Source organism: Lysinibacillus sp. NPDC097231, from assembly GCF_044761885.1.
Taxonomy (GTDB): Bacteria; Bacillota; Bacilli; order Bacillales_A; family Planococcaceae; genus Lysinibacillus.
In genome coordinates this window covers 1-57,671 of sequence record NZ_JBIWDH010000004.1, presented here as the reverse complement: position 1 = coordinate 57,671, position 57,671 = coordinate 1, and the positions used below count along the sequence as shown (strand labels likewise).

57 protein-coding genes and 1 pseudogene (1 of these 58 running past the window's edge) are annotated in these 57,671 nt (G+C 38.6%); 52 read left to right on the top strand and 6 right to left on the bottom strand.

The features are described from left to right. On the top strand, positions 1-606 hold the 3' end of the coding sequence (locus ACIQXF_RS04495; protein ID WP_402779599.1) for an aminotransferase class V-fold PLP-dependent enzyme. It extends 936 nt beyond the left edge of the window; only the last 606 of its 1,542 coding nucleotides appear in the window; its start codon lies beyond the left edge, outside the window; its stop codon occupies positions 604-606. Between the two features lie 26 nt (positions 607-632). On the opposite strand, the gene ACIQXF_RS04490 is transcribed toward ACIQXF_RS04495, so the two are convergent. After that, a complete protein-coding gene (locus tag ACIQXF_RS04490; protein ID WP_402779597.1) occupies positions 633-1,601 on the bottom strand; it encodes an asparaginase in 969 nt (322 codons plus the stop codon). Between the two features lie 304 nt (positions 1,602-1,905). Here ACIQXF_RS04490 and prsW point away from each other — a divergent pair, with 304 nt between their 5' ends. From prsW to ACIQXF_RS04305, 37 genes are all read left to right on the top strand, one after another. Next, positions 1,906-2,580 carry a glutamic-type intramembrane protease PrsW gene (prsW, locus tag ACIQXF_RS04485; RefSeq protein ID WP_402779595.1) on the top strand — a complete coding sequence of 225 codons (675 nt, stop codon included), beginning with the start codon at positions 1,906-1,908 and terminating at the stop codon, positions 2,578-2,580. A gap of 98 nt (positions 2,581-2,678) precedes the next feature. Then, positions 2,679-3,509, top strand: coding sequence for a spore cortex-lytic enzyme (gene sleB, locus ACIQXF_RS04480; RefSeq protein WP_402779593.1), 831 nt, complete (start codon positions 2,679-2,681; stop codon positions 3,507-3,509). Between the two features lie 15 nt (positions 3,510-3,524). Next, on the top strand, positions 3,525-4,808 hold the full coding sequence (locus ACIQXF_RS04475; RefSeq protein ID WP_402779591.1) for a PepSY1/2 domain-containing protein: 1,284 nt from the start codon (positions 3,525-3,527) through the stop codon (positions 4,806-4,808). Between the two features lie 86 nt (positions 4,809-4,894). Further along, positions 4,895-5,554 carry a flagellar brake protein gene (locus tag ACIQXF_RS04470; protein ID WP_402779589.1) on the top strand — a complete coding sequence of 220 codons (660 nt, stop codon included), beginning with the start codon at positions 4,895-4,897 and terminating at the stop codon, positions 5,552-5,554. Positions 5,555-5,872: 318 nt separating this feature from the next. Continuing rightward, positions 5,873-6,547 carry a (d)CMP kinase gene (gene cmk / locus ACIQXF_RS04465; RefSeq protein ID WP_402779587.1) on the top strand — a complete coding sequence of 225 codons (675 nt, stop codon included), beginning with the start codon at positions 5,873-5,875 and terminating at the stop codon, positions 6,545-6,547. A gap of 102 nt (positions 6,548-6,649) precedes the next feature. Next, a complete protein-coding gene (gene rpsA, locus ACIQXF_RS04460; RefSeq protein WP_402779586.1) occupies positions 6,650-7,786 on the top strand; it encodes a 30S ribosomal protein S1 in 1,137 nt (378 codons plus the stop codon). Positions 7,787-9,336: 1,550 nt separating this feature from the next. Further along, positions 9,337-10,647 carry a ribosome biogenesis GTPase Der gene (gene der, locus ACIQXF_RS04455; RefSeq protein ID WP_402779584.1) on the top strand — a complete coding sequence of 437 codons (1,311 nt, stop codon included), beginning with the start codon at positions 9,337-9,339 and terminating at the stop codon, positions 10,645-10,647. Positions 10,648-10,892: 245 nt separating this feature from the next. Continuing rightward, the gene (locus ACIQXF_RS04450) at positions 10,893-11,909 is read left to right on the top strand and encodes an NAD(P)H-dependent glycerol-3-phosphate dehydrogenase (RefSeq protein ID WP_402779582.1); all 1,017 of its coding nucleotides are present in this window, start codon (positions 10,893-10,895) and stop codon (positions 11,907-11,909) included. Between the two features lie 238 nt (positions 11,910-12,147). Next, complete coding sequence (locus tag ACIQXF_RS04445; protein ID WP_402779580.1) at positions 12,148-12,360, top strand: DUF2768 domain-containing protein; 213 nt, start codon at positions 12,148-12,150, stop codon at positions 12,358-12,360. 22 nt (positions 12,361-12,382) lie between these two features. Continuing rightward, positions 12,383-13,171: a hypothetical protein gene (locus ACIQXF_RS04440; RefSeq protein WP_402779578.1), complete on the top strand. Its 789-nt coding sequence runs from the start codon at positions 12,383-12,385 to the stop codon at positions 13,169-13,171. Positions 13,172-13,268: 97 nt separating this feature from the next. Beyond that, entirely contained in the window at positions 13,269-14,747 is a 1,479-nt protein-coding gene (gene spoIVA / locus ACIQXF_RS04435; protein WP_402779576.1) for a stage IV sporulation protein A, read from the top strand. Positions 14,748-14,946: 199 nt separating this feature from the next. After that, positions 14,947-15,219 (top strand): HU family DNA-binding protein, encoded by a 273-nt coding sequence (locus tag ACIQXF_RS04430; protein WP_004232618.1) that lies wholly within the window; start codon positions 14,947-14,949, stop codon positions 15,217-15,219. Between the two features lie 335 nt (positions 15,220-15,554). After that, on the top strand, positions 15,555-16,124 hold the full coding sequence (gene folE, locus ACIQXF_RS04425; RefSeq protein WP_402779574.1) for a GTP cyclohydrolase I FolE: 570 nt from the start codon (positions 15,555-15,557) through the stop codon (positions 16,122-16,124). A 61-nt stretch (positions 16,125-16,185) separates the two neighbouring features. Further along, complete coding sequence (gene mtrB, locus ACIQXF_RS04420) at positions 16,186-16,404, top strand: trp RNA-binding attenuation protein MtrB (protein WP_004232621.1); 219 nt, start codon at positions 16,186-16,188, stop codon at positions 16,402-16,404. A gap of 251 nt (positions 16,405-16,655) precedes the next feature. Continuing rightward, a complete protein-coding gene (locus tag ACIQXF_RS04415) occupies positions 16,656-17,423 on the top strand; it encodes a heptaprenyl diphosphate synthase component 1 (RefSeq protein ID WP_402779571.1) in 768 nt (255 codons plus the stop codon). Between the two features lie 15 nt (positions 17,424-17,438). Further along, on the top strand, positions 17,439-18,143 hold the full coding sequence (locus ACIQXF_RS04410; protein ID WP_402779569.1) for a demethylmenaquinone methyltransferase: 705 nt from the start codon (positions 17,439-17,441) through the stop codon (positions 18,141-18,143). A 19-nt stretch (positions 18,144-18,162) separates the two neighbouring features. Then, positions 18,163-19,137, top strand: coding sequence for a heptaprenyl diphosphate synthase component II (gene hepT, locus ACIQXF_RS04405; RefSeq protein WP_402779567.1), 975 nt, complete (start codon positions 18,163-18,165; stop codon positions 19,135-19,137). An 85-nt stretch (positions 19,138-19,222) separates the two neighbouring features. Next, positions 19,223-19,639: a nucleoside-diphosphate kinase gene (ndk, locus tag ACIQXF_RS04400; RefSeq protein WP_402779565.1), complete on the top strand. Its 417-nt coding sequence runs from the start codon at positions 19,223-19,225 to the stop codon at positions 19,637-19,639. Positions 19,640-20,003: 364 nt separating this feature from the next. Further along, positions 20,004-21,152: a thiolase family protein gene (locus ACIQXF_RS04395; RefSeq protein WP_402779563.1), complete on the top strand. Its 1,149-nt coding sequence runs from the start codon at positions 20,004-20,006 to the stop codon at positions 21,150-21,152. Between the two features lie 15 nt (positions 21,153-21,167). Continuing rightward, entirely contained in the window at positions 21,168-21,935 is a 768-nt protein-coding gene (locus ACIQXF_RS04390) for a 3-hydroxyacyl-CoA dehydrogenase (protein ID WP_402779561.1), read from the top strand. Between the two features lie 85 nt (positions 21,936-22,020). Continuing rightward, a complete protein-coding gene (locus ACIQXF_RS04385; protein ID WP_402779559.1) occupies positions 22,021-23,646 on the top strand; it encodes a long-chain fatty acid--CoA ligase in 1,626 nt (541 codons plus the stop codon). 149 nt (positions 23,647-23,795) lie between these two features. Continuing rightward, positions 23,796-24,035 carry a hypothetical protein gene (locus ACIQXF_RS04380; RefSeq protein WP_402779557.1) on the top strand — a complete coding sequence of 80 codons (240 nt, stop codon included), beginning with the start codon at positions 23,796-23,798 and terminating at the stop codon, positions 24,033-24,035. An 84-nt stretch (positions 24,036-24,119) separates the two neighbouring features. Beyond that, the gene (locus ACIQXF_RS04375; protein ID WP_402779555.1) at positions 24,120-24,890 is read left to right on the top strand and encodes a CheR family methyltransferase; all 771 of its coding nucleotides are present in this window, start codon (positions 24,120-24,122) and stop codon (positions 24,888-24,890) included. A gap of 523 nt (positions 24,891-25,413) precedes the next feature. Continuing rightward, positions 25,414-26,595, top strand: coding sequence for a chorismate synthase (aroC, locus tag ACIQXF_RS04370; RefSeq protein WP_402779553.1), 1,182 nt, complete (start codon positions 25,414-25,416; stop codon positions 26,593-26,595). A gap of 3 nt (positions 26,596-26,598) precedes the next feature. Next, the gene (gene aroB / locus ACIQXF_RS04365) at positions 26,599-27,690 is read left to right on the top strand and encodes a 3-dehydroquinate synthase (RefSeq protein ID WP_402779551.1); all 1,092 of its coding nucleotides are present in this window, start codon (positions 26,599-26,601) and stop codon (positions 27,688-27,690) included. Continuing rightward, positions 27,687-28,055 (top strand): chorismate mutase, encoded by a 369-nt coding sequence (aroH, locus tag ACIQXF_RS04360; RefSeq protein ID WP_402779549.1) that lies wholly within the window; start codon positions 27,687-27,689, stop codon positions 28,053-28,055. Before aroB ends, aroH begins: the two co-directional genes overlap by 4 nt. Before the next feature lie 18 nt (positions 28,056-28,073). Continuing rightward, on the top strand, positions 28,074-29,174 hold the full coding sequence (gene hisC, locus ACIQXF_RS04355) for a histidinol-phosphate transaminase (protein WP_402779547.1): 1,101 nt from the start codon (positions 28,074-28,076) through the stop codon (positions 29,172-29,174). Beyond that, positions 29,171-30,268 carry a prephenate dehydrogenase gene (locus ACIQXF_RS04350; protein ID WP_402779545.1) on the top strand — a complete coding sequence of 366 codons (1,098 nt, stop codon included), beginning with the start codon at positions 29,171-29,173 and terminating at the stop codon, positions 30,266-30,268. The genes hisC and ACIQXF_RS04350 overlap by 4 nt, the downstream gene beginning before the upstream one ends. 72 nt (positions 30,269-30,340) lie before the next feature. After that, positions 30,341-31,627, top strand: a complete 1,287-nt coding sequence (gene aroA, locus ACIQXF_RS04345) for a 3-phosphoshikimate 1-carboxyvinyltransferase (RefSeq protein ID WP_402779543.1) — start codon at positions 30,341-30,343, stop codon at positions 31,625-31,627. A gap of 95 nt (positions 31,628-31,722) precedes the next feature. Next, complete coding sequence (locus ACIQXF_RS04340) at positions 31,723-32,991, top strand: tetratricopeptide repeat protein (RefSeq protein ID WP_402779541.1); 1,269 nt, start codon at positions 31,723-31,725, stop codon at positions 32,989-32,991. Positions 32,992-33,005: 14 nt separating this feature from the next. Further along, positions 33,006-33,563 (top strand): ReoY family proteolytic degradation factor, encoded by a 558-nt coding sequence (locus tag ACIQXF_RS04335; RefSeq protein WP_402779539.1) that lies wholly within the window; start codon positions 33,006-33,008, stop codon positions 33,561-33,563. 482 nt (positions 33,564-34,045) lie between these two features. Continuing rightward, on the top strand, positions 34,046-34,495 hold the full coding sequence (locus ACIQXF_RS04330) for a DUF2487 family protein (protein WP_402779537.1): 450 nt from the start codon (positions 34,046-34,048) through the stop codon (positions 34,493-34,495). Positions 34,496-34,649: 154 nt separating this feature from the next. Further along, positions 34,650-35,153 (top strand): Rieske (2Fe-2S) protein, encoded by a 504-nt coding sequence (locus ACIQXF_RS04325; RefSeq protein ID WP_402779535.1) that lies wholly within the window; start codon positions 34,650-34,652, stop codon positions 35,151-35,153. 17 nt (positions 35,154-35,170) lie between these two features. Further along, positions 35,171-35,845, top strand: coding sequence for a menaquinol-cytochrome c reductase cytochrome b subunit (qcrB, locus tag ACIQXF_RS04320; protein WP_402779534.1), 675 nt, complete (start codon positions 35,171-35,173; stop codon positions 35,843-35,845). 42 nt (positions 35,846-35,887) lie between these two features. Further along, the gene (locus ACIQXF_RS04315) at positions 35,888-36,682 is read left to right on the top strand and encodes a menaquinol-cytochrome c reductase cytochrome b/c subunit (RefSeq protein WP_402779532.1); all 795 of its coding nucleotides are present in this window, start codon (positions 35,888-35,890) and stop codon (positions 36,680-36,682) included. 235 nt (positions 36,683-36,917) lie between these two features. Further along, positions 36,918-37,514, top strand: a complete 597-nt coding sequence (lhaT, locus tag ACIQXF_RS04310; RefSeq protein ID WP_402779819.1) for a lipoprotein heptaprenylglyceryl N-acetyltransferase LhaT — start codon at positions 36,918-36,920, stop codon at positions 37,512-37,514. 60 nt (positions 37,515-37,574) lie between these two features. Beyond that, complete coding sequence (locus ACIQXF_RS04305) at positions 37,575-38,249, top strand: zinc metallopeptidase (protein WP_402779817.1); 675 nt, start codon at positions 37,575-37,577, stop codon at positions 38,247-38,249. 110 nt (positions 38,250-38,359) lie between these two features. On the opposite strand, the gene ACIQXF_RS04300 is transcribed toward ACIQXF_RS04305, so the two are convergent. Beyond that, positions 38,360-39,229, bottom strand: coding sequence for a YitT family protein (locus ACIQXF_RS04300; RefSeq protein ID WP_402779530.1), 870 nt, complete (start codon positions 39,227-39,229; stop codon positions 38,360-38,362). A gap of 114 nt (positions 39,230-39,343) precedes the next feature. Here ACIQXF_RS04300 and ACIQXF_RS04295 point away from each other — a divergent pair, with 114 nt between their 5' ends. The 6 genes from ACIQXF_RS04295 (at position 39,344) to ACIQXF_RS04270 (ending at position 44,477) form a co-directional block, all read left to right on the top strand. Further along, positions 39,344-39,679, top strand: coding sequence for a nucleotide pyrophosphohydrolase (locus tag ACIQXF_RS04295; protein ID WP_402779528.1), 336 nt, complete (start codon positions 39,344-39,346; stop codon positions 39,677-39,679). Next, positions 39,679-40,476, top strand: coding sequence for a 4-hydroxy-tetrahydrodipicolinate reductase (dapB, locus tag ACIQXF_RS04290; RefSeq protein WP_402779526.1), 798 nt, complete (start codon positions 39,679-39,681; stop codon positions 40,474-40,476). Before ACIQXF_RS04295 ends, dapB begins: the two co-directional genes overlap by 1 nt. Before the next feature lie 18 nt (positions 40,477-40,494). Beyond that, positions 40,495-40,899, top strand: coding sequence for a methylglyoxal synthase (mgsA, locus tag ACIQXF_RS04285; RefSeq protein ID WP_402779524.1), 405 nt, complete (start codon positions 40,495-40,497; stop codon positions 40,897-40,899). 33 nt (positions 40,900-40,932) lie between these two features. Next, positions 40,933-42,078, top strand: coding sequence for an N-acetyl-alpha-D-glucosaminyl L-malate synthase BshA (gene bshA, locus ACIQXF_RS04280; RefSeq protein ID WP_402779522.1), 1,146 nt, complete (start codon positions 40,933-40,935; stop codon positions 42,076-42,078). Further along, positions 42,065-43,243, top strand: a complete 1,179-nt coding sequence (locus ACIQXF_RS04275; RefSeq protein ID WP_402779520.1) for a CCA tRNA nucleotidyltransferase — start codon at positions 42,065-42,067, stop codon at positions 43,241-43,243. The genes bshA and ACIQXF_RS04275 overlap by 14 nt, the downstream gene beginning before the upstream one ends. Positions 43,244-43,493: 250 nt before the next feature. Beyond that, positions 43,494-44,477, top strand: a complete 984-nt coding sequence (locus tag ACIQXF_RS04270; protein ID WP_402779518.1) for a biotin--[acetyl-CoA-carboxylase] ligase — start codon at positions 43,494-43,496, stop codon at positions 44,475-44,477. Between the two features lie 101 nt (positions 44,478-44,578). Here the strand turns inward: ACIQXF_RS04270 and ACIQXF_RS04265 are convergent, their stop codons facing one another. The 4 genes from ACIQXF_RS04265 to ACIQXF_RS04250 form a co-directional block, all read right to left on the bottom strand. Beyond that, a complete protein-coding gene (locus ACIQXF_RS04265; protein WP_402779516.1) occupies positions 44,579-45,103 on the bottom strand; it encodes a GNAT family N-acetyltransferase in 525 nt (174 codons plus the stop codon). A 284-nt stretch (positions 45,104-45,387) separates the two neighbouring features. Beyond that, a complete protein-coding gene (locus tag ACIQXF_RS04260) occupies positions 45,388-46,215 on the bottom strand; it encodes a DUF4097 family beta strand repeat-containing protein (RefSeq protein WP_402779514.1) in 828 nt (275 codons plus the stop codon). Then, positions 46,215-46,814 (bottom strand): DUF1700 domain-containing protein, encoded by a 600-nt coding sequence (locus ACIQXF_RS04255; RefSeq protein ID WP_402779513.1) that lies wholly within the window; start codon positions 46,812-46,814, stop codon positions 46,215-46,217. Before ACIQXF_RS04255 ends, ACIQXF_RS04260 begins: the two co-directional genes overlap by 1 nt. A gap of 1 nt (position 46,815) precedes the next feature. After that, positions 46,816-47,127 carry a PadR family transcriptional regulator gene (locus ACIQXF_RS04250; protein WP_402779511.1) on the bottom strand — a complete coding sequence of 104 codons (312 nt, stop codon included), beginning with the start codon at positions 47,125-47,127 and terminating at the stop codon, positions 46,816-46,818. Positions 47,128-47,346: 219 nt separating this feature from the next. On the opposite strand from ACIQXF_RS04250, the gene ACIQXF_RS04245 reads away from it, so the two are divergent. The 8 genes and pseudogenes from ACIQXF_RS04245 to ACIQXF_RS04210 all read left to right on the top strand — a co-directional run. Continuing rightward, positions 47,347-48,018: a TetR/AcrR family transcriptional regulator gene (locus ACIQXF_RS04245; RefSeq protein WP_402779509.1), complete on the top strand. Its 672-nt coding sequence runs from the start codon at positions 47,347-47,349 to the stop codon at positions 48,016-48,018. A gap of 13 nt (positions 48,019-48,031) precedes the next feature. Further along, positions 48,032-48,660, top strand: a pseudogene (locus tag ACIQXF_RS04240) (lysostaphin resistance A-like protein). Between the two features lie 400 nt (positions 48,661-49,060). Further along, positions 49,061-49,897 (top strand): 3-methyl-2-oxobutanoate hydroxymethyltransferase, encoded by an 837-nt coding sequence (panB, locus tag ACIQXF_RS04235; protein WP_402779507.1) that lies wholly within the window; start codon positions 49,061-49,063, stop codon positions 49,895-49,897. Then, entirely contained in the window at positions 49,897-50,751 is an 855-nt protein-coding gene (panC, locus tag ACIQXF_RS04230) for a pantoate--beta-alanine ligase (RefSeq protein ID WP_402779505.1), read from the top strand. The genes panB and panC overlap by 1 nt, the downstream gene beginning before the upstream one ends. Position 50,752: 1 nt before the next feature. Continuing rightward, complete coding sequence (panD, locus tag ACIQXF_RS04225; RefSeq protein WP_402779503.1) at positions 50,753-51,136, top strand: aspartate 1-decarboxylase; 384 nt, start codon at positions 50,753-50,755, stop codon at positions 51,134-51,136. 277 nt (positions 51,137-51,413) lie between these two features. Further along, positions 51,414-53,561, top strand: a complete 2,148-nt coding sequence (locus ACIQXF_RS04220) for a 5'-nucleotidase C-terminal domain-containing protein (protein ID WP_402779501.1) — start codon at positions 51,414-51,416, stop codon at positions 53,559-53,561. Positions 53,562-53,837: 276 nt separating this feature from the next. Further along, positions 53,838-56,612 carry an ATP-dependent DNA helicase DinG gene (gene dinG, locus ACIQXF_RS04215; protein WP_402779499.1) on the top strand — a complete coding sequence of 925 codons (2,775 nt, stop codon included), beginning with the start codon at positions 53,838-53,840 and terminating at the stop codon, positions 56,610-56,612. Positions 56,613-57,063: 451 nt separating this feature from the next. After that, on the top strand, positions 57,064-57,671 hold a 608-nt coding region (locus ACIQXF_RS04210), incomplete at its 3' end, for an IS110 family transposase (protein WP_402779497.1).

Below are 57,671 nucleotides of genomic sequence, written 5' to 3'. Positions count from 1 at the left end.
ACGGGTACTTGCAATGATTTAAGGGAAATTTCACTGCTTACTAAGCGTTATGATATAAAGCTTTGTGTTGATTGTATAAGTTCTTTCGGAGCGATGCCATTTTCTTTAAAAGATTGTTATTTAGCGACTGCAGTGAGTGGCAAAGCAATTGGTGCAATCAGTGGTTTGGCTTTTGTTTTTTCACAAAACATTGTGAAATCATCTACAGCATTACCTGCGTATCTCGATTTAGCTAATTACCAGCAAGGTGCAATTCCGTTTACGTTACCGGCAGTACTGGTTGCAAATGTTGAAGAGGCTTTACAAGCATATCCAGAAAGATATGAACAGCTACAGCAACGCTTCACAACATTGCTGCAGCTACCATTTATGCAGTATCAAGTTTCAACTAGACAGTATCCGGTGCTAATCACTTTACAACTTCCTAAAGTTTTGGAAAGTCTTCAGAGAGATTTAAAATTAAACGGGTTTTATGTTCATGCTGATAGCCAATACTTACGTCAAAGAAATTTTATACAACTTTCTACTATTCAACCAGATTTTGAATTAGCAGTTGTTCTCTTACATCATATTTTGAGTTATTACCAACAAGTTGTTGATGCATAATAATGTGCAAATTGAATACATTGGCTTTACATGAAAAATTTCTTTAAGTCTAGTGGAGTGCCCGTTTTGTTTAACCCAATTAATAATTTTAAGCGCGCCTTTTGACCATTAATTCCTGTTGCAAATATAGCTCCTAAATCTTCGAGCATTTTGCCACCACCTACATAGCCGTAGACGCCCTCTGCGATACCGTTAAAGCAACGTGAAACGAGTATAACAGGAATTCCACGCTCTATCAAACTTTCAATGCCCTTAACAACTGCTGGCGGTACATTACCTTGTCCAAGACCTTCTAAGACAACGCCATCATATTTGCAGGCGAGCACAACGTCAAGTAAATCCACTTCCATGCCAGCATATACTTTTAACATGGCAACACGTTTGGTCAATCCATGTATATCTACATATTGACGGCGAATAGGAGCATGATGAAACAAGATTCGTGATTTAGTGATAAGTCCGATCGGGCCATATTGCGGAGATTGGAAAGTATTTACTGAGCTAGTGCTTGTCTTTGTTGTATTGACAGCGAGATGTACCTCGTCGTTCATTACAACAAGTACACCTTTTTCACGAGCTTCTTCGTCCACAGCTACACGAACGGCTTCCATTAAATTATAAATTCCATCCGCACCAAGTTCATTGGAGGAGCGCATTGCGCCTGTTAAGACAATAGGAATCGATAAATCAGTTGTTAACTCTAAAAAATAGGCTGTTTCTTCTAATGTGTCTGTACCATGTGTGATAACAACGCCATCAATTTGCTCTTCTGATACTTTTTCGATGATAAGGTTTCGTAACATCAGCATTTCTTTTGGTGTGATATGTGGAGATGGAAGGTTAAAAGCTTCCATTTCAATAATTGTTGCAAGTGCGTCGAGCTTGCTACTTTCCTTCATTAGAGGATTTTCTTTGTTCGGCATTACGGCACCTTCATCACTCATTGCCATAGATATTGTTCCACCTGTATGAATTAATAAAATTGTTTTTTTCATAAAAATAATAGCTCCTTTTAAAAAGTTTTATGTCATTACATGGTATAATAATAGTAATATATTTTCATTCAACAGATGTTTTTGTGTCTAGAGCAAAGCTTAAGCCGCAAAAGACTTCCACCTCTATTGATGAAGAGATGGATGTGAATGCGGTTTTTTTAACTTCGTTCAACAGAAGTCTCCCACTTCAAATAGGTGGTGAGATGAATGACACGGATTTAGTATGGAATGAATGTATTGACACAATTAATAATCCAAACATAATTACGCTCAGGCGAATTTGATATTGAAAGGAGCCGGCATCATGATCATATTATTATCAGCTGCCATTGCTCCCGGTCTAGCGCTTTTTAGTTACTTTTATTTGCGCAATCAGATGGCAACGGAGCCAAGAAGAACCTTACTTCAAACGTTTTTGTATGGCGCATTTATAACATTCCCTATCTTGTTTGTACAATATGTACTAACAGAGGAAGGGGCCTTTCGATATCTTTATCTACAAGATGTTGTTTTTTCCAGTGTAGTTGAAGAATTTTTTAAATGGTTTGTACTTTTAATTGCGATTTACAATCATGTAGAATTTGATGATCCTTATGATGGCATACTGTATGGTGCAAGTATATCTCTTGGTTTTGCCACGATTGAAAATGTTCTTTACTTATTTTCATTCGGTTTAGATACGGCATTTATGCGAGCATTATTACCTGTATCAAGTCATGCATTGTTCGGCGTTGTAATGGGCTATTATTATGGGCGTGCCAAGTTTTCGAAGCTTGCAAAGACGAAAGAAATGATTGCTATGGCGCTTTGTGCACCGGTAGTATTACACATTTTATATAATACAATATTATCATTTAAAGGCTACTGGGTATATTTAATGATACCTTTTATGCTATTTTTGTGGTGGTTTGGGCTAAGAAAAGTCAAACTTGCTCACTATCATCTTGTGCAACATTTGCATATGCATAAAAAAATATAAAGCGTAGAAATCGAAAAAAAGATTTCTACGCTTTTCTATTTTTTTAATGTATAAAACGAGTCGTTTGTTTCAAGCTATGAAAAAAAGGAGTGATGATAATGCGTTCACTAAGCATAATTTTTGCTTTGATGTTGGCAATTGGTATATTTGCTATTCCACAAAATGACGCCACCGCATTTACAGAGCAACAGATTGCCCGCGGTGCTTATGGGGATGATGTAGTTGAATTACAAGCTAGGTTACAATACTTAGGATTTTATAAAAGCAAAATTGATGGCAAGTTTGGCTATAACACATATTGGGCTTTACGAAATTTCCAAGAGAAATATGGTTTACCTGTGGATGGGATAGCCGGTTCTAAAACCAAAAAAACTTTAAGTGGTTATTCAGATTACGATGAAGGATGGGTTAAAGCACAATTACAAGCAGGCAACCAATTCACCTATTATGGTGGCATTCCACTTGCACAGCAAGTGAAAGCTACTGGAACTGCTAGCAGTGGTGGCGGCGGTGGAGGTAAAAGTAGCGGTAGTAGTAATAATAATGGTACCCAAACACAAGTCCCTCCGAAATATACTGACAAAGATGTGCAGTTAATGGCGAATGCGGTTTACGGAGAAGCTAGGGGAGAACCTTATGAGGGGCAGGTAGCGGTAGCAGCTGTTATTTTAAATCGTTTGGAAAGTCCTGATTTTCCTAATACAATTTCAGGTATAATTTTCCAACCATTGGCGTTTACAGCAGTAGCGGATGGACAAATTTGGCTTGAACCAAACCAACGTGCAAAAGAAGCAGTTATTGACGCTATGAATGGCTGGGATCCTTCAGAAAATGCACTATATTATTTCAATCCGAAAACAGCAACTAGTAAATGGATTTGGTCACGACCTCAAATTAAACGAATTGGAGAACATATTTTCTGTTCATAAGAAAGGAGGAAAAAGATGAGAACAATGCTCGTTATACTCACTATGGCAGTTATTGGTTTAGGGGCATATAGCATTAATATGCACGGAGAAAACAAAAATTTACAACGTACTGTACTCGCTCAATACACAGATAATTTAACGGATGCATCTGAGAAATTATCGCATTTACAACAAGCTGTTTCACAATCTTTATTGTTTCGAGATGACGAAGCCATTCACAATCAGTTAGATTCCGTTTGGCGACTAAGCGCTGATGTACGATCTTCTATATCCAATATTCCTGTTGGACAGGGGGTTTCGAATCAGTGGTTAAATTACTTAGGTCGCCTTGGAGATGAGGCGCAGAGAACAGCAAAAACAGGAGACTATCAAGCCTGGCGGGAAAAGATGCCGCAAGTTTCCACGAATTTACAATCGCTTTCAGATGAATGGTCAGCTGCAACGGTCGATTTTTATAAGAATGATGGTAGAATGGACGTCTGGTTGCGACAAGTAGATAATAAAAATCCGAGTACAACGTTTGATAATGTACAAAAGACATTAAAGGGTTATAGCGAAAAAGACTTCCCACTTACTTTAAGCGAATCGGATTGGCAGAAAAAAATAGATCTTAAAGCATTACAAGATTCAGTCATTACTGAAAAAGAAGCATTGGAAAAAGTAAAACATTTATTCCCTATCATAAAAGATGCAACGTTTACTGTTACGAGAAGCAGTGATACAGCACCATACCCGTTTTATCATATCCAATTCCACCAAGGTATTCGATTAGGGTATATCGACCTAACAGAAAAGGGTGGGCATTTAATATCCTATTTAGTGGAACGTCCAGTAGATGAGGCAAGGTTATCACAGGATGAAATTATGAATAAAGCTGAAGAATATTTAAAACGTCTTGGTATGAATGATGTTGCTTTTGTGGAATCTCGTGAAAATCATCAAGCATGGCATGTGACATTTGCCCGTGTACATCCTGGTGATAATGCATTGGTTTATGCAGATGGTGTGCAACTAAAACTTGCGAAAGATACAGGTGAGTTGCTTGGTGCCAATGCAATGGAATATATTCAGGAAGAGACGATTAAACCACAAACTGCAAAACCAATTGATTGGAAAACTTTCTTTGATGATGATGTAAAAGTACAAGAAGTAAAAAATATTTATACAGATAACGGGCAATTTGAACAACGACTTTGCTATGAGGTGATTGCGCTCCGCGATGGAAACACACAGGAAACATTCAGAATTGTCGTCGATGCTGAAAATCACAATGTCTTAAAGGTTGAATATTTAACGTGATTTAAGAAAAAACTACCAGTTCATATAGCCAAAACGAGCATCTCATGAGATAATGGCAGTATATATTTTTGTTCGAGGAGATGCTCATGGAAATAAAAATTGGTACGCAATTAGAACTTGAACCTACTTATACAGAGCGTGTTGAAAGATTCCGCTGTAAAGTTGTAGAACAAAAAGACAATATCATTTACATCGATTATCCAACAAATGTTGCCACTAAGAAAACAGCATTTTTAATAGATGGCTCAGAGTTTAGAGCAACCTTCCGTACAGAGGACAAACAATCCTTTGCTTTTAACACAGAAGTAATTGGACGTAAATCTGGCAATATTCCAATGATTATGTTGCACTGTCCAAAGCCAGAGGAATTTATTAAAATTCAACGACGTGAGTATGTACGTGTGGAAACGCCTGTAGATGTAGCATTACAGTATAAGGATTATAAATACCAGCTAGTGACAACAGACATAAGTGCTGGTGGCTTGGCGGTTAATTTGAAAGGCGCAGTTGCTTTCAACGATGGCGAAGAGGTTAAATTAACAATCGTTTTACCATATGCCAATGGGGATGTTAAATACGTTATCACGGATGCAACGGTTGTCCGTATTTTTGAAAAAGATAACAAAACAATGGCAACGATTCAACTAACAGATACGGATGATATTGATCAACAGCATATTGTTCGTTTCTGCTTTGAACGTCAGTTAGTCAATCGCCGCAAAGAGTTGAATCCATTTAATGTTTAACGTTCTATTCATTGTAAACGGTCTATGAATAACACGTATTGTACCAATGTATTTGTGCAAAAGTGAAGCGTGACTGAGTGACCAATATCATGGCTGCTGACGCTTCGCTTTCGAGCAAAAAACATTCTGCCGCTGACGCTTCGCTTTCGCGCAAAAAACATCTGCTGGTCTAAAGACTCTAATTGGTTGTTACGAGCACTTGTTAGTAGGACACAACTCAAAATGTAAACGTCATTGATGTAAGAAAGCCCTCTGCTCGTAGGAGGGCTTTTTGATGTTTATATGTTACAATATGGGTGATAGAAAGTAGGGAAGAATATGGAGAAAAATATTCAAATTGCGATTGATGGACCTGCTGGAGCTGGGAAAAGTACAATCGCGAAAATTGTTGCAGAGGCTCTAGGGTTTACCTATATTGACACAGGAGCAATGTATCGTGCTGTGACGTATAAAGCTATGCAACAAAACATACATTTAGATGATGAAACAAAATTAGCAGAAATGCTTGCATCCAGCACAATTGAATTAAAGCCTTCCCCTCAAGGGCAACTTGTCTTTTTGGATGGGAAGAACGTATCAGCTGAAATTCGATCAAATGAGGTCACTTCATCTGTTTCACAAGTAGCGGCCCATGCTAAGGTGCGCGAACTTTTAGTAGCACAGCAACAAAAGCTTGCTGCTAATGGTGGCGTTGTCATGGATGGGCGGGACATTGCTACACATGTGCTAAAAAATGCGGAACTAAAAATCTTTATGTCTGCAACGGTAGAGGAGCGAGCAAGACGTCGTTTTATTGACAATCAAAAGCGAGGAATTGAATCTTCCATTGAAAAGCTTCAAGAAGAAATTGCACTGCGCGATAAAATGGATAGCGAACGTGAAGCATCACCACTCATTCAAGCAGAAGATGCAACATTTTTGGACACGACAGCATTGTCAATTGATGATGCAGCACAGGCTATTTTAAAATTAGCGCAAGAAAAAATGGTATAAATCCTAAAATTTCAGACATTTTTTGAATTTAAAGGATTTATTTTTGTCTTTGTCTTCAATATCGAATAAAATAGTAAGGGAAGATGCGAAGGAGGGTTACATATGTCTGAAGAAATGAACTATGCAGAACAAACGTTTAACGAAGGTGATATCGTCAAAGGTATTGCAGAGCAGGTTGATGAAAAAGCAGTTTCTGTTTCAATTCCGGGTGCACCGTTTGATGGTATTGTACCAATAAGTGAATTATCAAGCTTACACATTGAAAAAGCATCTGACGTCATCTCTATTGGTGATGAGTTGGAATTGATGATTACAAAGGTTGAAGAAGAAAACTATGTTTTATCAAAACGTAAAGTAGATGCATTAAAAGCATGGGATACGCTTGAACAACAATTTGCTGCTGAGGAAGTTTTCGAAGCGGAAGTAAAAGATATTGTTAAAGGTGGTCTTGTCGTAGATTTAGGAGTACGTGGCTTCGTTCCGGCATCCCTTGTAGAAGACTACTTTGTTGATGATTTTGAGGGCTATAAAGGTAAATCTTTAAGTTTCAAAATTGTCGAGCTTGATAAAGAGAAAAATCGTTTGATTTTATCTCATCGTGCTGTTGTGGAATCAACAAAGGCTTCTCAAAAGAAACAAGTCATCAAGCAAATTAAAGCTGGTGATGTGTTAGACGGAAAAGTTCAGCGTATCGCATCATTTGGTGCATTCATTGATCTTGGCGGTATTGATGGCCTTGTGCATATATCACAAGTATCTCATGAGCATGTAAGTGATGTGAGCGAGGTTTTATCAGAAGGACAAGAAGTAAAGGTAAAGGTTCTTTCTGTGGACCCAGAAAATGAGCGTATTTCGTTATCTATTAAGGAAACGATTCCTGGACCTTGGTCAAATATTGAAGAACGTGCTGCTAAAGGTGCAATTTTAGATGGTAAAGTAAAACGCCTTACTTCATTCGGAGCTTTTGTGGAGGTTTTCCCAGGTGTAGAAGGCTTAGTGCATATTTCGCAAATCGCGCACAAGCATATTAACACACCACACGAAGCTTTAAAAGAAGGACAAGAGGTACAAGTAAAAGTACTTGACGTAAATGCTGAAGAAGGTCGCTTAGCATTAAGCATTAAAGAATTACTTGAAAATCCTGATGCTGAGGAAGTAATCGACTATGAATTACCTGAAGAAAACACAGGCTTCTCTTTCGGTGATGTCATTGGTGATAAACTGAAGAACTTTAAATAACTAGTCAAGCGAGGATGCATATTGCGTCCTCGCTTTTTTATGAGGCGATGGATAGAATCATCAAAGAGAAGGATAGGAAGTTCAGGCGACGGATAGAATCCAAAACGATGGATAGAAGACCAAAGTGAAGGATAGGAAGTCAAGCGACCGATAGAATCGTCAAAGCGACGGATAGAAGAACGGAAGTGATGGATAGAATCCAAAGCGTCGGATAGAAGAGCTGAAGTGATGGATAGAATCCAAATCGAAGGATAGAATCCAAATCGAAGGATAGAAGGGACAAAGTGATGGATAGAATTATCAAAGCGACGAATAGAAGAACCGAAGTGACGGATAGAATCACCAAAATGACAGATAGAAGAGCCAAAGTGGAGGATAGAATTCAAATCGACGGATAGAAGAGCGGAAGTGATGGATAGAATCCAAATCGAAGGATAGAAGGGACAAAGTGATGGATAGAATCATCAAATCGACAGATAGAAGAGCTAAAGAGGTGGATAAAATCCAAAGCGACGGATAGAAGAACCGAAGTGACGGATAGAATCATCAAAATGACAGATAGAAGAGCTAAAGAGGCGGCTAGAATCCAAAGCGACGGATAGAAGAACCGAAGTGATGGATAGAAGAGCCAAAGCGACGGATAGAAGAGCCAAAGTGATGGATAGAATCGTCAAAGCGAAGGATAGAAGAGCGGAAGTGATGGATAGAATCCAAATCGAAGGATAGAAGAGCGGAAGTGATGGATAGAATCCAAATCGAAGGATAGAAGGGACAAAGTGATGGATAGAATTATCAAAGCGACAGATAGAAGAGCGGAAGTGATGGATAGAATCCAAATCGAAGGATAGAAGGGACAAAGTGATGGATAGAATTATCAAAGCGACAGATAGAAGCTAAAGTGGAGGTTAGAATCCAAATCGACAGATAGAAGAGCCAAAGTGATAGATAAAATCGTCAAAGCGAAGGATAGAAGAGCTAAAGAGGCGGATAGAATCCAAATCGAAGGATAGAAGAGCCAAAGTGATGGATAGCATCATCAAAGAGACGAATAGAATCGTCGAAGTAACGGATAGAAGAGCTAAAGAGGCGGATAAAATCCAAATCGACGGATAGAAGAACCGAAGAGACGGATAGAATCATCAAAATGACAGATAGAAGAGCTAAAGAGGCGGATAGAATCCAAATCGACGGATAGAAGAGCGGAAGTGATGGATAGAACCATCAAAGCGACAGATATAAGAGCCAAAGCGACGGATAGAAAATCAATCGACGGATAGAAGAGCTGAAGTGATGGATAGAATCGTCAAAGCGAAGGATAGAAGAGCTGAAGTGATGGATAGAATCCAAAGCGACGGATAGAAGAACTGAAGTGATGGATAGAATCATCAAAGCGACGGTTAGAAAAGCTAAAATAACGTTAGAATCGTCAAAGCAACGGATAGAACCATACATAGCGTTCTCTTTAATGGATATGATATGATATGATATGATATAATGGCATTTTTCGTGTATAATAGCGAAAGACAAGAAGTTGGAAGGATGAAGTACAGATGACGAAACCAGTAGTAGCCATCGTAGGTCGTCCGAACGTAGGTAAGTCGACGATTTTTAATCGTATCGTTGGAGAACGTGTATCAATTGTGGAAGATATTCCAGGGGTAACACGTGACCGTATTTATAGTTCGGCAGAGTGGTTAACACATGACTTTAATATTATTGATACAGGTGGTATTGAGATTGGGGACGAACCATTTTTAGAACAAATTCGTCAACAAGCAGAAATCGCCATTGATGAAGCAGACGTTATTATTTTTATGACAAATGGTCGTGAAGGTGTAACAGCTGCTGATGAGCAAGTGGCCAAAATTTTATACAAAACAAAAAAACCGGTCGTTTTAGCAGTGAATAAAATTGATAATCCGGACATGCGTGAGATGATTTATGATTTCTATGCGCTTGGCTTTGGCGAGCCTTGGCCAATTTCAGGCTCCCACGGTTTAGGCCTAGGGGATTTACTAGATGAATGTGCAAAACATTTCCCTAAGGAAGATGAAGAGCAATATGGGGAAGAGGTCATTAAATTCTCATTAATTGGTCGCCCTAATGTTGGGAAATCCTCGTTAGTAAATGCATTTTTAGGTCAAGATCGCGTAATTGTTAGTAACATCGCTGGTACAACTCGAGATGCTATTGACACGCCTTATGAGTATGATGGGCAGGAATATGTCATTATTGATACAGCGGGTATGCGTAAAAAAGGAAAAGTGTACGAAACAACAGAGAAATACTCTGTATTGCGAGCATTACGTGCCATTGAACGATCCGATGTTGTTTTAGTTGTACTAAATGCAGAAGAGGGCATTCAAGAGCAAGATAAAAAAATTGCAGGCTATGCACATGAAGCTGGAAAAGCTGTGGTCATTGTTGTGAATAAATGGGATGCTATTGAAAAAGATGAGAAAACGATGAATGTCTTTACTCAACAGATTCGTGAGCATTTCTTATTCTTAGATTATGCACCAATTATTTTTGTTTCGGCCAATACAAACCAGCGAGTACATCAAATTTTACCGATTATACAACGCGTTAGTGAAAACCATGCAATGCGTATTCAATCATCAATTCTTAATGAGGTGATTGAGGATTCTGTGGCACGCAACCCAGCGCCAACAGACAAAGGCCGCCGTCTTCGCATTTACTATGCAACCCAAGTGGCAATACAGCCACCGACGTTTGTGGTATTTGTTAATGAACCAGAACTAATGCATTTCTCTTATGAACGTTTCTTAGAAAACCGTATTCGCGAAACATTTGATTTTGAAGGGACGCCAATTCGTTTAATTACTCGTGCTCGTGCTTAGAGAAAATTTATACACATACAGTACGCCAACCCGACGATAATTTGTTGGGTGGCGTCTTTTTACAAAAAAGAAAGAATATTTTAGGTCTAAGTATTACTTGGATTACTAGGATTGTTTTTATGAAAGTGAAGCGGCAGCTTGACAGAATTTGTCGCATTGATAAATCAAGTTGCATTTAAACCTTTTATCAGCGTTAGCATGGTTAAAAGTTCGACTAGGCTTTTCTTTACAAGGGAGGATTTTGAATGGAAAAAGTTTGTGTGTTAGGGGCAGGCTCGTGGGGTACAGCACTGGCGATGGTACTTGCAGAAAATGGGCATGATACGCTTGTATGGACTCATCGAGCTGACCAGGCTGAAGAAATCAACAACCTGCATACTAATAAGAAGTATTTACCTGAAACGATACTACCAATAAATTTGCATGCAACAAGTGATATTGCTAAGGCAGTTGCTCATTCGGAAACAATTGTTGTTGCTGTGCCAACTAAGGCCATCCGTGAAGTATGCGAAAAAATGACAGCATCACTCGAGAAAAAAGTGTTATTTGTGCATGTGTCGAAGGGGATTGAACCCGATTCATTAAAACGAATTTCGGAAATTCTAGCAGAAAGTTTACCTGCTGAATTTGTAGAAGAAATTGTTGTACTTTCAGGCCCAAGTCATGCAGAGGAAGTAGTTTTGCATCATCCCACAACGGTGACGGCGGCTTGCGCTAATATTGAAGCAGCTGAGAAAGTACAGGATTTATTTATGAATCAATTTTTCCGTGTCTACACAAATGAGGATATTGTCGGTGTAGAAATTGGTGGAGCACTGAAAAACGTCATCGCATTAGCTGCTGGTATTACAGATGGCTTAAATTATGGTGATAATGCCAAAGCGGCACTTATTACTCGAGGATTGGCTGAGATTACACGTCTTGGTGTCAAAATGGGGGGGAATCCATTTACATTCTCAGGACTTACAGGCATGGGAGATTTGATTGTAACATGTACAAGCGTACATTCACGTAACTGGCGTGCTGGTAATTTGCTAGGACAAGGTATGAAATTGCAAGAGGTACTTGATCAAATGGGAATGGTAGTTGAAGGGGTACGTACAACGAAAGCCGCTTACCAACTAGCAGAGAAATATGATGTTGCTATGCCAATCGCAACTGAACTTTATAGTGTGCTCTTTAATAATGTAGAACCGAAAGTAGCAGTTGATGCATTAATGATGCGTATGAAAAAGCGAGAAATCGATGATATGATGCACTAATATAATTTTCTAGTAGAGTATATAGTTGAGTCTTTTTGTCATAAAACGGACATAAATAAGGTGCCTCAGAGAATATGCTGAGACGCCTTATTGTGTGGTATTAGCCGAATCGTCCGTAAAGTTATAAAGGTTGTCCATTTGATGATAGTTATTGGACAACTATTTCTTTTTAGCGAAGGCACATAGTATAATATACTTTGATTGTTTCGTGACATTGAAGAAAGGTGGTTTGTCTTGAATGGGTCCGTTAGCACATATGCCTGCACTTGATATTATGTGGGTATCATTTTATTGTATCGGCTTTATGATTATATCAGTCGGTTTAATTTATTTAGCTCGTAATAAGATTTCAAACGTTTTTTTACGTACAATCGTAAATTTATTTGCATACATACTGTTTGGGCTTGGCACATTTTTAATGGTACTAATTGTTGCCACATGGCCAGCATAAAAAATAATGAGGTGGAAGTGACATGAAAAAACTAAGTGCTTTACTTTTGGTAATAGCAACCGCGGTACTTCTAGTAGGTTGTGCATATCCAGAAGATGAAAAAAGGGCAAAGTTAGTGCCTGATGCTGATCAACTAGCTGCTATTCAACGTGCGGTTGATGAATATCGTGAAGCAACTGGTGGACTGGTTCCGATTAAAAATAGTGAGCTGGATACAGATATATATATAAAATATTTAATTGATTTTGAAAAACTAATGCCTAAATATCTCGCACAAATTCCTGGAAATGCCTATGAAAAAGGTGGGATTTTTCAATATATTATTTGGGATCCAGAGAATCAGGCTAAAGTAAAATTAGTAGATTTAAATGCTGCTGAACGTATTCGAGAAATCAATATACGTAAAATGTCTCTCCAATATTTACCGATAAAAGGTTCAACTTCAGATAATGTATACCAAATTAACTTTGAAGAACTGGGCTATAAAACAGATGTAACCGTTAAAAGTCCTTATTCAGGTGCCGAACTGCCAATGTTTATGACAGGTGATGGCGAAATGCATGTCGACTATTCAATTGATTTAGGCCAACTACTAAAAGAAGACAAGCCTGATGTGAAGCCTGGAGATGATATTCGACAGCTACTTGTTGATAAATATCCAGTAGTGCCAGCATATTCTGTGCCATATACTGTAGATGAAAATGGGGATCCAACATATTATATGGATGCCTATAATAGTGACGCAAAAAAAGCTAGAGAAAAAGTTATAGAAAAAGCAAAAAAAGAGGCAGAATCTCAAACTACAAAATAATAGTCAACAAGAGCTCCTTACATTTGTGAGGGGCTTTTTCATATTTGTCTCTTCACGTGCATATAGTGAAAAAGCGTAGATAAAGGAGGCAGAAACCTTGAGTGAAGCAGTATTTAAAGAAATTGCAGAGCGCACAAATGGCGATGTTTATATTGGTGTTGTCGGTCCAGTACGTGTAGGTAAATCAACATTTGTAAAAAAGGTTATGGAATCAGTAGTGTTACCAAATATTGTGGATGAAACAGAAAGAATGCGTGCACAAGACGAGTTGCCTCAAAGCTCGCCGGGGCCAGTCATTATGACTGCTGAGCCGAAGTTTGTACCTGCCCAAGCAACACGTATTGCGGTCGGTGAAGATGAAATGACATTCCAAATTCGTTTAGCAGATTGCGTTGGTTATGTTATTGACGGTACAAAGGGATATGAGGATGAAAATGGCCCTAAGTATGTGCATACACCTTGGCATACAGAGCCAATCCCATTCCAAGAAGCAGCGAAAATAGGTACAGATAAAGTAATTCGTGACCATGCTAATATAGGGATTGTCGTAACAACAGATGGTACAGTGAATGGGATAAGTCGTCGTGCGGCGGAGAAGGCAGAGGAAGAAATTATTGAACAATTAAAAGAAATCGGAAAACCTTTTGTTGTTGTGTTGAATTGCCAAATGCCAGCAAGAGAAGAAACGGTACAGCTCCGAAATGAACTATTTGAACGTTATAATGTTCCGGTAATTGCAATGTCCATCGATCAAATGCGTGAATCTGATATTCAGTACATTCTACAGGAGGCATTATTTGAATTTCCAATCCGTACGATTGAGGTAGAAAAACCAGATTGGTTAGATGTACTAGATGCATCACATCCTTTGAATGTAGCACTAATTGATTCGATGGAGGAAGTGTTATCATCAGTAATGAAAATTAGAGATGTGCAACAGGCGTCAGATGCCTTTAAAGCCATCGATTTTATTGACCAAAGTGAAGTGGTACATGTGGATTCTGGTATCGGTACTGCGATCATTCGGGTGTCCTTGCAGGAACAGCTGTATAAATCAGTTTGTAATGAATGGCTAGATGAGCCAATTGAGACAAAGAAAGATTGGCTACTCTTTATTAAAGAAGCAGCAGAAGCAAAGGAGGCGCAAAAACGCTTTAAAACCGCTATTCAGGAAGCTGATAAGAATGGCTATGGTGTAACATTGCCAATGATGCAGGAGTTCGAACCAACAGCACCAGAGCTTATAAAACAAAATAATTTCTATGGTGTGCGTATGAAAGCGAAGGCACCGTCTTATCATATCATTCGGGTAGATATGGAATCAGAATTTGCGCCACTTATCGGCTCAGAATTCCATAGTCAACAGTTACTTAAAGATTTAAACCATGCTTATTTACACGATCGTGATGCATTATGGAACACACAGCTTTTTGGAACTCCTTTGCATGAAGTGTTAAAAGAAGGAATTCGCTACAAAATGGATGCTGTACCATCTACAGCCAAAAAGCGTATGCGTCAAACAATCGAAAGAATGGTGAACGAAGGCGATAGAGGATTAGTAACATTTATTTTATAGTGATAAAAGGGAAATTAGAGCACAAAAAATTAGCACAGGGCATTTCGTTTTCATGCGAAAAGTCCTGTTATTTTTATTTTTTGGGTGAAAAAATGATTTTTTGGTTATAATCATGAATGAATACAGTTGCGTAGCGGTTTTCTATGTGTTACTCTTTTTACAGAATTGATTCATGACCCTTTGAGAGGAGGTGAATGGTGTGAATAAAACAGAATTAGTAAACTCTGTTGCTGAAGCTGCAGGTCTTTCTAAAAAAGACGCTTCTAAAGCAGTTGAAGCTGTATTTGATACAATTCAAGATGCTCTTGCAAAGGGTGACAAAGTACAATTAATTGGTTTTGGTAACTTTGAAGTACGTGAACGTGCGGCTCGTAAAGGTCGTAACCCACAAACTGGTAAAGAAATCGAAATCGCTGCTAGCAAGGTACCTGCTTTCAAACCAGGTAAAGCGCTTAAAGATGCTGTAAAATAATACACGTCTAGTAGTTACATAGAGCAGCCTTCATGTAAACGAACATGGAGGCTGCTCTTTTTTACTGCACTCAAGAAAGTCGCGCGGGTATGTTTAGTCATGATATACATAGAACGTTGCAAGAAAACAGATGTCAATCTTGTTTAAGGATTATAGCTATCATATGCACTATTATTGAATGTGTTCCATTTTTTGAAATCATATAAGTGGCTAATTTGCTCATATAGCGTTGAATTTCTTTTGATTCAGGTAAGTCGTTTTGCGCTTACCTTTTGGATATGCTACGATGCATAGGGAAATGTGTAATGTTTTGATATGCAGGAGGTTTTTTTCGGATGTCGAATGTTGATTTATTGAAAATAGAGGAAGCAGTAAAAATGATTTTAGAAGCTGTAGGTGAAGATGTAAATCGTGAAGGGTTACTTGATACACCCAAACGTGTAGCCAAAATGTATGCGGAAATGTTTTGTGGTATACATGAAGACGCAAGAGATTATTTTAAAACAGTGTTTCATGAGGATCATGAGGAATTAGTACTTGTAAAGGACATTCCATTCTATTCGATGTGTGAGCATCATCTAGTGCCTTTTTACGGCAAAGCTCATGTAGCCTACATACCGAACGATGGCATTGTGGCAGGTCTAAGTAAATTAGGACGTGCCGTAGAAACAATTGCTCGTCGTCCGCAATTACAAGAGCGTATTACTTCCTCAGTTGCTGACACACTAATGGAAATGCTATCTCCAAAAGGTGTTTATGTTGTCATTGAGGCAGAACATATGTGCATGACTATGCGAGGACTTAAGAAGCCTGGTTCTAAAACTGTGACATCGGTTGCGCGTGGCATTTACGAGGAAGATGAAGTAAAACGAAGAGAAGTATTGTCATTTATTCAAATGTCTTAAATTGCATGTCTAATTATGTTATGATGGACTAAGAATTTGGCGGATTTAAGGAGTGTACAAAATGTCACAAGATTATATTGTTATTCAAGCAGAAGAAGATGGCGTGCATGTAATAGGTTTAACGCGCGGTACAGATACAAAGTTCCATCATTCTGAAAAATTAGATGCTGGAGAAGTGATGATTGCTCAATTTACGGAACATACATCAGCTATGAAAATTCGTGGGAAAGCACAGATTCATACAGCCCATGGTGTCATTAATAGCGAGGCTAAAAAGTAATAACAGTAAATTTCATTCAGTATCTAAATGAAATTGAGGTGCACATATAATCGATAAAATGTGTAAAACTTTAATTATGTTTTTAATCCGATTTTAAAGGCAGTTTTTATGGAGAAGCTCTACTGCCTATCATGTTGATTGAAGCAAAAATTTTTTATTCCGAATCGTCGCGTATGCTATAATGACTCAGTAAGCAAACGTTAGGTCATGAAAGCGACTAACGTATCTGAAAGTGAAATGGAGTAAGGTCTATGAATGCAACATACATTCAAAATTCAATTGCACAGTTAAAAACAGAGATTTTCATGGATGTTCGTCATAGAACTTTGCAAAAATACACAGGCGTACCTGTGCTAGATGAAAATCAATTGTTTTACTTGTTAGTTCCCTTTTTGAATGGTGAAGAGTGGCAACAAGAACAAAGAGAAGCTGCAATCACTGTTGGAATTGTGTACGCAGCTTTATCGGCGCATGATCATATAAAAGAATTGGATGCCACATCAAAAGAACAGCAGCTAACCGTTTTAGCTGGAGACTTTTATAGTGGTCGTTATTATGAAATTTTAGCGATGTCAGGCAATGTCGCATTAATTAGAAATTTGTCGCAAGGGATTATAGCACGTTGCGAGAACCAAATTAAAGTATATGAGGCAACAAACAGATCGGTCGAACAATGGTTTGCCTCAATGAGCAACATTGAATCAGGATTAATCTCAAAATTTTTTGAGCTCTATTCATTTGGTACGTACATTCCAATTATGGAAAAGAGCTTATTAATCTTGCGTTTGGAAAGAGAATGGTCGGCTTATCAACGTGGACAAGTATCTTTAATGGGCGGGGCGCTTGAAGAGAGTGCAAGACATGCTGGTGCGACTTATAATAGCGTCATTCAGGATAAAATTGTGCAATTAAAAACAGAGCTGTTGCAGGTGATTGATGATGCATCGTTTTTACAAAGTGATGTGAAACAAGCTCTACAAGCACGTGTGGAGGCATCTATAGCTTCTACTAACGGATAAGAGAGGTTTTTCAAAATGGCTAAATCGAAAGAAGAGCACGTTCACGAAGTATTTGAAAGTATTTCGGAAAACTATGACAAAATGAATGGTGTTATTAGTTTCCAGATGCACGTCGGCTGGCGCAATGATACGATGCAGCGCATGGCTGTAAAACCTGGAGCTAAGGCACTGGATGTTTGCTGTGGTACGGCAGATTGGACAATCGCCTTAGCAGAGGCAGTTGGTGAAAGTGGAGAAGTTAAGGGACTAGACTTTAGTCAAAACATGCTGAATGTTGGCAAGCAAAAGGTAAAGCAATATCCGCAAATTGAACTAATCCATGGTAATGCTATGGAATTACCTTTTCCAGACAATACATTTGATTATGCGACGATTGGTTTTGGTCTACGCAATGTACCAGATTATTTGCAAGTGTTAAAAGAAATGAATCGTGTTGTAAAACCAGGTGGAATGGTTGTTTGTTTAGAGACATCGCAATCTGAAATCCCAGGCTATCGACAACTATTCCGTTTTTATTTTAAATTTATAATGCCGATATTTGGTAAAATATTTGCGAAAAGCTATAAAGAATATTCTTGGCTACAGGAATCTGCAAATGATTTCCCAGGTATGAAAAAGTTAGCGGCAATGTTTGAGCAAGCAGGTTTAGAAAAAGTAACGTACAAAGCATACAGTGGCGGTGCTGCGGCAATGCATATAGGCTTTAAAAAGGTACGTTAATGGGGGAAGGTTTTCACACGTGGAAAAGATGAAGTTAAAACTACTCTATTCCGATTTGAAATCAGATATCGATATCATTGAACAAGAGTTAGAAAAAGCGGTCAACTCTTCTTCGTATTTGATCAATGATGCTTCTCTCCATTTATTACAAGCTGGTGGCAAACGGATACGGCCGATTTTCGCGTTGCTTGGCGCGAAATTTGGCGAATATGATATCGAGAAGCTGAAGGATGTAGCCGTGCCTTTAGAGCTTATCCATATGGCATCACTTGTGCATGATGATGTAATTGATGATTCCGATATGCGTAGAGGACGCCCGACTGTCAAATCCCAATGGAATAATAGAGTAGCAATGTACACGGGCGATTTTATTTTTGCACGTGCACTTGAATATATTACGAAGCTTGAAGACCCATTAGTGCATCAAATTTTAGCGCGGACAATGGTGGAGATTTGTAACGGTGAGGTCATTCAAATCGAAGATAAATTTAGGTTAGACCAAGGTTTAAAGGATTATTTTAGACGCATTAAACGCAAAACCGCATTGCTTATTTCTTCTAGTTGTGAGCTTGGAGCAGTCGCGGCAGGTGTCGATGCTAAAACCGTGAGACATTTAAAACGCTTTGGCTATTTTGTGGGCATGAGCTTCCAGATTATCGATGATGTTTTAGATATTATGGCAACAGATAAAGAATTAGGGAAGCCAGCAGGTAGTGATTTATTGCAGGGAAATATTACATTACCGATTTTATTGTTAAAAGATGACCCAGAGATGCAACCTTATCTAGTAAAAGTATTTACGGGTACATTAACAGAAACAGAACGTCAAAATATGCTGCGGTATGTGCGTAAATCTGCTGCAATTGAGCAAGCTAATAAAATGAGCGATAAATATTTGAAAAAGGCATTACAGGAAATAGATGCATTGCCAAAACATCCCGTTAAGAAAAAATTACGTGATGTCGCTTTATTTATGGGCAAGCGCAAATTCTAGCTTTTTGTTGTACAAAGGCTTATTTTTTGTTAATATTTATCGGTAGGTGTAAAACCTGTTAGACGAATTTAAGGAGTGTTTTAACATGGCAATTGAACAAACTTTTTTAATGGTTAAGCCAGACGGCGTTGAGCGTCAAGTGGTTGGTGACATCGTAGATCGTTTCGAACGTCGCGGTTTTGTAATGAAAGGTGCTAAATTAATGGTAATTTCTAAAGATTTAGCAGAAAAGCACTATGCTGAGCATGCTGAGCGTCCATTCTTTGGTGAATTAGTTGATTTCATCACTTCAGGTCCAGTATTTGCTATGGTATGGGAAGGCGAGAACGTTATTAAGCTTGCTCGTACAATGATGGGTGCAACTAAACCAGAAGAATCTAACCCAGGTACAATCCGTGGTGACTATGCAACAACTGTTTCTCACAACATCATCCACGGTTCTGACTCTCTTGCTTCTGCAGAGCGCGAAATCGGCTTATTCTTCGGTGAAGATTTAGTTTAATTTGCAAATACATCAAGCAATCTCAATTCAATTTGAGATTGCTTTTTTGTTTGCTCAGATATTAAAGCGGCGAATAGAATCATTAAACTGATGGATAGCACACTCAAAGTGATAGATAGAATCTTTACTGGCGGATAGTTTCCTCGAACTGACAAATTGAATAATTAAAATAGAAAATAGAATCATAGATACATATGGAATTGTTAAAAACTTCTTACTCATGTAAAATAAATGCTATAATATTCTGATAATTAAAGCTTTTGAATAGTTTAATAATCGGGAATATATTTCCTAACATCTAAATACACTTTAACGTGATAGATGATAGGGAATATGAGAATTGAAGGGCAAAGGGGTTTTAATTATGAGAGAAGTGGTGATTGTAGCGGCTGTTCGTACAGCAGTTGGCAGAAGTAGAGGGGCGTTGAGTAATGTTCGAGCAGATGACTTAGCAGCAGATGTACTGCAAGAAGCGGTTCAACGTGCTGGGATTAACAAGGAACAGGTAGAGGATGTTATTTTTGGCTGTGTGACACAAACGGCTGAACAAGGGGCAAATATAGCTCGTACGGCGTTATTAATGGCAGGCTTTCCAGAGTCTGTCCCAGGTGTGACAATTGATCGTCAATGTGGCTCAAGTCAGCAGGCGGTACACTTTGCAGCACAGGCTATTTTAGCTGGTGATATGGACATAGTTATCGCTGGTGGGGTTGAAAGTATGACGAGAGTACAAATGGGTTCTAACATGAAGGGTGCCCATGTAGGTAAACGCTTACATGATAACTATTCTATTATACATCAAGGGTTATCAGCCGAAAATATAGCTGGAAAATGGGGACTAAAAAAGGAACAGCTAAATAACTATGCCTACAATAGTCATAGACGAGCATTAACTGCTATTGAGGCGGGACATTTTAAAAAGGAAATACTACCTATCCAAATTACCCAAGAAGACGGTTCAGTTACAACATTTTCAGTTGATGAGGGACCGCGTGCTGAAACAACGATTGATATATTAAATGGATTAAGAACAGTTTTCCAAGAGGATGGTGTAATAACAGCTGGTAATGCAAGTCAAATGAGCGATGGTGCATCGGCAGTAGTTGTTATGTCTTTAGAAAAAGCACAGGAGCTTGGAATTCAACCACTTGCCAAAATTGTCACAAGGGTTGTAGTTGGTTCGGATCCGACGTTAATGCTAACTGGTCCAATTGAGGCGACACGACAAGCGCTAGAGCGTTCAGGACTTACAATTGAAGAAATTGATACGTATGAGGTAAACGAGGCTTTTGCTCCGGTACCACTTGTATGGTTGCATGAAATTGGCGCAGATCCAAATAAATTAAATCCAGATGGTGGAGCAATAGCTTTAGGGCATCCATTAGGCGCAACTGGTACCAAACTGTTAACAACAATGCTGTATCGGATGGAGCGGGAAAATTTACGTTATGGTTTACTTGCTATTTGCGAAGGTATGGGGATGGCAAATGCCACTATTATTGAAAAAATGTAAAAGGGGTTGTGTTAGATGAAGGGTCATGAAGTAATAGCGATTGTAACAGGTGGAGCATCTGGTTTAGGCGAGGCAACTGTCCGTAAAATTGTTGCAGAGGGCGGCAGGGCAGTTATTTTTGATGTCAATGACGAACGAGGACATGCATTAGTAGAAGAGTTGGGCGAGAATGTCCAATATGCACGTGTTGATGTAACGCAAGAAGCTGATGTAGCTGCAGGGCTAGAGCAAGCAATAGCAAGTTTTGGTTCCATTAATGTAACAGTCAACTGTGCTGGAATCGCTGATGCAAGTAAAGTAATTTCAAAACGTGGTGTCCATGCACTTGATTTATTTGCAAAGGTGATCTCTGTCAATTTAATTGGTACTTTCAATGTTATTCGTCTAGCAGCTGAAAAAATGCAGCATAATGAGCCAAACGAAGATGGTCAGCGTGGGGTAATTATTAATACTGCATCTGTGGCAGCGTTTGATGGACAAATTGGACAAGCGGCATATAGTGCATCGAAGGGCGGTGTGGCAGCGATGACTTTGCCGATTGCTCGGGAGCTTGCTGAAATTGGTGTGCGTGTCATGACAATTGCTCCAGGATTAATCGAGACGCCAATGTTTGCAACGTTACCAGAGCCAGCAAGAAAGGCACTTGCCAACATGACTCCTTTCCCTAAAAGACTTGGGAAACCATCTGAATACGCGCTATTGGTTGAAAGCATTATTCAAAACGGATTGTTAAATGGTGAAGTAATCCGCTTAGATGGCGCGATTCGTATGCAGCCAAAGTAAGAAAAAAAGAGTTTCAAAATCAACGGTTATCTTCATTTTAGTATTGGACGTTTCAAAAATTTTGTGAGCAAAGGGGAGCGTTATTATGCATATGATGAATACACCTTTATTATTAACAAGTTTTTTGAATCGAGCAGAGCGATTTTTCCATGCGAAAAAAATATATTCACGGACAAGCTCTACAACAATTCACGAGTTTACCTATAAAGACTATGTAAAACGAACTCGTAAATTAGCACATGCCCTTACTAAGCTGGGGATGGAGCGAGGTATGAAGGTGGGTACCTTTGCTTGGAATCATCACCGCCATTTAGAAGCATATTTTGCAGTCCCATGTGCAGGAGCCGTTTTGCATATGATTAATATTCGATTAGCTCCTGAGCATATTGTTTATGTCATTAATCATGCAGAAGATGAAATATTATTAATTGATGATAACTTAGTTCCACTTATTGCACCGATTGTCTCACAGCTGAAAACTGTAAAGCATTTTATCGTAATGGGGGATGCAGTCTTGCCTGAAACTATTCCATTACCGAATGCTCTTTCTTATGAGGCATTACTTTCAGAGGCAAATGATAATTTTAATTTCCCAAATGATTTAGATGAAAATACACCTGCTGGCATGTGCTATACAAGTGCGACTACAGGAATGCCAAAGGGTGTTGTGTATACGCATCGAAGTATTGTCCTTCATAGTTTGGCAGCAGGGCTCTCAGATAGTATTGCTATTAGTGAGTCAGATGTTGTCCTGCCTGTCGTGCCAATGTTCCATGCAAATGCGTGGGGCTTCCCGTTTGCTAGTGTATTATTTGGTGCTACACAGGTATTACCAGGGCCAATGTTTACACCACAGCTACTACTAGATTTATTTGAAACATATAAGGTTACGTTGACTGCAGGTGTACCAACAATTTGGTTAGGTGTTTTACAGGAGCAACGCAAAAATCCGCGTGATTTGACTTCGTTACGTTTGATTGTCTGTGGTGGTTCGGCATCTCCGCTTGGTCTAATTCGTGGCTTTGAGGAGGAACATGAAATTCCTTATATTACGGGCTATGGTATGACTGAGACATCGCCACTTGTTAGCCTCTCGACTTATTTAACACACATGCAAGAGTATACATTGGACGAAAAAATGGACGTTCGCATTACACAGGGGATAACAGTGCCACTCATTGAAACACGAGTTGTGAATGAAAATGGTGAAGTACCTTGGGATGGCAAAACAATGGGCGAGCTGACAATTAGGGGTCCGTGGGTTGCTGGAGAGTATTACAATGATGAACGAACAAATGAAGCCTTTAAAGATGGCTGGTTATACACTGGTGATATTGCCGTGGTGACAGTTGATGGTTATATTAAAATTACAGATCGTACAAAGGATTTAATTAAGAGTGGTGGAGAGTGGATTTCATCGGTGGAGCTGGAAAATGCTTTAATGTCGCATCCGAAAGTATTTGAGGCAGCTGTTATCGCAATTCCACATGAAAAATGGATTGAACGACCACTAGCATGTGTTGTACCAAAACCAGAATATAAGGATTCCATTACGAAAACAGAACTATTAGAGGATCTATCCGTTCAATTCCATAAAACATGGATTCCTGATGATGTTGTGTTTTTAGATGAGGTACCTAAAACCTCTGTAGGTAAATTCCTGAAAGCGAAATTACGAGAAGATTTAAAGGATTATCGAGTAGAGGTATAGGAAAAAACTTTGAAGGTAGTGTTAACTACCTTCAATTTTTATGCAAACATTTCAGGTGGGAATAATACTTGTAAATTAATGAAAAAATGAAAAGGTAAAGTGAAACTATTTTTTCCACTTTACCGTATAATCATTATAAATGAAAGGATGTGGACGGATTGGGAATTGCAACGATAGGTATTATTGCAGGAGTAATTATTTGTTTAGCAGGTATTTTTACAGATGCACATACAAAAAAACAAAAAATTAATTTAAAGGCTATTGAGAAGGAAGTGGAACTAGAAAAACTCAGATTACAAACGTATACAATGGAAACAGAAAAATTACGCCTAGAATTAGAGCAATCAAAAGTGTTGTTATTAGAAGAAAAACAAAACTCAACTAAGTAACTTGGATTACATGTGAAAGACTATTTCAGGAATGGCACTTTTCCGCTATAATGGAAATACGACGCTAGAGGGGAAGATGACCGTATGTCTGATTATGAACAATTTATAGAAGGTATAAAGCGCAAAACAGGAATAGATTTAGCGTTATATAAAGAAGCGCAAATGAAAAGACGATTAACATCTCTGTATGAGAAGAAGGGGTATCGTAATTTTGTAGACTTTCTTAAGGCACTTGAACAAGATCGTGATTTAATGAATGAGTTTTTAGATCGCATGACGATCAATGTTTCCGAATTTTACCGTAATGGTAAGCGCTGGGAAGTATTGCAGAAGAAAATATTTCCGAAATTATTGCAATCTAATAAGCGTTTAAAAATTTGGAGTGCTGCTTGTTCAACAGGGGAAGAACCTTATTCATTAGTAATGGTATTATCTCAATTAGTTCCATTATCTCAAATCCAAATAATTGCCACTGATTTAGATGAGAATGTCATCCAAAAGGCGAAATTAGGTGTGTATCCTGAGCGCTCATTAGCAGAAGTGCCAAGTGATATTAAAGCTAAGTATTTTGAGCAAGAAGGTTCCTTCTATAGGGTCAAGGATGAGATTAAACGTTGTGTAACTTTTAAGAAGCATAATTTACTTAAGGATCATTACGATACTAATTACGATTTAATTGTCTGCCGCAATGTCATGATTTATTTTACTGAAGAAGCAAAGGATCAGATTTATGCTGATTTTAGTAAAGCGCTACGCAAGGATGGGATTTTATTCGTTGGCTCAACAGAGCAAATCTTTAATCCATCACGTTATGAGTTTGAAGTAGAAGATACATTCTTCTATCGACGAAAATAGTTAATAATATGAGAAAAGCAATCGTACAGTAGACAACAAGAATGTCGTGTACATATTGAAAGGCATCAGACATAGATAAATCGTACGCTTTTCGCTTGTTATAAGCAAAAAGCGTATTTTTAATCTTCATTCAGTAGGTGTCCAAACACCTACTGAATGAAGATTAAGCCTCCGGCGGATGTCACGGATTTTGAAAGGAATGAATTGTGCTTGCACAATTCAAAATCCGGACGCAATTACGCCAAGGCGAAATTGATAGTTGTTGAAAATTTTTTTACACAAATCGTTCAGAATATTCGCATTTAACATAGTGTTGAATTGATTGAAGTGAGTTAGAATGAAGTGAAAAAGATATATATACTATAGAGTTTGAAGAATATAATTTATGGTTGTTAGAACGGTTCGAAATTTGTAAACAATTAAAGAGAGACTTTAACGACATTTGCAAAAGGACTGTTTTTTTAATGAATATATGTTATAGTGAAAAATACATACTTTAGCGAGTTGAAGGGAGAAAGCGTTTATGCGTTACTTAACAGCAGGAGAGTCACACGGACCCCAATTAACAACAATTATTGAGGGCTTACCGTCACTCTTACCAATTACAGCAGAAAAAATTAACCACGATTTAAAACGTCGCCAAGGAGGACATGGCCGTGGTCGCCGAATGCAGATTGAAACAGATACAGTAGAAATAGTTTCTGGTGTTCGTCATGGGCAAACACTTGGTTCTCCCGTAGCACTCGTAGTCACAAATGATGACTGGAAGCACTGGACGAAAATTATGGGAGCAGAACCATTGGCAGAAGATGTAAATCCTGAAGATATTAAACGTCAAATTTCACGTCCACGTCCAGGACATGCTGATTTAGTAGGAGGCATGAAATACGGACACCGTGATTTACGTAATGTTTTAGAGCGTTCTTCAGCACGCGAAACAACTGTTCGTGTAGCTGCAGGTTCTGTTGCAAAGGCGTTATTAAATGAATTAGGTATCTCCATTGTGTCACATGTAACAGAAATCGTTGGTATTAAGGCAGATACTTCTTTAATAGAAGGGAAATCTGTGGATGAAGTTCGTACCATTATAGAAGCAGACCCTTGTTACTGTGTTGACCCAGAGGCCTCTGCAAAGATGGTAGAAGCAATTGATGAAGCGAAAAAAGCGGGAGATTCAATTGGTGGCGTTGTAGAAGTTATCGTTGAAGGAATGCCAGCTGGTGTCGGTTCATATGTTCATTATGATCGTAAGCTTGATGCGAAATTAGCAGCTGCAATGTTATCTATTAATGCATTTAAAGGTGTTGAGTTTGGAATTGGGTTTGAAATGGCACGTCGCAAAGGTTCCGAAGTACATGATGAAATTATTTGGTCTGAAGAACATGGTTATACTCGAGCAACGAATCGCCTTGGTGGTTTAGAAGGCGGAATGTCAACTGGCATGCCAATTGTCGTACGTGGTGTTATGAAGCCAATCCCTACATTATATAAACCGTTACAAAGCGTTGACATTGAAACAAAAGAGCCATTCAAAGCTAGTGTAGAGCGCTCGGATAGTTGTGCAGTACCAGCGGCATCAGTAGTAGCAGAACATGTTATTGCCTGGGAAATAGCGAATGCTATTTTGGAACAATTCCATAGTGATCAATTACCTCAATTAAAAGCTCAAATCGATGAACAACGTCGTTATACAAAGGGGTTCTGATTTATGCGAGTACCAGTAGCAACGAAATCACATCAATATGAGGTGATTCTTGGCCATAATTTTTTAGCTGAAGCAGTAAAGGCATTTGACGATAAACTTCAAAAAGCCGATAAACTTATTGTTTTTACAGATGCTAATGTATGGGCAGCACAAGGAGATTACTTCAAGGAGAATTTCCCCTATGATTTCGAGGTTTATGTCTTACCTAGCGGTGAGGCATGTAAAACTTTTGAACAATATCATGCAGCACAAACATTTTTACTGGAACAAAAATGTTCACGCAAATCGTTTATTTTTGCATTTGGTGGAGGTGCTGTAGGAGATTTAACTGGCTTTGTAGCTGCCACATTTATGCGTGGAGTACCGTTTATTCAAATTCCGACGACGATTTTAGCACATGATTCAGCAGTGGGTGGTAAAACAGCAATTAATCATCCGTTAGGTAAGAATATGATCGGTGCGTTTTATCAACCCGAGGGAGTTATTTATGATACCGTATTTATAGAAAGCTTATCTGAACGTGAGGTGCGTTCAGGAACAGCAGAAGTGATCAAGCATGCGATGATTTCTAATGCAACATGGTTAGAGGAATTAATGGCTGCAGAGACTGTTATTCATTTCAGCACTGAAGAATTAGCAAACCAGCTTAGAAAAGGTATAGAAGTAAAAGCGCAAATAGTCGCAGAGGATGAAACTGAACAATCGGTGCGGAAATTTTTAAACTTAGGCCATACCTATGGACATGCTATTGAAGCAGCCGCAGGATATGGAAAAGTAGCGCACGGTGAAGCTGTAATGATTGGACTCGTATATTGCTTATTATTAAGTGAACGATACGGCGAGTTGGATCGTCACTTCACTACAGCATTTTTACAGTTTGCATTGAAAAATGGGTATCCATTTGGAGCTGTAAAAGAGTATTCTTTTGAACAATTAACAGAGTATTTAATGAAAGATAAAAAAGCGGAGTATGGAATTTTACAATTTGTATTGTTGGAAAAAATAGGTAAGCCTTTTGTGCAACCAATTGATCTAGCGAAGTGCAAAGAGGTAGATGCCGAATTCCGACAGTTATTAGCGGAGGTGCTTGTATGATTCGTGGACTTAGAGGAGCAATTACAATTGAATCTGACAAGCCAGAGCTTGTATGGGATGAGACAGCAAGATTAGTACGTGAAGTAGTAGCTGCAAACAATGTGGAGATAGATGATATTGCTTCAATCCTTATATCCACAACACCTGATATTACGTCAGCATTTCCGGCACGTGCTGTACGATTAATGGACGGTTGGCAATATGTACCTGTTATGTGTACCCATGAAATGAACGTGCCAGACGCGTTACCACTTTGTATTCGTGTATTAATCCATGCGAATGTAGAAGTTGCACAAAAGGATGTAAAGCACTTGTATCTCAATGATGCAGTGAAATTAAGACCAGATTTAGCCCAAGCTAAATAATTAGAGGAGATGTTTGAGATGAAATGGAAACAACAATTGGACGGTATGCAAGCATATAAGCCTGGTAAACCAATTGAAGAAGTACAACGTGAATATGGCTTACAAGAAGTCGTAAAATTAGCATCTAATGAAAACCCATTTGGTTGTTCACCAAAGGTAACAGCTTATTTACAAAGTCATTCAGTAAATCATGCTATCTATCCAGACGGCTATGCACAAAATTTACGCACAGCTGTTGCAGATCATCTAGGTGTTAAAGAAACACAGCTTCTTTTTGGTAACGGCTCCGACGATATCATTGCAATTATTACGCGTGCACTGTTGTATCCAGGTGTGAACACAGTCATGGCAGATCCATCCTTCTCTCAATACTGGCACAATGCTGACATTGAAGGCGCAGAGGTGCGTAAAGTTCCTTGTGTTGAAGGTGCACATGATCTAGATGCAATGGCAGCGGCGATTGATGATAACACATCAATTGTTTGGGTTTGTAGCCCAAATAATCCAACTGGAGTAGTAATACCTGATGTTGAATTGCGTGCCTTTCTAGCTAAGGTTCCAAAGGATGTACTAGTAGTTCTAGATGAAGCATATATCGAATACGTAACTCACCCTGATCATAAAGATACTCTACCATTAATTGACGAGTATCCAAATGTACTATTATTGCGCACTTTCTCAAAAGCATATGGCCTTGCTTCTTTCCGTGTTGGTTATGCTATTGGGCAACCAGACGTAATTGCTAAACTTGATCCAGTAAGAGCGCCTTTTAACAATACGATTTTAAGTCAAGCAGTTGCTGCAATCGCCCTAAGTGACCAAGAATTTATCAATACATGTCGTGAAGCAAATGAAAAAGGCAAAGAGCAATATATTCAATTCTGTGAAAAGCATAATTTGCAATACTTCCCTTCTGATACAAACTTTATTTTCTTTAATACGAAAGCTGATAGTGATGTTGTGTTCCAAGAGCTAATGAAACGAGGCTTTATCATCCGTAGTGGGAATGCCTTAGGATTACCAGGATTTATCCGTGTGACAATCGGAACAGAGGCTCAAAATGAAGCACTATTAGGCCACCTTGAGCATGTCTTAAAAGAGCAAGGAGTTTTTGCATGACACGTAAAGTGCTCGTGATTGGGCTAGGCCTTATTGGTGGATCAATTGCCTTGGCCTTACAAAAGGCACCGGAAACCAAAATTTTTGGTTTTGATCTGGATGCAAAAACACGTGAACATGCAAAAACGTTAAATATTGTTCATGATATTGTGGCAGATCCCAAATCAGTTGCAGCAGAAGTGGATATTATTATTTTTGGAACACCCGTCAATGCAACACTTGAATGGATGGAACAATTAAAATCTTGGCCATTAAAAAATAAAGTAATCGTAACAGATACAGGTAGTACTAAAAAAATGATTATGCAAAAGGCTGGAGAATTACGTGAGCTAGGCATTACCTTTATTGGTGGACATCCTATGGCAGGTTCCCATAAAAGTGGTGTATTAGCTGCGAAGGCTCACCTTTTTGAAAATGCGTATTATATGCTGACACCACTCGCTGGTGAAGAAATTGTCAATATGGCTCAGCTTGAAAGTTTATTAAAATTTACACATGCCAAAGTTGTTAGCGTTTCTGCTCGCGAGCATGATCATATGACAGCTGTAGTTAGTCATTTCCCACATGTCATTGCTGCCTCACTTGTGCATCAGCTAGGTGGAGAAAATGGGGAATATCCGATGACGCGTTCACTTGCTGCAGGAGGTTTCCGTGACGTAACGCGTATTGCCTCGTCCAATCCGATTTTATGGAGAGATATTACATTACAAAATCGTGAAGAGCTTATTGCACAGTTGGATGGCTGGGAAAAGGAAATGAGCCATGTCAAGGAACTGCTCTTACATGGAAGTTCGAATGACATTGAAAACTATTTTGCAGTTGCTAAAGAATTAAGGGATGAATTACCGATCAGTGCAGGAGCAATGTTCACATCATTTGATTTATATGTTGATGTTCCTGACTATCCAGGGGTTATTTCTGAAGTGACAGGCTTGCTTGCTGATGAAGCGATTAGTATTACGAATTTACGTATCGTAGAGTCACGTGAAGATGTTTTCGGTATTCTTGTTATTAGCTTACAAAGCGAAAGTGACCGTGAACGTGCGGCAGCGTGTATACAAAATCGTGCTAATTTTGAAACATATATTTCCTAGGCTCCCTTGAATAGGGATATGTCTGTTTCGAATTATGGCGCTTTCTATCTTCATATTGGGGGGAAGAAAACTATGAGTGAAAAAGTATTACAATATAATAAACCTTCCTTACAAGGAACTTTAACGATTCCTGGTGACAAATCTGTTTCACATCGTTCTGTAATGTTTGGAGCTATTGCAACTGGTAAAACGACTGTTGATGGCTTTTTACTTGGTGAGGACTGTTTGAGCACAATTGATTGTTTCCGGAAGCTCGGTGTAAAAATTGATGTTGAAGGCACAAATGTATCCATTGACAGTCCAGGTATTGAAAGCTGGCAAGAGCCTACAGAGGTATTGTACACGGGGAATTCTGGTACGACGACACGCTTAATGCTAGGAATTCTAGCTGGTTCCAATGTACATTCGGTGATGACAGGAGATGCGTCTATTGGAAAACGACCAATGCGCCGTGTTATTGATCCACTCCGTCAAATGGACGCGCAAATTACTGGTCGGGCAAATGGACAATATACGCCATTAGCCATTCAAGGTACAGTATTACAAGCGATTGATTATCACATGCCTGTTGCAAGTGCCCAAGTGAAATCAGCTATTTTACTTGCTGGTTTACGTGCGGAGGGTACTACTATAGTACGTGAAACGGAAGTATCTCGAGACCATACTGAGCGCATGCTGCGTCAATTTGGTGCGAAGGTTGATGTGGTGGATGGTGTGATCTCATTAAAAGGAGGTCAAACTTTGACAGGTACGCATGTTTCTGTACCGGGTGATATTTCATCTGCAGCATTTTTCTTAGTGGCAGGAGCGATCTGTGAAGAAAGTAAAATAACACTAGAAAATGTCGGAATTAATCCAACGCGAGATGGCATTATCGAGGTTCTTCAAAATATGGGAGCATCTATGACGCTGGTGCCAAATGAAGATAGTCAATCAGAGCCGACAGCAACCATTACAATTGAAACGTCATCATTAAAAAGTACTACAATTGAGGGCGATATTATTCCTCGACTTATCGATGAAATCCCTATCCTTGCTTTATTAGCAACGCAAGCGAAAGGAAAAACGATTATTAAAGATGCTGAGGAACTAAAAGTAAAAGAAACAGACCGCATAACAGCTGTAGTGGATGAGTTGAAAAAACTAGGCGCATCTATTGAAGCAACTGAGGATGGTATGATTATTGAAGGTCCAACACCATTGCGGGGTGCTAGCCTTAGAACTTATGGAGATCATCGTATCGGTATGATGGGAGCTATTGCTGCACTTATAGCAGATGGAGCAGTCATTTTAGATGACGCAGAATGTATTGCAGTTTCCTATCCGTTGTTTTTTGAGCATATAGAGGCTGTGAAGTAAAGTTGATGGTAGACTCTCCAAGTTTTTGGGGAGTTTTTTCTTGTTTCGAAAGAAAATGTTTTGTAGCATAAAGGTATCAATGAAAGAATAGGTGAATGACTGTGAACAATGCGATGACTGAAATGATGCAAGCACTTGAACAAGGGGACTTAGCATTAATTGATCAGCTACTTGAATCATTTTTAATGAAAGAATTACCCGAAGAAATTTATGCGCTAGCTGAGGTTTTTATGCAGTATGGGTATATGAAGGAAGCTGACCGTGTACTGGAGCATTTACAATTTTTATTCCCAGAAGAGGCACAGTTAAAAATCGATCGTGCAAATGTTTTAATGGAGCTTGGCGAAGAAGATGATGCTTTAGATTTATTATTAGAAATAGAGGAGGCATCACCAGAATATCCTCAAGCTTTATTAGTATTAGCGGATTATTACCAAATGCAAGGATTGTTTGAGGTAGCGGAAAAGCGTATTAATGAGGCGTTAGTTATATTACCAGAGGAGCCATTATTACAATTTGCTAAAGCAGAACTATTATTTGAAACAGGCCGTTTTTTAGAGGCTGCGAGACTATATGAAGAATTAAATGGACAACAAGGTGAATTTGCTGGCGTAAGTCTTGTTGAACGACTCGCTGAGGTGTATCGAGCTGGAGCTGCTTATGAAACAGCGTTGGATTACTATTTAATAGCACTTGAAGATGAAGTAAAGCCAGATATTTTATTTGGGGCAGCTTATTCAGCATTCCAATCTCAAAAATATGAAATGGCGATCAAACAATTAGAAGAATTAAAAGAACTAGACCCAGATTATTTTTCTGCCTATTTATTACTTGCCGAAAGCTATGCCATGACAGAAGACAATAAAAAAGCATATGGGGCTATTATGGAAGGGTTAAAGCGTGACGAGTATGATAAGTCCTTATACTTATTCGCTGGTAAAATGGCGCTAAAAAACGGCTTGCAAGCAGAAGCAGAACAGCATCTACGTGAAGCAATTGCGCTTGATCCAGAATACATGGAGGCAGTGTTAGCATTAATTTCTGTGTTGGCACAGCAAGAGCGTTCTGAGGATGTCATCGAATTATTTGAAGCATTACAGCAGAATGATTTTGAATGGAGCACGTTATATCCGTTTGCAGCAAATGCATATGAAAATTTAGAATTGTACGACCGTGCATACGAATTTTACCGTTTGGCATATAATGATTTTAAGGAAGACGCAACATTTTTAGAAAAATATGTTTATTTCTTATTAGAGGAAGGAAAGCGTTTAGAAGCTAAAGAGGTACTCGGTCATTTAATAGCTATTCAACCGGGTGAAACAGAGTGGCAAGAGAAGTTAGAAGCCTTAGAATTTGAGTAAAGGAGGGAGTGGGTATGACTGCTTCTGTATCAGTTGTCGATAAAAAAGCATTTGTTAGATGGTTTTTAAAAAATTATCAATTGAAACGTCGTGAGTGTGTATGGATTTTAAATTATCTCTTAAGCAATGATGAACTATTAAAACGAATTCGATTTGTTGAAGAAGCTCACTATTGTCCTAGAGCAATGGTGATGTCGACAGTTGACTCAACAGGTGTGCCGTTTCGGTTTTATAAAGGTAATGTAATGACTGCAGATGCTGAGAAATCTTTCCATGATTTACGCTTACATGAACAAGAAGATATGTATATCCAATTGAATTTTCCAAATACACCACCAAGTGCACAATACTTAGCAGTTCTTGAAGAAAACCCTTATATGCCAGAAACACTGATTGTAAGTGAAAAAGATCGTTTACTGGCAGAAGAGCTGCTTTCCAACAGCTTACTCGTATTCCAGGAAGAAAAATTACTCGCACAGATTGATGAAGCCCTCGATCAGGGAAATGAAGAGCGCTTTTATGAATTGTCTAATTTGTTACAAGCTTTAAAGGAAACGGCTAATTTACGTTAGTAATAGGCAAAAATTGAATGTCCTTTCTCTACCTCAATATGATAACATAACAGGTGAATGATTGTTTTCACTTTTTATTGGCTATCCTATTGAAGAGTGGAGAAGGGCATTTTTTATCTTCATTCAATAGGTGTACTTAAACACCTACTGAAATAGAGGAACTCAGTCTAAGAACGCCACGTCCTGTAGCAACGACTGAGTGACCAACATAATGTTGTTGCTGTCGCTATGCTTTCGCACAGACAAAACTATTTTGCTGCCGCTGCGTTAGCACTACGCTTTCGCATAAAAAACATCTGTTGGTCTAAAGCCCCGGCGGATGTCACGGATTTTGAAAGGAGGCCTGCACGATGTAGGTCAGTTAACTGTTGTCACAGGAAGTGACGGTTTTAGGTTAACTTCCTACAAATGGCACAATTTCAAAATCCGGACGCAATTACGCCAAGACGAATAGATTTATTTTGCAATGAGGAGGTTTGTGGATGTATTTTAATGCAAGCGATGTGACATCGTTTATGGCTCAGAAGGAATTTATCGATACAGCAATTGTTCCACTCGTATCCGTCGATTTATCTTCTGAAAAAATGAAGCAGAGTGGTACAGAGGCGGATTTTTTGTTATCGCTCACATCTTTTGTTGAACAACAATTTAAAGGCCGTCTATTACTTATGCCACCGTTTTCGTATAGTGCAGCTTTGAAAAACGAAGAAATGCCACAGCAATTAGAGGCGCAATTACATAATGCTGGTTTTAAGCATGTGTTCTTCATTACTTGTGACCATTTTTGGACAAATATTGGAGATGTAGTAAATGTTATTTGGCTACCAGCGATTCCGCTAGAAAGTATGGATAAAGGTGTGAAAAACTCCATTCTCGAAGATCAATTACGTCAAGTGATTCCGATGTTTTCGACCAAATGGGCACAGATTTAACAATTTGTTTCAATAAATGTTCACATTCTCCAGCTTTCCACAGAATGCTATATTGACCAAGCTATGGACTTGATATATCATAGATATGTCCTAGTATTACTATTTGTAAAAGTATGTCCGTTGGACTGACCTTTAAGTTAGAGGGGGGAAAAAAATGAGTAATAATCGAGTTTCACGACGTCAATTCCTAAGCTATACACTAACTGGTGTAGGTGGCTTTATGGCGGCAGGTATGCTGATGCCAATGATTCGCTTTGCAATTGATCCAGTGCTACAAAAGCATGGCGGTGGGGATTTTATACAAACAGAGCATAAAATCGCTGATATTACTGACACACCTGTTAAAGTTGACTTAAAATTTGAACAAGTTGATGCATGGTACAAATCAGAAGTAACAAACGTAGCATGGGTTTACAAAGAAGGCGATCAAATCGTTGCATTATCACCTGTTTGTAAGCATTTAGGATGTATGGTGAACTGGGGAGAAGATTCAGCACACCCAGATCAATTCTTCTGTCCTTGTCACGCTGGACGTTACGAGAAAAACGGTAAAAACATTGCAGGTACACCACCTACAGGTCCGTTGGATGAATATGAAGTACAAGAAAAAGATGGTTACTTATGGCTTGGTCCAACTAAAGCAAATACTCTAGTTTAGTAAGGGGGTACAAAACAGTGCTAAATAAAATTTATGATTGGGTCGATGAACGTTTAGATATTACACCGATTTGGCGTGATATTGCCGACCACGAAGTGCCTGAGCACGTGAACCCTGCACACCATTTTTCAGCATTCGTTTACTGTTTTGGAGGTTTAACTTTCTTCATTACAGTAATTCAAATTCTATCTGGTATGTTCTTAACAATGTACTATGTACCAGACGTAGTGAATGCATGGAAATCAGTTTATTATTTACAAAACGAAGTAGCATTTGGTGAAATCGTACGCGGTATGCACCACTGGGGAGCTTCATTAGTAATCGTAATGATGTTCTTACATACTCTTCGTGTATTCTTTACAGGTTCTTATAAGAAACCTCGTGAATTAAACTGGATGGTTGGTGTAGGAATTTTTGGTGTAATGATGGGTCTTGGCTTTACAGGATACTTATTACCATGGGATATGAAAGCATTATTCGCTACAAAAGTAGGTATCGAAATTGCTGCATCTGTACCGTTTATCGGTGGGATGATTAAAATTTTATTAGCGGGTGACTCCACGATACTTGGAGCTCAAACGTTAACACGATTCTTTGCGATTCATGTATTCTTCTTACCTGCAGTATTGTTTGGGTTACTTGCAGCGCACTTTATCATGATTCGTCGTCAAGGAATTTCAGGACCGTTGTAATAGTTCTTGACGGTTCGATGATTTTTTAAAGGAGGGGACAAAATGCATCGCGGAAAAGGAATGAAATTTGTTGGTGATTCTCGTATTAAAGCGAATCACAGAATGCCGAACGTTCCAAAGGATTATTCCGAATATCCAGGTAAGACGGAAGCTTTCTGGCCTAACTTCTTACTAAAAGAATGGATGGTAGGTGCGGTATTTTTAATTGCTTATTTACTGCTAACAGTGGCACATCCATCGCCACTTGAAGGGCCGGCTGATCCAACTAGAGCCTATACACCACTACCAGACTGGTACTTCTTATTTGTGTACCAATTATTAAAATACTCATTTGCTTCTGGTCCATACAATGTCATAGGAGCAATTGTAATGCCAGGGATTGCATTTATGGCGCTATTATTAATGCCATTTTTAGATAAAAGTCCAGAACGTCGTCCATCTAAACGTCCGTTACCGACTGCGTTTATGTTATTAACTTTGGCTGCTATGTTCTACTTAACTTGGGAGTCAGTTGTGAACCACGACTGGGAAGCTCAAAAAGCTATGGGTGCCATTGTAGAAGAAGTTGAAGTTGATATTGATGAATCTTTACCAGGATTTGCCATTTGGAATGGTGACACTGGTGAACAAGCTAAGACTTGTATCGGTTGTCATGCTGCTGACTTAAAAGGTGGTCCAGCTGCTCCAGCATTAGTTGGTAATACTCTAACTGCTGAAGAAGTTGAAGATATTATCCATAATGGTCGTAATACTATGCCACCTGGTCAATTCAATGGTACAGACGAAGAAGCGAAACAATTAGCTGAATTTATTGCTAGCTTAAAAGCTAAAGAATAAGCTTAATTTGAAAGAGTCAGGAAACTGGCTCTTTTTTTCTTATAGCGACATAATAATCAGACTGTTAAAGCATCAAAAAGGTTCCCTCAATATAATATTTTAGGGGAAATGAGAAAGTAAATGTGGTCTACAACCAAAAAGAAAGAAGATTGTAGTGAAATTGTAAACTATACAATACATAATAACAGTGAAAAAAGACATCTTAGTAAAGACGGAAGATAAAGGAGTTTTAATCATGCAAATTACACGTGCAAACATTTCGTATCTCCTTACACATAAATCATTCTTACTATTATTACTCATTATTAATCTATTAGGGACTGCTTACGGCTATTATTGGTATGGTTGGCAGCTTGCTATCACGAAGCCGATTTTTTATATTTTTGTGCCAGATAGTCCGACTGCTAGTTTGTTTTTTTGCTTTGTCTTATTAGCATGGATTATGGGGAAACGTTGGCCGCTGATGGAGGTATTAGCTCTTGTTACACTAGTGAAATATGGATTATGGGCCGATGTCATGAATATTTGGACACTAGTTGAAACAGGATCTATTGGATGGCAGGGGTGGATGCTTGTAGGCTCGCATTTTGCGATGGCTGTTCAAGCAATTCTTTATATCGGTAAGTATGTTTTTTCCTATTGGCATATAGCCGTGGCAGCGGTTTGGACATTGCATAATGACGTCATTGATTATGTATTTGGGCAAATGCCCATGTACCGTGATTTAGCAGATTATACAAGCTATATTGGCTATTTTACGTTTTGGTTATCAATTGCTTGTATCTTTCTTGCTATTTTCTCAATTAGGTGGCGCAAATATTTGCCGAATTAGGGTATTGATTATAGAATTATAGTATCGAGGTAGAAAGGGGTTAGAAAATTGTCAACAACCATGTATATTGTTTATTTTGCAATCATACTGTTACTGCCGCTGTATGCACAGATGAAAGTAAAGGGCACGTATAATAAGTTTGCAAAAGAACGTACAATGAAGGGACAAACAGGTGCAGAGGTAGCGCGTGCGATTTTAGATGCGAACGGCTTATATGATGTACGAGTTGTCCCAACACAAGGTGTGTTGTCGGATCATTATAATCCGGCGACAAAAACAGTTGCTTTATCGGAAAGTAATTTCTATGAGGCGAGTATTGCAGGCGCTGCGGTTGCTGCCCACGAAGTTGGTCATGCCATTCAGCATAAAGAAGCTTATTCAATGCTGACTTTACGTAGTAAGCTAGTTCCTGTTGCTAATATTTCATCAAATATGTCTTGGATATTTGTCATGATTGGTATTTTTGCAAGTAGTTCAAATATGCTACTTTTAGGTATCTTATTATTGGCAGCAGGTGTGGTTTTCCAATTAGTAACGTTACCTGTAGAATTCGATGCATCAAAGCGTGCGTTAGTGCAAATGAATTCTCTTGGCATTATTACAAATGAAGAAGAGCGTCCAGCACGAAAAGTGTTAAGTGCTGCAGCATTAACATATGTTGCCGCAGCAGCAGTAGCGGTACTAGAATTATTACGTTTAGTGTTAATCTTTACAAACATGCGTAATGACGACTAATAAAAAACTTGTTGTAGTGGTTTGCCACTATAACAAGTTTTTTATCTGTTGAAAGTATAAATGGACCTTACAGTTAATAACTGCCGAGAACAGGTAATTACAGTAGCCTTCTAATGAATCGGTTGTTTTTGTTCGTCGAGTGTGAAGCCTTCTCCTGCAACATCGCGTACCTCTATTATGGAGACGAAGGCATGCGGATCTACCTCATGAATGATGGATTTCAAACGCACTACCTCATTGCGACCAATTACACAATAAATAACTTCCTTTTCTTGCTTAGTAAAATGACCATGACCTTCTAAAATGGTAATTCCACGTTCCATTCGTAGAGCTATCATCTCAGCAATGGCGCTAGATTTCTCAGAAATAATAAGTGCACCACGCGCTGCATATGCTCCTTCTTGAACAAAATCAATTACACGTGCGCCAACAAATACTGCAACGAGAGTATACATCATAGAGCGTGCATCTAAAAATGTTAGCCAAGATAGGATAATAACGATAGCATCAAAGATGAACATTGTTTTGCCCATACTCCAGCCAAAATATTTATGCCCAAGACGAGCCAAAATATCTACACCACCAGTTGTACCACCGAAACGAAAAACGATACCGAGTCCAAGCCCAACAAAAACCCCAGCAAAAAGAGCAACGAGTAACATATCGTTTTCTAAATGAATGGTAAATTGATATTTTTGGAAAACTTTGAGGAAAACAGATACAGATAAAGTTCCAACAAGGGTATAAATAAATGATTTTTTCCCAAGCAACCGGTACCCAATAATAAACATTGGGATATTTAATAGTAAATTCATTAAAGCAGGGTCCCAGCCTAGTGTAAAATAAAGTATGAGTGTAATCCCACTCAAGCCACCTTCACCAAGCTGATTTTGCATGTTAAAGTGGACAAAACCAAAGCTGAAAATTGCAGCTCCGAGCATTATTGCGATGATATTGCGAATTTTGATCTGATTTAGCATATGACCTCCTGAAGTTCCAAACAAATGAAGTAGTGCTATCTATTATCTGACATTTCATTGTTTTTGACAACAATGGTGCAATTTTATACGATGGTATGTAGGAGTGTGATTTTGATGGCTGAACAAGTGACAATGCAAGCTTTACAGCAGCGCGTTGATGATTATATTGGGCAATTTAAGGAAGGCTATTTTCCACCATTCGAATTACTTGCACGTTTAACCGAGGAACTTGGTGAATTGTCTCGCGAGGTGCAAGACGTTTATGGGCAAAAAAAGAAAAAGAGCACAGAGGGCGAGAATAGTATTGAAGAAGAATTAGGTGACTTTTTCTTTGTTTTAGTGTGCTTTGCTAATGCACAGGGCATTAAATTAGACGAAGCACTTTTACGTGTCATACATAAATTTGAAACTAGAGATAAAGATCGCTGGACTAGAAAGGATGAGGAATAATGTCAATTCGTGTAGCAATTGCAGGACCTAGAGGCAAAATGGGGGCTGAAGCTGTACATACGGTCATGAAACATGACAAAATGGAATTAGTAGCTGTACTAGATTATAAGGAAGTAGGAAAAACTTTAGCTGATTTAGAAATGTTTCCAGCAACTTATACAGCACCGATATTTACAGATATGCATGAACTTGTTGAGAAAACTGCACCAGACGTATTAGTGGATTTAACAAATCCTCATGCAGTGTATAAGCATACGAAAGAGGCTTTAAATTTAAATGTACGACCAGTAATTGGTACGACAGGATTTACAGATGCACAACTAGTAGAATTATCAGCACTTGCTAAAGAAAAAGAGCTAGGCTGCATTATTGCACCAAACTTTGCGATTGGGGCAATCTTGATGATGAAATTTGCCAAGGAAGCGGCAAAATACTTACCTGATGTTGAGATTATTGAAATGCACCACGATCAAAAGCTTGATGCACCGTCTGGAACAGCTGTTAAAACGGCACAATTGATTCAAGAGGTGAGAACTTCAAAAACGCAAGGACATCCAGAGGAAAAAGAAACGATCGAGGGTGCAAGAGGGGGAGAGTTTGATGGCATGCGCATCCACTCTGTTCGCTTACCTGGTCTAGTGGCACACCAGCAAGTTTTATTTGGTGGGGATGGACAGCTATTAACGATTCGTCATGATTCATTAAATCGTAATTCCTTTATGTCTGGCGTAGCATTCTGCGTAGAAGAAGTTATGAAAATGGATCAACTTGTATATGGATTAGAAAACATCATCTAAAGATTGGGATGGAACTTTATGAAAATCGCATTAATTGCACATGATCGCAAAAAAGATAATTTAGTACAGTTTGCTATTGCTTACCGAGATATTTTAAATGAGCATACGCTATATGCCACAGGTACAACAGGCCAACGTGTTATCGAAGCCACAGGTTTAGAGGTGTCACGTTTTCGCTCAGGTCCACTCGGGGGCGACCAACAAATTGGCGCGATGATTGCCAATAATGAAATGGACATGGTTATTTTCTTCCGTGATCCTTTAACAGCACAACCACATGAGCCAGATGTTTCTGCGCTTATTCGTCTTTGTGATGTTTACCAAGTGCCACTGGCAACAAATATGGGAACTGCAGAAATATTATTAAAAGGCCTACAAGAAGGCTTTGTGGATTGGAGACTGATTCAAGAAGGACGAAGTTAACAAAAGACGTGATTTAGAAAGGATGATAATCGAATGAAGAAGCTAAAAATTGGCATTACCTGTTATCCAACCGTTGGAGGCTCTGGTGTAATTGCAACAGAATTAGGAAAAATGCTTGCAGAGAGGGGACACGAAATTCATTTCATCACCTCAAGCGTACCATTTCGATTGAATAGAATTTATCCAACCGTCTTTTTCCATGAAGTTGAAGTTAATAATTATTCAGTATTTCAATATCCCCCATACGATATAGCATTAGCGAGTAAAATGGCAGACGTCATTAAGGATGAAAAGCTGGATGTACTTCATGTGCATTATGCAATCCCCCATGCTGTCTGTGCTGTTTTAGCGCGAGAAATGAGTGGTCAAGATATTGGAATTGTCACAACGTTACATGGCACAGATATTTCGGTGCTTGGGCAAGATTCCACGCTTTCACAGGCTATAAAGTATGGCATTAACAAATCTGATATCGTCACGACTGTGTCAGAAGCTTTAAAGCAGCAAACCTACGAGCTGATTGATACAGTGAAGCCGATCGAAACGATTTACAACTTTGTTGATGAACGTGAATACTCCCCGCGCAGTCCAGGAAACTTAAAGGAACAATTTGGGATTCAAGATGATGAAAAGGTTATTATTCACGTCTCTAACTTCCGTAAAATAAAGAATCTTCCGCATATTGTTGATGCCTTTATGAAAATCCGTAAGAACATGAAGGCGAAATTATTATTAGTGGGGGATGGCCCAGAGAAGCATCGTGTAATGGATCAAGTAAAGGGTAGTCCATATATGAATGACGTACTATTTTTAGGAAAGCAAGAGAACTTGGCTGAATTGTATTCTATAAGCGATCTTAAGTTATTATTATCTCAGCAAGAATCGTTTGGTCTTGTCTTACTTGAAGCAATGGCTTGTGGTGTACCTTGTATTGGAACAGCTGTTGGCGGTATTCCAGAAGTCATTGATCACGGTGTGGATGGCTATCTAGTTGAATTAGAAGATACTGATGCAGTGGCAGAATATGCGGTAGACCTATTGACTGACGAAGCAAAATTACAAAGTTTCCGTGAAGCTGCTATCAGAGCTGTCGATGAAAAGTTCCACTCAGCTAAAATAGTTGAGCAATATGAAAAATTGTACGAGAAGGTTGCTGAAAGAAATCATGCAAAACAATAAAGAATGGCAAGCAGCCTATTCAGTAATTGACCAACTAGAACACGCGGATTTTGAAGCAGTTATCGTTGGTGGGGCAGTGCGGGATGCAATACTTGGCCGCCCTGCCCATGATGTAGACGTGGCGACAAATGCTATGCCAGAAGAAGTGAAATCTGTTTTTAACCATACAGTTGATATTGGGATTCAGCATGGAACGGTACTTGTTATCGTGCCAGCTGGATCTGTGGAGGTAACGACATATCGAACAGATGGGGAATATAACGATCACCGTAGACCAGAGGATGTGCGTTTTGTTCGTTCACTAAAAGAGGACTTACAGCGTCGTGACTTTACGATGAACGCCATAGCGATGCGCCGCGATGGTTCTTATGTGGATTATTACGGAGGGCGCCAAGATATTGAAGCAGGTATCATTCGAGCAGTTGGAGACGCACAGGTACGCTTTGCAGAAGATGCTTTACGAATGCTACGAGCTGTGCGTTTTTCAGCACAGCTAGGTTTTGACATTGAATCAAAAACGTTGAACGCAATGCAGGACAAGGCTGCTGATATTTCTTGGATTGCTAAAGAGCGCATCAAGGCAGAACTCGATAAACTGTGGGTAGGGAAAGATGTTTTCAACGGTATAAATATTCTTAAAGAAAGTGGATTAGCGACGTATTTGAATGGTGATTTTCAAGCTAATCATTGGTGTGATTTTAACGTACAAGACAAGCTATTAGGCTGGGCATATTTTGCAGTTTTACAAGGTGATCATTGGCGAGAGGTGCTAGGTAACTATCGTTTATCAAATAAGGAGATGGCATTTGTAAAGGCTGTATTAGGTGCTTTAAAAGCTTTAAAAAATGGCTGGACGAATATGGATTATTTTATGTATACACAACAGGAACTCGAGGCAGCTTGTTATTTTGCTGAGCTGAGACAGCTTGACGTTCAAATGCCTCAACAAAGTATTCAAGAAATACAGAAAAAGCTTCCCATTAGACACAAGCAAGAGCTAGTTGTAAATGGTTCTGACTTGTTAAAATGGTCTGGAAAAAAAGGCGGACCATGGGTAAAAGAAGCGTTGCAGGCGATGCTTGAAGCGGTTGTCAATGGCGAGCTGGTTAATGAGCGACAACAGATAAAGAATTGGATAGAACACGATTATTTCAAAAAAGAATGATAAACCTTGATTTTTATCATTTGTATTCCGAGGAACCGTCTCAAAAAACGAATGAGACGGTTCCTTTTTATATTCATTCGATCCTAAATTTTTCACAAAGGAATAATAGAGAAAAAGATCCAAAACAGCTGAATATAAAGATATTTAATGAGAATGTGGTCAATTGTCCTAATATACAGTATGATAAATACTATTGAATCAATATTTTCCGAACAACAAAATAGCAGAGTTTACTAAAGGATTGATTAGCATGAGTATTTCCATGAAGGATGAAATTTTAAAAAGAATATTAGCTGCTAATGGTGAAGCGGTTTCGGGTCAGGAGCTAGCAGATTCCCTTGGTGTGTCACGTACAGCTGTATGGAAACATATGCAGTCGCTACAGGAGGAAGGCTACACATTTGAAACTGTAAAGAAAAAAGGCTATGTACTGACTGGTGTGCCAAATAGCTTAAGTCCAACACAAATTGAACTATTTTTAAATACGGAACATTTTGGACGTGAAATTCATTATTTTGATGTTGTAGATTCTACACAAACAGTTGCCCATAAGCTTGCACAGGAAGGCGCTCCACATGGCACTATTATTATCGGGGAGGAACAAACTGCTGGACGTGGGCGTATGGCGCGTCTGTGGGAATCTTCAAATGGCACAGGGATTTGGATGACCATTATTGTGAGACCAGATGTTACTCCTCAGCAAGCTTCATCGTATACACTTGTCGTAGCAGTTGCAGTGACAATGGCTATTAAAACATTATATAAACATGTTGCGCCAGCCATTAAATGGCCAAATGATATACTTATTAATGGGAAAAAATGTACAGGTATATTAACGGAGATGCAGGCTGAGGCAGACCGTGTACAAGCATTACTTGTAGGTATAGGTATAAATGCAAACCAAGTCGAATCAGATTTCTCACCAGAAATTGTCGATATTGCAACATCTTTACGAATAGCAGCAGGTGAAGAAATTAATCGTGCAGCCCTTGTTGCCTCTATTTTACAATATTTAGAACAATTCACGGAACTATACGTGAAGGAGGGCTTTGCTAGCATTAAAAAGCTATGGGAACAAATGTCATGTACTATCGGGCAACGCATTGAAGTAACAACTTTACGTGAACGCTTTGAAGGCATTGCCAGTGGAGTTACGGATGAAGGTGTACTACAGCTAACAGAGGATAATGGCACAGTCCGAACAATTTATGCTGGAGATATAAAAATTTTATAAAAGCTTTTATTTTATAAAATCCAATAAATAAAAGAACGTATATTTTTGAATGAAGATATACGTTCTTTTTATTATGAGAAAAAAATAGTTTTTAATAGCTGCTATATTAGTTTCTCCCTAACCTTATCCATATCATCCCATACATAAATAAGCTCTTCTAATATTTTTCCGCCAATTTTAATTTCTACGTTTTTTACATATTGTGCACCATAATATTCATAGAAATAACGTGTTTTGTTTTCAGCTAATACTTCAACAAATACTTTTTCGTAACTTTTTTGTTTAAAATAGCCGAATATTTCTTTGAGTAGTTGCTTCCCGATTCCCTTTCCTTGATACTCTTCTAAAAGATATATAGACGTTAAATCAGTTGAATTCGGTTCTGTATTTGTTTCTCGTGTGCCACCAGTCGCAAAACCGATTATTTCACCTTGTTCATTTTCTGCTACCAGTACGTAATTCGTAGCATCTGAAATATTCTTCTTCCATAGCTCTGTTCGCTGTTCGTAAGATAATTGATTCAAAAACTCATCTGGAATAATGCCTTGATAAGTCGTTCGCCAACTGTCAACATGTACTTTTCCGATACCTTGTGCATCTTGAATGTTTGCTTTTCTAATTTTCATATTGATCACCTCAAAAATTAATAAAAATTTATCTATCATCCCAAGACGACAGGTGCAACCAAGCTGATTCGCTGTGGTTCAAACAAACATTTTCCTGAACCTTCGCCAAAAATTCCTTACTATTATCATTTATGCTTAAAGATTAGAAATTAGTATACAATAAATGGGAAAAATACTGCCGATACTTGAGCGAAAGATTAAAACTCCAACTAAAAAGGCAGAATCACATTGTTGTGATTCTACCTTGAAACACTCATTGTAGTAAGACAGTAATTCATTTCATTTTAGTCTAACGTTAACTGTAGGTCACCGTTAGACAGTGTTACTTTTAACTGGTTATCACCTTTATATAATTGTGATACTTTGCTGTTTTGCTCCTTCTTATCAACTGTAAGATCCCCAAAGCTAGTTTGTAATTCAAAGCCAAGTTCATCTTTTTTGTTTTGTAAGTGAAGTGTAGCATCTCCAAAGTTAGACGTAATAGCAGATTCACCATTTAGTGTACCATCAATGCGAATATCACCATTCTTACTGTCGACAACTAAGCCATTGCTTGAAAATTGCTGTAGAGTTAAATCGCCAAATGATTGCCTGATCTCTGTTTTATCACCAGTAGTATCTTTAACTATAATGTCTCCAAAATCGTCAATTAGATTTAACTGCTGATAATTCAGCCCACGAATGGTTGTATCCCCGAAATTACTATCAAGGACAACGGTTTTCAATTTTGCATCCGCTGGAACATAGATTTTGATGGAAGGAGTACTATAGTTAAAAAATCCAAATTGTAAACCATCCTTTTTCTTACTCTTTGTTTCAATTGTTAATGTACTATCTTTAATGCTATATGTAACATCACCATCTTCAACAACTTTCGTTTCTAATGCATAACGATCACTAGTCACAATTTCAACATCACCATAGTCATTGAAAACATTGATGTTAGTGAAATCATCTAAGTCATAAGAATTGCTTACTAGTTTATTTGACAATTGGATCCCTTCATCATTTAACACAAAACTCCACTTCCCACCAGAGAAATAACCAACGAAAGCTAACAGTATGCCTAAAGCAATCATCGTAATGGCAATATGGGTATGTTTAGACGTCATTAGTATCCCTCCTTACGCTTCTTCGTTATTTTGTGGAATAGTTTACCTAATGCTTCAACACAAACAACCACGATTTTTTTGATCATGCGAGCAACGATTGGGGACAGCAGGATACCCAGACCTGTTACAATAAAGCCAACGCCCATAAAGAGTAACGCTGTCGGCCAATGCTGATTTAATATGAAGAAGCCAGAAATAAGTGCAACGATTCCAGCGAAAAAGATACTAAGTACAGTTGCTATGATCGCAAAGACAAAGCTGAAGATAACCGCACCGAATGAAAAAATAAGTGCTATAGCTACTGCAAGTAATGGCAATGAAAGCGGGGCAGATAATATAGCTAGAATGATAAGCCAAATCGCAGTCACGTTCTTTTTAGTAGAAGTTGAGGTCGCTTCTAAATCTTTTATTGCAGAGTCCGCCATTATTTGTGATGCAACATGAGAGGGGGAACCTAGTTGTTGAATAACCTGCTGTTCATTTTCCTCTCCTGCTTCATCGAAATATTCCTCATAATAGGCAAGCGCTGCATCAATCTCATGCGCTGGAAGACGTTGTAATTTCCCCCTTAGCTTTTTCAAATAGCTTGCTCTATCCATCTTATTTCCCTCCTAAAAGTACACAATCAACTTTTTCTTTATACATTTGCCATTCTTTTAATAGCTCCAGTAATCTTCTTCGACCTTGTTCGGTAATTTGGTAATAGCGTCTATTTCTGCCTTGGTAAGGCTGATCGTAGGTCGTTAAGAAAGTTGCTTTTTGTAAACGACGTAATACTGGGTACAGCGTAGATTCTGATATATCCATCACAGATTGTACTTGCTGTGTTAATGAGTAGCCATAAGCATCCTCTTTATCGACGATGGCAAGCACACAAGCATCAAGTAAAGCAGAGCCAAGCTGAAATGTCATCTTCTCTCACCTCACATTGTATTACCTATACTAGGTTTTATATTATATGGCGTATAGTATGTTGGAAGTATATTACATGAAGAATTAATTGTCAAATTTTATTAAAAAATTCCTATGATAATAAAATGATGGTAGTGTCATTTTAAATTGATAATAAAAGGTATATTGATTACAATAAAAATGACACTAGCGTCATTTTAAATGTAGGAGGTAGATATAATGCCAAAGGTAAGCCATGAATATGTGCTGGAAAAGAAGAAGAAGATCTTAGAAGCAGCCATTGAAGTATGTAAGGTAAAGCCGCTCTTTGACATTACGATGAGAGATATTATTAAAGCGTCAGGGGTAAGTCAAGGTGGTATTTATCGTTATTATTCAGACTTGGATGAAATACTTGTTGATGTCATTAATCAAGTAAATGCTAATGCAGACTATAAACAAATTATTGATGAAATTATAAGTACAAGCAATTCTCCTACAAAAACAATTATCAAATTATTTACTTTTCTAGGGGAGTATATAAAGGAAAACGTATCAACAGTTGGCAAAATACAATTTGAGCTCACCATTTTATGTGCAAACAATCCAGATAGACAAAAGAAAATTTTATCGAACATTGTTGAGAATGAAAGTGGACAATATTTGATGCAACAAATTTTTCATTCAATTCATGAGGGAATCACTTCAGGATACTTTCAGCTTGAGATTTCGATAGAGGAGTTATCTACTTTTATGATGACATCCATTGATGGCATTGTGAGAGACGTTGTTTTGCAAAAATGTTACGGAATGTTCCTAAATAAACATGTGCAGTTAGATGAAATTCGTTTGATGAATACATTTTGCAAATCCGTATTATTACTATTAGGCAGGAGAGAAGGAGAGGAATAAGGTAGGATTAGAGATAAGGAAATTTCTATTTTATACCTTTGCTACGTCTTGGATAGTATGGGAAATTTTAGTCTTATTAACACAGCTAAATTTGCTGAAGTTTGGAAATGCAATATCAATGCTATTATTTATTCTCGGCGGAATTACTCCAGCTATTTGTGAGATTTGGTTGAAAAAAAATATTCAACTGAAGAAGAGTTCAAATCATTTATCCATAATGTAAAAAATCCTAAGCATCTGGTATCTTGGTACATATTTGCAATCGGATTGGCATTTGCTGCTTTTTTACAGCCTACATTACAAAAAAGATGGTCACCTTTCACAAGTACAATTATTGTGGGTATTATTTGGGCGGTTTGGCATTTGCCATTATGGTTTGTAAATGGATCAAATCAAATGAATATGAACTTTCTGTGGTTTTCTTTAACAGCTTTAGCGCTATCTTTTTTAATAACAATTATTTATCTATCTACTAAAAGTATTTTTCGCTGTATTATTTTCCACGCTTTAATCAATTCATTTTGGAATGTCTATATTCCAGTGACAAATGTAACGTCTGGTTTATTCACATTCTTATTTGCGTTGTTTCTTTTTATTGTTTATCAAAAATCTAAAATTCGGATTTTTAGCGATGGACAATGATGATGATTTTTGAATTATTTGGTGAAAGGTAAAAATGGTAATCGTAATTGTTAGAAAATAATATTTGAAGATTAGTAGGGAAATCTGTTATAGTATGTGCTGAAGGGCAGTATCCATTTGTGAACGGCACCTTCAAAAACGCAAGACCCATTTACAACAAATATCTGCCTTGATCTTTTAAAGACAGGGACGGAAGAAAACGATGCGTTCAACAAATATAACTTGATTGAACAAAAGTGGGTTATTCTTTCTAAGATATACCTATAAATCAAGTTATGGCCTCTATTCATGTATTAAAGAAGAGGTAATTTTGACAACGAACGATACACTACCCTTCTGTCCATTTTAGGAACAGAAGGGTTTTTCTGTTTTCTTTCCTGAAAAAAAGGAGGACTACACGATGAGAACGACTTCAGATTTTTTAAAGATGAAGGCAGCAGGTGAGAAAATTGTTATGCTAACTGCATATGATTTCCCTGCTGCAAGATTTGCCGAGGATGCAGGCGTCGATATGATTCTAGTGGGAGATTCACTAGGGATGGTAGTGCTAGGCTATGATTCTACAATGCCCGTAACAGTAGCGGATATGGTTCATCATGCAAAAGCTGTGCGACGAGGGGCAAAGAATACATTTGTTGTTGTTGATATGCCATTCGGTTCATACCATGGCGATGTAAACGAGACATTGAAAACAGCAGTTTCCATGATGCAGGAAACGGGTGCAGATGCACTAAAGTTGGAAGGTGCCGATGAGGTTATACCAGTGATTCGAAAATTAACATCAGCTGGTATTCCAGTGGTAGCACATTTAGGTTTACTGCCACAATCGGCAGGGGTGCTTGGTGGCTATAAGGTACAGGGCAAAACAGCTGAACAGGCAACAAAACTTATTGAAGATGCGAAAAAATGTCAAGAGGCTGGAGCTTGTGCAGTTGTCTTAGAATGTATTCCGCATCAGCTAACAGAGATGGTATCTGCTAGTCTTATCATTCCAACGATTGGTATTGGTGCTGGTGTAGAGGCAGATGGGCAAGTTTTGGTTTATCATGACATGCTTAGCTACGGCTCACATCATGTACCAAAATTTGTGGAACAGTTTGCAGATATGGGACAACAAGCACGCCTTGGAATTACTGATTATGTGGAAGCGGTAAAGGCAGGTACATTCCCTGCCCCAAGACATTTCTTCACTATGAAAGAGGAAGCATTGGATCAGCTATATGGAGGCGTAAAGTAATGAAAGTTGTAACAACAATTCAAGCATTAACTGCAGAAATCCAAGTAGCTAAGCAAGCTCAACAAACAATTGGCCTTGTTCCAACAATGGGCTATTTACATGAGGGTCATTTAACGCTAGCTAAAACCGCTCGTACCGAAAATGATCTAGTCGTGATGAGTATCTTTGTCAATCCAACACAATTTGGACCGAATGAGGACTTTGAAAGCTATCCACGTGACTTGCCGAGAGATACTGCTTTGGCAGAGTCTGTTGGTGTAGATATTGTTTTTGCACCAAGTGTTGAAGAAATGTATCCTCAAGATGGGGGTATCCGTATTCATGCTGGAGAACAGGCAACCATTCTTTGTGGAGCGAGCCGACCAGGACATTTTGATGGTGTTTTACAGGTTGTGTCAAAATTATTTCACCTAGCTCAGCCGACACGAGCTTATTTTGGACAAAAGGATGCACAGCAGGTTGCGATTATTGCTACAATGGTGCGCGATTTTAATTTCCCATTGGAAATGCGAGTAGTACCGATTGTACGTGAGGAAGACGGCTTAGCCAAATCTTCTCGCAATGTGTATTTAAGTGAAATGGAGCGTCAAGAGGCACCTGCAATAAATGAAGCACTACAGCTTGCTCGTGATAACTTTTTGGCACATAGTGATGCAGCGAATGCCCTTGCAATAGCAAAGACACATATTGAAGCACGTACACATGGCAAAATTGACTATATTGAGCTATTAGCGTATCCAGATTTAACACCAGCAACTGCTGAAACTAAGCAGGTACTTTTAGCAGCAGCTGTCTATATTGGTAAAACTCGTTTAATTGATAATTGTATCTTTAATGTGAAAGAAGGATTGTAAAATGTTACGAATGATGATGAACAGTAAAATCCACCGCGCAACAGTGACACAAGCAGATTTAAACTATGTTGGATCCATTACGATTGATGAGGATATTTTAGATGCAGTAGGTATGCTTCCAAACGAAAAAGTGCATGTTGTGAATAATAACAATGGGGCACGTTTTGAAACTTATATTATTGCAGGCGAGCGTGGATCAGGCGTTATTTGTGTCAACGGTGCAGCAGCACGCCTAGTACAACGTGGAGATATTGTGATTATTATTTCTTATGCATATGTAGATAACGAAGAGGCAAAAGATCATAAACCTACTGTAGCCATAATGGGAGAGGGCAATACGATTAACGAAATGATTGCGTATGAGCCAGAAGCAACGGTGATGTAATGTAGGACAATGTTTCACTGATACAACAAAGGGTATAACAGTTGTAAGTAGATATTAAATAGGAGGATGGCGAGGCTCTACTATTGTAGCCGAATAGCCAATCCTCCTTTTTTTCGAGATCGAATCTGTTACAAAAGTAGTTGGTGAAATTTTGCTTTAATTACTATTAAACTAGTGTTAAAAGATTATAATTTTACAAATGTTCTAGTATTTTGTGTTATATTTATGTAGAATTTAGTTGTTAGTACATCATTTTACTAGTGGAGGTATCATTTGTATGGAAAATAAACGTAAAAAGTTTTTAACAGCAACTGCATCGGCATTGGCTGTAACAGCGGTAGCGGTAGCGCCAGCATCGGCAGCTAGTCCTTTTGTAGACGTAAAAGAAAGTCATGCAGATTTTGAAGGCATTGCTAACCTTTATGGAGCAGGTATTATCCACGGTTACCCAGATGGCACATTCAAACCTGATGCGAATATCACACGCGGACAAGCTGCAAAAGTGATTGCAGGCGCATTAACGCTGGATATAGAAGAAGTTGCGAATCCAAACTTTAAGGATATTGATGCATCAAATCCTTATTACGGCTCAATTGCAGCGCTTGTAGGATTAAACGTCATTTCAGGCTATGGGGACAACACATTCCGTCCTAACCAAACGATTACTCATGGTGATCTGGCGAAAATCTTAGCGTCTATTCCAACATTACCAGAGCTAGAAAGTGCTAAAAACCATGGGGCTAGTGAAAATGTTACACGTGGACAGCTGGCAACATTGATTACAGAAGCCCTAACAAAATTAAACCCAGAAACGCCAACGCCAGAGACTCCTGAAAAACCTGAGACACCAGAAGATGCATTTTCATTATCGATTTTACATGTAAATGATACACATGCTCGAGCAAATGAATTACCTAAATTAGCAACAGTTGTAAAAGAGCAACGTAAAGCTAAGGAAAATGTCCTAACATTACATGCTGGCGATGCATTTAACGGTACATTATACTTCAACGAATTCCATGGGCAAGCAGATTTAACGCTATTAAATGAAATTGGTTTTGACGCAATGGTATTTGGTAACCATGAATTTGATTTAGGTGCATCACCTGAAGGACATCAAGCATTAGCAGACTTTGTTAAAGCTGCTAAATTCCCATTTGTGGATGCTAATACAGATTTCTCAGCAGATGATAAATTTACAGGTTTATTTACAGATTTAATTTCAAGCGAACCTGAAAATGGTAAAATTTATTCAGGCATAGTTAAAGAAATTAATGGAGAAAAAGTGGGTATTTTCGGCCTAACGACGGAAGAAACGAAAGATATTGCTTCTCCAGAAAAAGTAACTTTTACAAATTATATCGATGAAGCGAAAAAAGCAGTAGCTGCTTTTGAAGGAATGGGTGTCAACAAGATTATCGCTTTAACACATATCGGTTTCAATGATAATCCAAAAGTGGATAATGATATTTTACTAGCGAAAAATGTACCAGGCATTGATGTCATCGTTGGTGCTCATGACCATACAAAATTAGAAAAGCCAATCGTTGTTGAGACAAACACAGTAGGCGAAGCAAAAGATGCCACATTAATCGTACAAGCTAATGAGTACGTAAAATATTTAGGTACACTTGATGTAACATTTAATAATAAAGGTGTTGTAACAGAGTATGATGGCGAATTAATCGACCTTGGTAAAGTTGTAGAGGACGAGGCATTAGTGAAACTACTAGCACCTTATAAAGCAAAAGTAGACGAATTGAACAACAAAGAAATCGGTGTAACGCTGAAAGAAGCGTTAGCTAACCCACGCGAAAGTGAAACGAGCCTTGAAAGTGTACGTAGCAATGAAACCGCTCTTGGTAATATTATTACGGATGGCATGCTAGCAAAGGCACAAAAATATACAGATAAAACTGTTGTGATGGCATTACAAAATGGAGGAGGGATCCGAGAAGCGATCCCAGCAGGCAAAATTACAATCGGTCAGGTGATCACAGTATTACCATTTGGTAACACATTAGCATTAATGGATGCCACTGGTGCTGAGTTAAAGGCAGCATTTGAAGTGTCTTTGAAAAATGCACCAAAGGAAAATGGTGGCTTCCTACACATTGCTGGGGGAAAACTACAATATGATTCCTCTAAAGAAGTAGGCTCACGTGTTGTATCTATCGAATATTTTGATAAAGCAACAGGTAAGTATGTAGCAATAGAGGATGGTAAAACATATACAGTAGCAACGAATGCATACACTGCTAAAGGTGGGGACGGCTTAGATATGTTTGGTAAAGCTTATGAAGATGGCCGTGTCACTGATTTAGGCTTATCTGATTGGGAAAACCTACAGGAGCAATTGCAGTCATTAAAAGAAGTGAAAACGACAACTGAAGGTCGTATTGTTGATCTTGCCAAAAAACAATAATATGTGACTTAGGATAGCTTGAAAATGAAACCCTATTCATAGGATTTCACATTCAAGAACTATTCATATTATGATCTTTCCGCAATCTTAGGATAAATTCCTCTAAGGTTGCGGTTTTTTATTTTAAAAATGTACGTAATTGAAGTGATTCAAAATTTCAACCATATACTAATTCTAATAAGTCAGCATAGTAAACATGAGGGGGAGAAAGGATGCCGCTGAGCCAAATATATGATAAAATTCTTCTTATCTAATGTGAACTGTGAGTTGAGATGTATGATGGAGAGTCAAAAATATGCGATTGTGGATTTGGAGACAACTGGTCATTCACCAGCGAATGGGGACCGAATGATTCAAATCGCAATTGTTATTATGAAAGATTGGAATATTGAACAAACGTATACGAAGTTTATTTATCCGGGTAAAGCCATTCCGTCTTTCATTCAGGATCTAACGCATATTACGGATGAGGATGTTAAGGATGCCTTGCCGTTTGAGGCACATGCCGACTACATATATGAACTGCTTGCTGATTGTGTATTTGTCGCGCATAATGCGGATTTTGACTTATCCTTTTTACAAGCAGAGTTTAAGCGTGCTGGTTTACCAAAATGGCAGGGAAAAAAGATGGATACGGTTGAGCTTGCGAAAATCTTGTTCCCTATGTCACTAGGCTTTAAGTTAGGTGATTTAGCGGCGGATTTAAATATAGAGCTAACAAATGCGCATAGAGCGGACGACGATGCACGTGCAACGGCTGAGCTCTTTAAACGTTGCTGGAAGGAGCTACTTAGTCTCCCGCAGTTAACCCTCGAACAAATGCATAAACGCTCATTCAAATTGAAATCAAATTTATCCCAGCTTTTCTTCGAGGCTTTGCAAATTAAACGACAGCATTTAACTGCCAATGAAAATGTCTCCTACTACCGCAATTTGGCCGTTTGTGATGGACGAAAAAAGCGTACGAATAATGCGGAAGAAATTGTATCGTACCCGCAAACAGCAGCTGACAAAACATCATTAATGACAAAGGCCATGCCAAATTTTGAGCAACGACCTGCGCAATTCGTGATGATGGACACTATTTGGCAGGCTCTAAATGACAAAAGGGAGTGCGTTATAGAGGCCTCTACAGGTATTGGTAAGACAGCAGGTTATCTACTCCCTACGATATTATATGCTCGAGCTGTCGATAAAAAAATAGCGATTAGCACATATACATCACACCTACAGGAGCAGCTTGTTGAGGAAGAACTACCGAAGATCGAAAAAATCCTTGGCACTAAAGTAAATATTGCTGTTCTTAAGGGCATGCAGCATTATATTGATCTTGCACGCTTTGAACAATGTATGGCTTATGCAGATGAGTCCTATGATGATACCTTTACAATTTTGCAGATTCTTGTGTGGCTTACCAAAACAGAAACAGGCGTGTTAAGTGAGCTCAATGTTTCAGGTGGTGGACAGCTATTTTTAGAGAAAATCCGTAAAATGCCTGTTGACAAACCTTCTCGCAGCTTTGATTTCTATGAGCAAGCATTAAGAAATAGTGAATTTGCCGATTGTATTGTAACCAATCATTCCATGGTACTTAGTGATTTAGTCCGTCAAACACCGATTTTTACACAAATCGATGGGTGGATTATTGACGAAGCCCATCAATTTGTACAGGCCGCCATGCAACAGGACGAGATTGTCTTCTCCTATACACAGTGGAAGTACATTTTTGGACAAATTGGAACGATGGAGGAAACGGCATTATTCCAGCAATTTAGTCAGGCAGCAAAGAAAAAACAGCGTGTTCCTATGCAAAGCTTGCAGCGACTAGATGCACAATTTATACGCCTACAAAGAGCATTTGATGAAACGATTCAGCGAGCGGTTCAAAAAATGCAGCAACAAATAAAAGGTAGACAAGCGAGTAGTAAATGCACCTTATTTTTAGAGGATGTATTGCTAGCAAAAGAACCGCTTTTACAAGTGAGCAAGCTCACGCAACAATGGCTTGATCTCGCGATAGAAATAGGGCAGAGCTTTGAAAACAATATTGAGCAATTAGATAAAAACGAGCTCTATATATTATCTGAGTGGCATTATTGGATCCGTGAAATGAAAGTGAAAATCGCGGAGTGGGAGGAAATTTTCCTATTGCCACATAATGATAATTCAGTATGGCTAGAGTTTGATTTACGGAGTGTTCCAGGTAGCTTGCATGTCTTTAAAAAGCCTGTTAATGTTACCCCTATAATTGAAAAAGTGCTTGCACCGCTACGTAAGCAGGCAAGCATTGTCTGGACTTCGGGAACACTAACTGTACCAGAAAATGAGCGTTTTGTGACTCGGCAGCTTGGTATTGCTGATAGTGTGGAAGTAACAAAGCTACAGGCGCCTCCAGCCTACTATGCAGGAGCGAAGGCATTTATTGTCACAGATATGCCTGATATTCAACATGTGTCACAGGACGAATATATTGAAGCTGTCGCCCACGCGATTACACGAACAGTGAGAATGACTGAAGGACGCTGTTTTGTTCTATTTACCGCACAGGATATGCTGCGAAAAACGGTTGAGCTTATTCAAGATAGCGAACTTCTTGATGATTATATGCTTTTTGCACAAGGTGTTACGGGTGGTAGTCGTATGCGAATCCTGAAATCATTCCAAAAGTTCAGCCATGCCGTTCTCTTTGGTACAAATAGCTTCTGGGAAGGCGTGGACGTGCCGGGTGATGCACTTGCATCCGTTATTGTTGTACGCCTGCCGTTTTCCTCGCCAGAAGAGCCTGTATTTAAGGCGCGTGCTAAACATATTACTGCACAAGGCCGCAATTCCTTTAATGAGTTATCATTACCAGAAGCTATCATGCGCTTTAAACAGGGCTTTGGCCGGTTAATTCGATCATCACAGGATAAAGGAGCCTTTATTGTGTTGGATCGCCGCATTACGACAAAATCGTACGGCAAGGAATTTATCAAAGCTTTACCACCGATTGATGTAAAGAAAGTGCAGCTACCAGAGTTGTTAAAGGAACTTAATCATTGGCAGAAATAAATGTTAAACCCCCTAGGTTGAATTGCGCCCACTTGTTAGATGGTATGTCTAACAAGTGGGGCGTAGTTCAAATTGAGCTGCATTGGTGCTCTTTTTTTCTTTTTTGAACTAACGGTGAAGTTTAGTTTAATTAGAAAAATGATATATATCATTGCTGAGGAGATAAAATAGAGGGTAGATTGAATCGAACTATATCTAAGAAAACAAAACATACTAACAATAGTAGTACAAACCAAGGCCATGGTTTGTGCTACTATTTTTTTATAGTAGAAGTGAAGAAAAGCCGACTAGCCTCTGGGACCATTTGTGAGTCCGTATATAAAACCGGCTAACTTCATGCCCTTATATGAATCAGTTTAGTATGTTGGGTCCAAAGAGATCGTGTATAAGAAAGTGGAATCGATAAGGTACTGTGAAGGCTTCTATGATTGGTCAAAAGGAGAAGAATGAGATGAAACATGTCATTGCGTTAGATGTCAGTAAAGGAAAAAGTACCGTAGCGATTTATGATGATCACCGCCAATGTGAGTTTGAAGGTGTGCTACATCATACACGGGGTGATTTCGAGCGATTACACGAACGAATGGAAGAGATGACAAAGCAAGATGGACAAGCGCCAGATATCGTATTTGAAGCAACAGGCATCTATTCAAAACCTCTCGAAGCGTTTTTCAAAGATTACGGCTATGCATACTGCCGCATGAATCCACTTGAAGCGAATTTACAGATGGCAACGATGCGTCGCAATAAAACCGATATCAGTGATGCCCATGAACTCGCGAAGACACATTTCAGAATGGAACGCGAAACAACGTACATACAAGACGATTATTATGAACAGATGCGTGCACTGACTCGTTATTACGATGAAATTGACGAAGAAATCATTTTACTCAAAAGTAGAATGCATGCCATTTTACAGCTGAGTTTTCCAGAATTAGAAAAGCTGATTACACCGAGTTCAGCACTATTTTTAAATATTGTACAACTATATCCGCACCCCGCACTTTTACAGGCCCATTCAAAAACGATTATTAAAAATCGTTTAAAGGTCAATAC

Excerpts from the sequence above, each read along its gene's own strand:
- der (WP_402779584.1), top strand. The coding sequence starts at position 9,337 with ATGACGAAACCAGTAGTAGCCATCGTAGGTCGTCCGAACGTAGGTAAG.
- ACIQXF_RS04250 (WP_402779511.1), bottom strand. The coding sequence starts at position 47,127 with ATGACATTTCAGCTTGGCTCTGCTTTACTTGATGCTTGTGTGCTTGCC.
- ACIQXF_RS04475 (WP_402779591.1), top strand. The coding sequence starts at position 3,525 with ATGAGAACAATGCTCGTTATACTCACTATGGCAGTTATTGGTTTAGGG.
- ACIQXF_RS04265 (WP_402779516.1), bottom strand. The coding sequence starts at position 45,103 with ATGAAAATTAGAAAAGCAAACATTCAAGATGCACAAGGTATCGGAAAA.
- aroA (WP_402779543.1), top strand. The coding sequence starts at position 30,341 with ATGAGTGAAAAAGTATTACAATATAATAAACCTTCCTTACAAGGAACT.
- ACIQXF_RS04395 (WP_402779563.1), top strand. The coding sequence starts at position 20,004 with ATGAGAGAAGTGGTGATTGTAGCGGCTGTTCGTACAGCAGTTGGCAGA.
- dapB (WP_402779526.1), top strand. The coding sequence starts at position 39,679 with ATGTCAATTCGTGTAGCAATTGCAGGACCTAGAGGCAAAATGGGGGCT.
- ACIQXF_RS04330 (WP_402779537.1), top strand. The coding sequence starts at position 34,046 with ATGTATTTTAATGCAAGCGATGTGACATCGTTTATGGCTCAGAAGGAA.
- ACIQXF_RS04270 (WP_402779518.1), top strand. The coding sequence starts at position 43,494 with ATGAGTATTTCCATGAAGGATGAAATTTTAAAAAGAATATTAGCTGCT.
- ACIQXF_RS04470 (WP_402779589.1), top strand. The coding sequence starts at position 4,895 with ATGGAAATAAAAATTGGTACGCAATTAGAACTTGAACCTACTTATACA.
- mgsA (WP_402779524.1), top strand. The coding sequence starts at position 40,495 with ATGAAAATCGCATTAATTGCACATGATCGCAAAAAAGATAATTTAGTA.
- panB (WP_402779507.1), top strand. The coding sequence starts at position 49,061 with ATGAGAACGACTTCAGATTTTTTAAAGATGAAGGCAGCAGGTGAGAAA.
- ACIQXF_RS04385 (WP_402779559.1), top strand. The coding sequence starts at position 22,021 with ATGCATATGATGAATACACCTTTATTATTAACAAGTTTTTTGAATCGA.
- ACIQXF_RS04305 (WP_402779817.1), top strand. The coding sequence starts at position 37,575 with ATGTATATTGTTTATTTTGCAATCATACTGTTACTGCCGCTGTATGCA.
- ACIQXF_RS04295 (WP_402779528.1), top strand. The coding sequence starts at position 39,344 with ATGGCTGAACAAGTGACAATGCAAGCTTTACAGCAGCGCGTTGATGAT.
- ACIQXF_RS04410 (WP_402779569.1), top strand. The coding sequence starts at position 17,439 with ATGGCTAAATCGAAAGAAGAGCACGTTCACGAAGTATTTGAAAGTATT.
- ACIQXF_RS04255 (WP_402779513.1), bottom strand. The coding sequence starts at position 46,814 with ATGGATAGAGCAAGCTATTTGAAAAAGCTAAGGGGGAAATTACAACGT.
- lhaT (WP_402779819.1), top strand. The coding sequence starts at position 36,918 with ATGCAAATTACACGTGCAAACATTTCGTATCTCCTTACACATAAATCA.
- ACIQXF_RS04315 (WP_402779532.1), top strand. The coding sequence starts at position 35,888 with ATGCATCGCGGAAAAGGAATGAAATTTGTTGGTGATTCTCGTATTAAA.
- panC (WP_402779505.1), top strand. The coding sequence starts at position 49,897 with ATGAAAGTTGTAACAACAATTCAAGCATTAACTGCAGAAATCCAAGTA.
- prsW (WP_402779595.1), top strand. The coding sequence starts at position 1,906 with ATGATCATATTATTATCAGCTGCCATTGCTCCCGGTCTAGCGCTTTTT.
- ACIQXF_RS04440 (WP_402779578.1), top strand. The coding sequence starts at position 12,383 with ATGAAAAAACTAAGTGCTTTACTTTTGGTAATAGCAACCGCGGTACTT.
- ACIQXF_RS04375 (WP_402779555.1), top strand. The coding sequence starts at position 24,120 with ATGTCTGATTATGAACAATTTATAGAAGGTATAAAGCGCAAAACAGGA.
- ACIQXF_RS04450 (WP_402779582.1), top strand. The coding sequence starts at position 10,893 with ATGGAAAAAGTTTGTGTGTTAGGGGCAGGCTCGTGGGGTACAGCACTG.
- ACIQXF_RS04490 (WP_402779597.1), bottom strand. The coding sequence starts at position 1,601 with ATGAAAAAAACAATTTTATTAATTCATACAGGTGGAACAATATCTATG.
- ACIQXF_RS04220 (WP_402779501.1), top strand. The coding sequence starts at position 51,414 with ATGGAAAATAAACGTAAAAAGTTTTTAACAGCAACTGCATCGGCATTG.
- rpsA (WP_402779586.1), top strand. The coding sequence starts at position 6,650 with ATGTCTGAAGAAATGAACTATGCAGAACAAACGTTTAACGAAGGTGAT.
- aroB (WP_402779551.1), top strand. The coding sequence starts at position 26,599 with ATGCGAGTACCAGTAGCAACGAAATCACATCAATATGAGGTGATTCTT.
- ACIQXF_RS04300 (WP_402779530.1), bottom strand. The coding sequence starts at position 39,229 with ATGCTAAATCAGATCAAAATTCGCAATATCATCGCAATAATGCTCGGA.
- cmk (WP_402779587.1), top strand. The coding sequence starts at position 5,873 with ATGGAGAAAAATATTCAAATTGCGATTGATGGACCTGCTGGAGCTGGG.
- ACIQXF_RS04245 (WP_402779509.1), top strand. The coding sequence starts at position 47,347 with ATGCCAAAGGTAAGCCATGAATATGTGCTGGAAAAGAAGAAGAAGATC.
- folE (WP_402779574.1), top strand. The coding sequence starts at position 15,555 with ATGTCGAATGTTGATTTATTGAAAATAGAGGAAGCAGTAAAAATGATT.
- ACIQXF_RS04390 (WP_402779561.1), top strand. The coding sequence starts at position 21,168 with ATGAAGGGTCATGAAGTAATAGCGATTGTAACAGGTGGAGCATCTGGT.
- ACIQXF_RS04335 (WP_402779539.1), top strand. The coding sequence starts at position 33,006 with ATGACTGCTTCTGTATCAGTTGTCGATAAAAAAGCATTTGTTAGATGG.
- dinG (WP_402779499.1), top strand. The coding sequence starts at position 53,838 with ATGATGGAGAGTCAAAAATATGCGATTGTGGATTTGGAGACAACTGGT.
- ACIQXF_RS04350 (WP_402779545.1), top strand. The coding sequence starts at position 29,171 with ATGACACGTAAAGTGCTCGTGATTGGGCTAGGCCTTATTGGTGGATCA.
- ndk (WP_402779565.1), top strand. The coding sequence starts at position 19,223 with ATGGCAATTGAACAAACTTTTTTAATGGTTAAGCCAGACGGCGTTGAG.
- panD (WP_402779503.1), top strand. The coding sequence starts at position 50,753 with ATGTTACGAATGATGATGAACAGTAAAATCCACCGCGCAACAGTGACA.
- hisC (WP_402779547.1), top strand. The coding sequence starts at position 28,074 with ATGAAATGGAAACAACAATTGGACGGTATGCAAGCATATAAGCCTGGT.
- sleB (WP_402779593.1), top strand. The coding sequence starts at position 2,679 with ATGCGTTCACTAAGCATAATTTTTGCTTTGATGTTGGCAATTGGTATA.
- ACIQXF_RS04260 (WP_402779514.1), bottom strand. The coding sequence starts at position 46,215 with ATGACGTCTAAACATACCCATATTGCCATTACGATGATTGCTTTAGGC.
- aroH (WP_402779549.1), top strand. The coding sequence starts at position 27,687 with ATGATTCGTGGACTTAGAGGAGCAATTACAATTGAATCTGACAAGCCA.
- ACIQXF_RS04325 (WP_402779535.1), top strand. The coding sequence starts at position 34,650 with ATGAGTAATAATCGAGTTTCACGACGTCAATTCCTAAGCTATACACTA.
- ACIQXF_RS04415 (WP_402779571.1), top strand. The coding sequence starts at position 16,656 with ATGAATGCAACATACATTCAAAATTCAATTGCACAGTTAAAAACAGAG.
- bshA (WP_402779522.1), top strand. The coding sequence starts at position 40,933 with ATGAAGAAGCTAAAAATTGGCATTACCTGTTATCCAACCGTTGGAGGC.
- ACIQXF_RS04340 (WP_402779541.1), top strand. The coding sequence starts at position 31,723 with ATGACTGTGAACAATGCGATGACTGAAATGATGCAAGCACTTGAACAA.
- aroC (WP_402779553.1), top strand. The coding sequence starts at position 25,414 with ATGCGTTACTTAACAGCAGGAGAGTCACACGGACCCCAATTAACAACA.
- ACIQXF_RS04275 (WP_402779520.1), top strand. The coding sequence starts at position 42,065 with ATGCAAAACAATAAAGAATGGCAAGCAGCCTATTCAGTAATTGACCAA.
- ACIQXF_RS04445 (WP_402779580.1), top strand. The coding sequence starts at position 12,148 with ATGGGTCCGTTAGCACATATGCCTGCACTTGATATTATGTGGGTATCA.
- mtrB (WP_004232621.1), top strand. The coding sequence starts at position 16,186 with ATGTCACAAGATTATATTGTTATTCAAGCAGAAGAAGATGGCGTGCAT.